The organism is Christiangramia sabulilitoris (assembly GCF_007050985.1).
GTDB lineage: Bacteria > Bacteroidota > Bacteroidia > Flavobacteriales > Flavobacteriaceae > Christiangramia > Christiangramia sabulilitoris.
This window is the reverse complement of the sequence record NZ_VHSF01000003.1, coordinates 287,060-344,730: the sequence shown is the minus strand read 5'-3', so window position 1 is coordinate 344,730 and position 57,671 is coordinate 287,060. Positions and strand designations below refer to the sequence as shown.

The 57,671-nt window shown below is 39.8% G+C and carries 46 protein-coding genes and 2 tRNA genes (1 of these 48 cut by a window edge); 22 read left to right on the top strand and 26 right to left on the bottom strand.

Annotated features, from left to right (window positions below; all coding sequences use genetic code 11):
• The first annotated feature begins 203 nt into the window (after nucleotides 1–203).
• The 5 genes from FGM01_RS11720 to FGM01_RS11700 are packed head-to-tail and all read left to right on the top strand — an operon-like array spanning nucleotide 204 to nucleotide 11,915.
• On the top strand, nucleotides 204–6,653 hold the full coding sequence (locus tag FGM01_RS11720) for an ATP-binding protein (RefSeq protein ID WP_143411361.1): 6,450 nt from the start codon (nucleotides 204–206) through the stop codon (nucleotides 6,651–6,653).
• Nucleotides 6,650–9,139: a tetratricopeptide repeat-containing sensor histidine kinase gene (locus FGM01_RS11715; RefSeq protein WP_143411360.1), complete on the top strand. Its 2,490-nt coding sequence runs from the start codon at nucleotides 6,650–6,652 to the stop codon at nucleotides 9,137–9,139. Before FGM01_RS11720 ends, FGM01_RS11715 begins: the two co-directional genes overlap by 4 nt.
• 12 nt (nucleotides 9,140–9,151) lie before the next feature.
• The gene (locus tag FGM01_RS11710) at nucleotides 9,152–10,471 is read left to right on the top strand and encodes an ATP-binding protein (protein WP_143411359.1); all 1,320 of its coding nucleotides are present in this window, start codon (nucleotides 9,152–9,154) and stop codon (nucleotides 10,469–10,471) included.
• Nucleotides 10,472–10,476: 5 nt separating this feature from the next.
• Complete coding sequence (locus tag FGM01_RS11705) at nucleotides 10,477–10,857, top strand: response regulator (RefSeq protein WP_143411358.1); 381 nt, start codon at nucleotides 10,477–10,479, stop codon at nucleotides 10,855–10,857.
• A 17-nt stretch (nucleotides 10,858–10,874) separates the two neighbouring features.
• Nucleotides 10,875–11,915, top strand: coding sequence for an adenylate/guanylate cyclase domain-containing protein (locus tag FGM01_RS11700; RefSeq protein WP_143411357.1), 1,041 nt, complete (start codon nucleotides 10,875–10,877; stop codon nucleotides 11,913–11,915).
• Nucleotides 11,916–12,135: 220 nt separating this feature from the next.
• On the opposite strand, the gene FGM01_RS11695 is transcribed toward FGM01_RS11700, so the two are convergent.
• Complete coding sequence (locus tag FGM01_RS11695) at nucleotides 12,136–13,482, bottom strand: M24 family metallopeptidase (protein WP_243735797.1); 1,347 nt, start codon at nucleotides 13,480–13,482, stop codon at nucleotides 12,136–12,138.
• 336 nt (nucleotides 13,483–13,818) lie between these two features.
• On the opposite strand from FGM01_RS11695, the gene FGM01_RS11690 reads away from it, so the two are divergent.
• The 5 genes from FGM01_RS11690 (at nucleotide 13,819) to FGM01_RS11670 (ending at nucleotide 19,516) form a co-directional block, all read left to right on the top strand.
• Entirely contained in the window at nucleotides 13,819–15,651 is a 1,833-nt protein-coding gene (locus FGM01_RS11690) for an ABC transporter ATP-binding protein (protein WP_143411356.1), read from the top strand.
• A gap of 36 nt (nucleotides 15,652–15,687) precedes the next feature.
• Nucleotides 15,688–16,113, top strand: coding sequence for a hypothetical protein (locus FGM01_RS11685; protein ID WP_143411355.1), 426 nt, complete (start codon nucleotides 15,688–15,690; stop codon nucleotides 16,111–16,113).
• 82 nt (nucleotides 16,114–16,195) lie between these two features.
• Nucleotides 16,196–18,775: a DNA mismatch repair protein MutS gene (mutS, locus tag FGM01_RS11680; protein WP_143411735.1), complete on the top strand. Its 2,580-nt coding sequence runs from the start codon at nucleotides 16,196–16,198 to the stop codon at nucleotides 18,773–18,775.
• A 565-nt stretch (nucleotides 18,776–19,340) separates the two neighbouring features.
• A tRNA-Gly gene (locus FGM01_RS11675) sits at nucleotides 19,341–19,413 on the top strand.
• Nucleotides 19,414–19,428: 15 nt separating this feature from the next.
• A tRNA-Leu gene (locus tag FGM01_RS11670) sits at nucleotides 19,429–19,516 on the top strand.
• 585 nt (nucleotides 19,517–20,101) lie between these two features.
• Here FGM01_RS11670 and FGM01_RS11665 read toward each other — a convergent pair.
• The 3 genes from FGM01_RS11665 to FGM01_RS11655 form a co-directional block, all read right to left on the bottom strand.
• Entirely contained in the window at nucleotides 20,102–22,360 is a 2,259-nt protein-coding gene (locus tag FGM01_RS11665) for a DUF2357 domain-containing protein (RefSeq protein WP_243735796.1), read from the bottom strand.
• A gap of 11 nt (nucleotides 22,361–22,371) precedes the next feature.
• Nucleotides 22,372–24,324, bottom strand: a complete 1,953-nt coding sequence (locus tag FGM01_RS11660) for an McrB family protein (protein WP_143411353.1) — start codon at nucleotides 24,322–24,324, stop codon at nucleotides 22,372–22,374.
• Nucleotides 24,325–24,510: 186 nt separating this feature from the next.
• Nucleotides 24,511–25,626, bottom strand: coding sequence for a DUF2914 domain-containing protein (locus FGM01_RS11655; protein WP_143411352.1), 1,116 nt, complete (start codon nucleotides 25,624–25,626; stop codon nucleotides 24,511–24,513).
• 204 nt (nucleotides 25,627–25,830) lie between these two features.
• Between FGM01_RS11655 and FGM01_RS11650 the strand changes: the two genes are divergently transcribed.
• Nucleotides 25,831–26,541, top strand: a complete 711-nt coding sequence (locus FGM01_RS11650; RefSeq protein ID WP_143411351.1) for a DUF3291 domain-containing protein — start codon at nucleotides 25,831–25,833, stop codon at nucleotides 26,539–26,541.
• 3 nt (nucleotides 26,542–26,544) lie between these two features.
• Here the strand turns inward: FGM01_RS11650 and FGM01_RS11645 are convergent, their stop codons facing one another.
• From FGM01_RS11645 to FGM01_RS11630, 4 genes are all read right to left on the bottom strand, one after another.
• Nucleotides 26,545–27,693, bottom strand: a complete 1,149-nt coding sequence (locus FGM01_RS11645) for a lycopene cyclase family protein (protein ID WP_143411350.1) — start codon at nucleotides 27,691–27,693, stop codon at nucleotides 26,545–26,547.
• Nucleotides 27,674–28,336 carry a carotenoid biosynthesis protein gene (locus tag FGM01_RS11640; protein ID WP_166435223.1) on the bottom strand — a complete coding sequence of 221 codons (663 nt, stop codon included), beginning with the start codon at nucleotides 28,334–28,336 and terminating at the stop codon, nucleotides 27,674–27,676. The genes FGM01_RS11645 and FGM01_RS11640 overlap by 20 nt, the downstream gene beginning before the upstream one ends.
• A complete protein-coding gene (gene crtD, locus FGM01_RS11635) occupies nucleotides 28,333–29,799 on the bottom strand; it encodes a 1-hydroxycarotenoid 3,4-desaturase CrtD (RefSeq protein ID WP_143411348.1) in 1,467 nt (488 codons plus the stop codon). The genes FGM01_RS11640 and crtD overlap by 4 nt, the downstream gene beginning before the upstream one ends.
• Before the next feature lie 201 nt (nucleotides 29,800–30,000).
• Nucleotides 30,001–30,429 carry a DUF2141 domain-containing protein gene (locus tag FGM01_RS11630; protein WP_143411347.1) on the bottom strand — a complete coding sequence of 143 codons (429 nt, stop codon included), beginning with the start codon at nucleotides 30,427–30,429 and terminating at the stop codon, nucleotides 30,001–30,003.
• 226 nt (nucleotides 30,430–30,655) lie between these two features.
• On the opposite strand from FGM01_RS11630, the gene FGM01_RS14555 reads away from it, so the two are divergent.
• The 6 genes from FGM01_RS14555 (at nucleotide 30,656) to FGM01_RS11605 (ending at nucleotide 37,422) form a co-directional block, all read left to right on the top strand.
• On the top strand, nucleotides 30,656–30,823 hold the full coding sequence (locus FGM01_RS14555; protein ID WP_166435222.1) for a hypothetical protein: 168 nt from the start codon (nucleotides 30,656–30,658) through the stop codon (nucleotides 30,821–30,823).
• 158 nt (nucleotides 30,824–30,981) lie between these two features.
• Nucleotides 30,982–33,420, top strand: coding sequence for a zinc-dependent metalloprotease (locus FGM01_RS11625; RefSeq protein WP_143411346.1), 2,439 nt, complete (start codon nucleotides 30,982–30,984; stop codon nucleotides 33,418–33,420).
• 208 nt (nucleotides 33,421–33,628) lie between these two features.
• Entirely contained in the window at nucleotides 33,629–33,970 is a 342-nt protein-coding gene (locus FGM01_RS11620; RefSeq protein WP_143411345.1) for a hypothetical protein, read from the top strand.
• Nucleotides 33,971–34,060: 90 nt separating this feature from the next.
• Nucleotides 34,061–34,477, top strand: a complete 417-nt coding sequence (locus tag FGM01_RS11615) for a Fur family transcriptional regulator (RefSeq protein ID WP_143411344.1) — start codon at nucleotides 34,061–34,063, stop codon at nucleotides 34,475–34,477.
• A 106-nt stretch (nucleotides 34,478–34,583) separates the two neighbouring features.
• Nucleotides 34,584–36,572 (top strand): heavy metal translocating P-type ATPase, encoded by a 1,989-nt coding sequence (locus tag FGM01_RS11610; RefSeq protein WP_143411343.1) that lies wholly within the window; start codon nucleotides 34,584–34,586, stop codon nucleotides 36,570–36,572.
• An 82-nt stretch (nucleotides 36,573–36,654) separates the two neighbouring features.
• Nucleotides 36,655–37,422, top strand: coding sequence for a LexA family transcriptional regulator (locus FGM01_RS11605; RefSeq protein WP_143411342.1), 768 nt, complete (start codon nucleotides 36,655–36,657; stop codon nucleotides 37,420–37,422).
• A gap of 50 nt (nucleotides 37,423–37,472) precedes the next feature.
• On the opposite strand, the gene FGM01_RS11600 is transcribed toward FGM01_RS11605, so the two are convergent.
• From FGM01_RS11600 to FGM01_RS11590, 3 genes are all read right to left on the bottom strand, one after another.
• Nucleotides 37,473–37,751, bottom strand: a complete 279-nt coding sequence (locus tag FGM01_RS11600; protein ID WP_143411341.1) for a hypothetical protein — start codon at nucleotides 37,749–37,751, stop codon at nucleotides 37,473–37,475.
• A 57-nt stretch (nucleotides 37,752–37,808) separates the two neighbouring features.
• Nucleotides 37,809–38,048, bottom strand: coding sequence for a hypothetical protein (locus FGM01_RS11595; RefSeq protein WP_143411340.1), 240 nt, complete (start codon nucleotides 38,046–38,048; stop codon nucleotides 37,809–37,811).
• A gap of 86 nt (nucleotides 38,049–38,134) precedes the next feature.
• Nucleotides 38,135–39,379 carry a 3-deoxy-D-manno-octulosonic acid transferase gene (locus tag FGM01_RS11590; protein ID WP_143411339.1) on the bottom strand — a complete coding sequence of 415 codons (1,245 nt, stop codon included), beginning with the start codon at nucleotides 39,377–39,379 and terminating at the stop codon, nucleotides 38,135–38,137.
• 98 nt (nucleotides 39,380–39,477) lie between these two features.
• Between FGM01_RS11590 and FGM01_RS11585 the strand changes: the two genes are divergently transcribed.
• Entirely contained in the window at nucleotides 39,478–40,611 is a 1,134-nt protein-coding gene (locus tag FGM01_RS11585) for a DegT/DnrJ/EryC1/StrS family aminotransferase (RefSeq protein WP_143411338.1), read from the top strand.
• A gap of 1 nt (nucleotide 40,612) precedes the next feature.
• Nucleotides 40,613–41,896, top strand: a complete 1,284-nt coding sequence (locus FGM01_RS11580; protein WP_143411337.1) for a metal-dependent hydrolase family protein — start codon at nucleotides 40,613–40,615, stop codon at nucleotides 41,894–41,896.
• A 105-nt stretch (nucleotides 41,897–42,001) separates the two neighbouring features.
• Here FGM01_RS11580 and fabD read toward each other — a convergent pair whose 3' ends face one another.
• The 5 genes from fabD to FGM01_RS11555 all read right to left on the bottom strand — a co-directional run bounded on the left by fabD (nucleotide 42,002) and on the right by FGM01_RS11555 (nucleotide 45,368).
• Complete coding sequence (fabD, locus tag FGM01_RS11575; protein WP_143411336.1) at nucleotides 42,002–42,886, bottom strand: ACP S-malonyltransferase; 885 nt, start codon at nucleotides 42,884–42,886, stop codon at nucleotides 42,002–42,004.
• A gap of 90 nt (nucleotides 42,887–42,976) precedes the next feature.
• Complete coding sequence (locus tag FGM01_RS11570; protein WP_143411335.1) at nucleotides 42,977–43,477, bottom strand: pyridoxamine 5'-phosphate oxidase family protein; 501 nt, start codon at nucleotides 43,475–43,477, stop codon at nucleotides 42,977–42,979.
• Between the two features lie 97 nt (nucleotides 43,478–43,574).
• Nucleotides 43,575–44,435, bottom strand: coding sequence for a fructosamine kinase family protein (locus FGM01_RS11565; RefSeq protein ID WP_143411334.1), 861 nt, complete (start codon nucleotides 44,433–44,435; stop codon nucleotides 43,575–43,577).
• Nucleotides 44,422–44,904, bottom strand: a complete 483-nt coding sequence (locus tag FGM01_RS11560) for a dihydrofolate reductase (RefSeq protein ID WP_143411333.1) — start codon at nucleotides 44,902–44,904, stop codon at nucleotides 44,422–44,424. The genes FGM01_RS11565 and FGM01_RS11560 overlap by 14 nt, the downstream gene beginning before the upstream one ends.
• 5 nt (nucleotides 44,905–44,909) lie before the next feature.
• Entirely contained in the window at nucleotides 44,910–45,368 is a 459-nt protein-coding gene (locus FGM01_RS11555) for a 2TM domain-containing protein (RefSeq protein ID WP_143411332.1), read from the bottom strand.
• 63 nt (nucleotides 45,369–45,431) lie between these two features.
• Between FGM01_RS11555 and FGM01_RS11550 the strand changes: the two genes are divergently transcribed.
• Together FGM01_RS11550 and FGM01_RS11545 are read left to right on the top strand one after the other, a co-directional pair.
• Nucleotides 45,432–46,508 carry an aminotransferase class V-fold PLP-dependent enzyme gene (locus FGM01_RS11550; RefSeq protein ID WP_243735795.1) on the top strand — a complete coding sequence of 359 codons (1,077 nt, stop codon included), beginning with the start codon at nucleotides 45,432–45,434 and terminating at the stop codon, nucleotides 46,506–46,508.
• A gap of 190 nt (nucleotides 46,509–46,698) precedes the next feature.
• Complete coding sequence (locus FGM01_RS11545) at nucleotides 46,699–46,989, top strand: isoamylase early set domain-containing protein (protein ID WP_143411330.1); 291 nt, start codon at nucleotides 46,699–46,701, stop codon at nucleotides 46,987–46,989.
• An 18-nt stretch (nucleotides 46,990–47,007) separates the two neighbouring features.
• Here FGM01_RS11545 and FGM01_RS11540 read toward each other — a convergent pair whose 3' ends face one another.
• From FGM01_RS11540 to FGM01_RS11495, 10 genes are all read right to left on the bottom strand, one after another.
• Nucleotides 47,008–47,289 (bottom strand): DUF427 domain-containing protein, encoded by a 282-nt coding sequence (locus FGM01_RS11540; RefSeq protein ID WP_143411329.1) that lies wholly within the window; start codon nucleotides 47,287–47,289, stop codon nucleotides 47,008–47,010.
• Between the two features lie 17 nt (nucleotides 47,290–47,306).
• Nucleotides 47,307–48,275, bottom strand: a complete 969-nt coding sequence (locus tag FGM01_RS11535) for an L-histidine N(alpha)-methyltransferase (RefSeq protein ID WP_143411328.1) — start codon at nucleotides 48,273–48,275, stop codon at nucleotides 47,307–47,309.
• Nucleotides 48,276–48,284: 9 nt separating this feature from the next.
• A complete protein-coding gene (egtB, locus tag FGM01_RS11530) occupies nucleotides 48,285–49,448 on the bottom strand; it encodes an ergothioneine biosynthesis protein EgtB (protein ID WP_143411327.1) in 1,164 nt (387 codons plus the stop codon).
• A 443-nt stretch (nucleotides 49,449–49,891) separates the two neighbouring features.
• A complete protein-coding gene (locus FGM01_RS11525) occupies nucleotides 49,892–50,302 on the bottom strand; it encodes an energy transducer TonB (protein ID WP_143411326.1) in 411 nt (136 codons plus the stop codon).
• A 72-nt stretch (nucleotides 50,303–50,374) separates the two neighbouring features.
• Nucleotides 50,375–51,199 (bottom strand): thymidylate synthase, encoded by an 825-nt coding sequence (locus FGM01_RS11520; protein WP_143411325.1) that lies wholly within the window; start codon nucleotides 51,197–51,199, stop codon nucleotides 50,375–50,377.
• Nucleotides 51,200–51,550: 351 nt separating this feature from the next.
• Nucleotides 51,551–52,510, bottom strand: coding sequence for a YihY/virulence factor BrkB family protein (locus tag FGM01_RS11515; protein WP_143411324.1), 960 nt, complete (start codon nucleotides 52,508–52,510; stop codon nucleotides 51,551–51,553).
• A 113-nt stretch (nucleotides 52,511–52,623) separates the two neighbouring features.
• A complete protein-coding gene (locus FGM01_RS11510; protein ID WP_143411323.1) occupies nucleotides 52,624–54,330 on the bottom strand; it encodes a NupC/NupG family nucleoside CNT transporter in 1,707 nt (568 codons plus the stop codon).
• A 6-nt stretch (nucleotides 54,331–54,336) separates the two neighbouring features.
• Nucleotides 54,337–54,963 carry a bifunctional nuclease family protein gene (locus FGM01_RS11505; RefSeq protein WP_143411322.1) on the bottom strand — a complete coding sequence of 209 codons (627 nt, stop codon included), beginning with the start codon at nucleotides 54,961–54,963 and terminating at the stop codon, nucleotides 54,337–54,339.
• Between the two features lie 85 nt (nucleotides 54,964–55,048).
• Nucleotides 55,049–56,017, bottom strand: a complete 969-nt coding sequence (locus FGM01_RS11500) for an electron transfer flavoprotein subunit alpha/FixB family protein (protein ID WP_143411321.1) — start codon at nucleotides 56,015–56,017, stop codon at nucleotides 55,049–55,051.
• A gap of 49 nt (nucleotides 56,018–56,066) precedes the next feature.
• Nucleotides 56,067–56,813, bottom strand: a complete 747-nt coding sequence (locus FGM01_RS11495) for an electron transfer flavoprotein subunit beta/FixA family protein (protein ID WP_143411320.1) — start codon at nucleotides 56,811–56,813, stop codon at nucleotides 56,067–56,069.
• Between the two features lie 307 nt (nucleotides 56,814–57,120).
• Here FGM01_RS11495 and FGM01_RS11490 point away from each other — a divergent pair, with 307 nt between their 5' ends.
• Nucleotides 57,121–57,671: the 5' portion of a pyruvate dehydrogenase complex E1 component subunit beta gene (locus tag FGM01_RS11490; protein WP_143411319.1), read on the top strand. Its footprint extends 427 nt past the window's final position; the window shows 551 of its 978 coding nt (coding positions 1–551); it begins with the start codon at nucleotides 57,121–57,123; its stop codon lies beyond the right edge, outside the window.

Here is a 57,671-nt window from a genome sequence, read left to right as displayed (position 1 = left end):
TAAATATTTGTTGCAACTGATATGGTTTTTCAGGCTTTTCATCTTGTTTGTTAATTTAATTTACTGAAATAGAGTATATTAACTTGGTGATTTCCGATGAATAACAGATAATTTTAATTGAAATTCTATTTCCTAATTATCGCGGTAAGGAATTAATATCTGAAACTATTGTTCATCCCTTCAATTCCAGAAACTTATTTAATATGAGCATAACTCAAATACAGAAAAATGAGATTCTGAATATTTATCAAAAGTGGCTTGATAGTTATTTGAATGGTGATATAGATACCTACGATTCATATTTTGATGATGATTACCATTTCATTGGTTCTACCAACAATGAAGAGTTTCTTAACCGAAAGGATACCACGGAATTTTTTAGGAAAACCACCGATCAATTTGCTGGGAAAACAGACCTGAGAAATAATATTACTACCATTGAAAAATTTGGGGAGGTTATTTTTTTGACCCACCTTTTTGATGCCTGGTTCATGGCTGAAAGAGATTGGACCTATTATGGCAGGTTCAGGTTTTCTAACGCCCTTCACGAAACCAGGGATGGCTGGAAATTCATTTATCAGCATTTTTCCATTCCAGATGCCAAGGCAGAAGAAGGAGAGACTATAGGTTTCGACCAGATTAGCGCTGAAAATTTACAGTTAAGAGAGGCTATTCAAAGACGAACTAAAGAGCTTGAGGAAAAATCCCGGGAACTGCAAATTGAGATGGGGTTAGAAAAGGTAAGAGCGAGGTCTCTGGAGATGCAGCACACTAATGAACTTCAGGATGTCATCAACACGGTTCACCGTGAACTACTTAATTTACAACTCTCCTTAACCGGAGGTGCTTTTATCACGATCAATTCAGATATACAGGATGAGCTATGGTGCTGGGGTGCAGGCGGTACGGCAGATTATGTACAAAAAGTTCATGTGCCCCCTGTAGATAAACCTATCTACAAAAATCTTCTTAATGGAATAAAGAAGGGCCCGGGGTTTTTCACGGAAGAATTCAGCCAGGCGGAGAAAGTTGAATTTTTTGAACACCTTTTTAAATTCCCTCCATATTTAAATGCCGATGATTCTCATAAAAAAGAAGTTTTTTCACGCCAAGGTGGATATACCCGTTCATGTGCCGTTTTTAAGAACACCTCCATATTTATAATTAATCATCATGGCAGGATATTCACCGAGCATGAGAACAATGTTTTAAAACGGTTTGGGAGTGTTTTTGAACAGGCCTACACCCGTTTCCTCGATCTTAAAAAAGCGGAGGCTCAAACCAGGGAAGCCCAGATCGAAACAGCTTTAGAACGGGTTCGAAGTCGAACCATGGCTATGCAGCATTCTAAGGAGTTACCTGAAGCTGCCAATATACTTTTTCTGGAAATTCAAAAACTGGGAATTCCGGCATGGAGTGCAGGTTATAATATTCTTTCAGAAGATAATCGTTCCAGTACCTGTATTATGAGTAGCGAAGGGGAACTGCAGGAGCCTTTCGTACTGCCTTTAACAGAACATGAAAGTCTGCTGCCCTGGCATGAGTCGATAGTTAAAAACATGGATTTTTTTGTTTACGGGCAGGAAGGTGAGGATCTGGTCGCTCATTATGATTATATGACCTCTTTGCCGGAACTTAAAAAGACCTTTGAGCAATTCCAGGAGGCAGGATTAGATCTGCCCACACGACAGTTCAATCACCTGGTGAGGTTTAATAAGGGGTTTTTACTATTTATTACCTATGAAGAAGTTCCGGAAGCTCATGACATCTTTAAACGTTTCGGAAAAGTATTTGAGCAAACCTATACCCGTTTTCTGGATCTTAAGAAGGCTGAAGCACAAGCACGAGAGGCAAAGATAGAGACCGCATTAGAAAAAGTACGTTCAAGAAGTATGGCAATGCACCAAAGCGAAGAATTATGGGAAGTGGCTGAATTGCTTTTTGAACAAATTAAAAATCTGGGCATAGGCACGTGGTCCTGTGGAGTAAGTTTATGGTATGAGGATGATAGTTATTTTATGGGCTACAATCCAGGGCCCGATGGTAAAATTGGGACGCCAATGCCTATTCCCCTTACAGAAGATATATTTTTTATTACGATTCGTGAAGCTAAAAGAAGGGGTGATGAATTTTTAATATTTGAATCTGAAGGCAAATCACTTGAAAATACCTATCGTTATATGGATAAGCTTCCTGTAGTAGGTACGGTGATGAGGAATATTGTAGAAGCTGGATTTGATTTGCCTAAATTCCAGGTAACCCATTGTGGTTTTTTTTCTCATGGTCATTTAATGTTTATTACCCTGGAACATAATCCTGAAGCAATAGATATATTTAAACGCTTTACCAAAGTCTTTAAACAAGCATATACACGATTCCTTGATATTCAAAAAGCTGAAGCCCAGGCCAGGGAAGCCCAGATCGAGGCGGCTCTGGAAAGAGTGAGGTCCAGGAGTTTGGCAATGCATCAGAGTAATGAACTGCTGGAAGTTGTATCGGTCTTATTTGAGCAATTTCAAAACTTAGGATTTAATATAACCAAGGCTGGAGCTACTGCAATTAACATTTTCATTCCTGGGTCTCGAGAAATGAACGGCTATGTTTGTGGATCTCACAATCAGGGCTTGGTAATTCAAAATTTTATTCATCCGTATTTTGACAATGCCGTTTGTCAAGACATGTACGATACACGAATTAATCAACCCGAAGTCTTTACCGAAAGTTATGATAAGAAAACCAAGGATGAATATTATAAATCATTATTTAATCTTACCGAGCTACGTGATATTCCTGAGGTAGCTCAAGCCCAGATTTTGGATTCAGAAACCTTAAACATTACGATTGTACCTAGCGATCAATTTATGATTATCGTGTTGGATTTAGACAATAAGATTCTATCACAATATGAGATTGATATTCTTAAGCGATTTTCGAGTGTCTTTAAACAATCTTATACCCGCTTCCTCGATCTCCAAAAGGCTGAAGCCCAGGCCAGGGAAGCCCAGATCGAAGCAGCTCTGGAAAGAGTGAGATCAACCAGCCTGGCCATGCATCATTCCTCTGAGTTATCTACTGTGGTAGATAAGCTTCTTAAGGAGTTTACAGATCTTGAATTCACTCTCACCTTCTGTATTATCAATCTTATCGATGAAAAGGATAGGAGCAATACCGTATGGGCAGCAAATCCCGAAACAGGAAAGGATGCTGAATCTTACTATATGAAATTTGAAGATTATCCCTTTCATCACGCCATGTGGGATGCCTGGAAGGCTCAGAAAAAGCGATTTATATATACCCTGGAAGGTGAGGAGAAAAGAAAATATGATGAATATCTCTATTCAGAAACTGAATTCAGGCGATTCCCTGAGCATGTTCAGGAAGCCAATAAGGCTCTGGAAAGATATGTAGCAGGCTTTACCTTTTTTGAATATAGCGGACTCCAGACAGTAAGTGAAGAACCTATTTCTGAAAATGACCTGGAAATACTGGAACGTTTTGGGAAAGTATTCGAGCAAGCCTACAGACGTTTTCTGGATCTTCAAAAAGCCGAAGCCCAGGCCAGAGAGGCCCAGATCGAGGCAGCTTTGGAAAGAGTTCGTAGCAGAACCATGGGGATGCAAAAAAGTTCTGAACTGGAGGAGGTGATAAAGGTCGTTTATGATCAACTGGTACATCTTAATTTTAATATCGAACACGCAGGGTTTATCATAGACTACAGGGAGAATGATGATATGCATATCTGGCTTACCGATAAGAACAAGGTCCCTGCTGAGGTGACCGTTCCCTATATTGATACTCCGCACTGGAACAGTTTCTTAAAGGCTAAAAAGAAAGGGGATAATTTTTTTAGTAACCTGTACACTTATGAAGAAAAAAATGAATTTTATCGGAAGTTGTTTGAAATTATTCCGGGGGTAGCAAAAGAAACTAAAAGCTATTATCAAAACTGTAAAGGGCTGGCCATATCTACAGTTTTAATGGACGATGTGGGGCTTTACATAGAGAATTTTGAAGGTGAGCCCTTTTCTGAAGAAGAAAATAAAACCCTTTTAAGGTTCGGTAAGGTATTTCAGCAAACTTATACCCGTTTTCGTGACCTGGAAAACGCCGAAGCTCAAACCAAACAGGCTCATATTGAAGCGGCGCTGGAGAGAGTGCGCAGCAGGTCTATGGGAATGCAAAACAGCAAGGATTTTAGCTCTGTCACTACCGAAATGTTTAATCAACTACGAAACTTTGGGGGCGATCTCTTTGCCACCGGGATTGTTTTTTGTGATAAGCATAAAGATCATGTAGAGCAATGGCATAGTATTCCGGGGGCAGGTATGATGAGTCCTTTTATTGTTCCAAAAAACCTGGACTATATTCACGAATACAGGTATAACCAGTGGAAAAAGGGAGAAGAGCTATTTTCTATAGAGATACCGGGTGATTTTATTGAACAGCATTTTCAGGATATCTTCAATCTGCCTTCTGCTCAAAAAGTACTTAGAGATATGGATGAAAATGATACTCCCATGCCCGGGGCACCTCCCTGGGAAATTGACTATGGGGCATCCTTTAAAAATGGATATATTCTGGTTTCTGCACTGCAGGTATTTGAGGAAGCCCATATTCTGCCTCGTTTTGCAAAGGTCTTTGAGCAGGCTTATACCAGGTATCTGGATCTTGAAAAAGCAGAACTTCAGGCCAGGGAAGCACAGGTTGAAGCTGCTCTGGAGAGGATTCGTAGCAGATCTATAGGTATGCAGAAGAGCGAGGATCTGGCAGATCTATCATTGGAACTTGTAAAACAGGTTCAGGAACTGGGGGTGTCCACCTGGTTTTGTGCCTTCAATATTTATGATGATGAAGAAAAGGGTTCTTTGGAATGGGGTAGCAATGGCCAGGGTGTATTCCCTAAATACAGAACACCAAGGGAAGGAATCTTTCTTAAATATTATAAGGCTGGGCAGCAAGGCCAAAGCTTGCTGGTGAACGAAATAGGTGAAGACGAGTGTCCGGCCCATTATGAATATTTATGCTCCCTGCCGGGAGTGGGTGAGCAATTATTACAAATGAAAGCACAGGGAATTTCTTTCCCTACCTCCCAGATAGACCATGTTGCTTTTTTTAAATATGGATATCTTCTTTTTATCACCTATGAGCCTGTCCCGGAATCTTACGAGATCTTTAAGAGATTTGCCAGGGTCTTTGAACAGTCCTATACCCGATTCCTCGATTTGCAAAAGGCTGAAGAGCGGGCAAGGGAAGCCAGGGTGGAAACAGCCCTGGAAAAAGTGAGAAGCCGCACGCTGGCTATGGAGGATAGCAGGGAATTTACCGAAACCTCCATGGTCGTTTTTGAACAGCTACTGGAACTGGGTATCTCCCCAAATAGATTATTTATAGGTCTTATTGATAGCGACCTGGCCGCAATAGATGCCTGGGCAACCAATGAGGACGGCAGCAGGCTTGCCAGTCACTTTAAATTAGAAGCGACAAAAAATAGAGCTATTTCCAGAATGTTAGATGGCTGGAAGCAGGGAAAGACGTCCCAGATAATAGATTTGGAAGGCAGGGAACTGCAGGATTATTTTAAGTATCTAAATGAGGAATTGAATATCTCATTTCAGGGTGGCATTGAACAAAAAAGGAGGATCCAGTATTTGGCTTATTTTTCGGGGGGTCTTATTGGTTTGGCTTCCGGCGAGGAACAGGACGAAGATGCACTTGAATTGCTGGAACGTTTTGCGGCAGTATTTAACCTTACCTATATCCGTTTTAAAGATCTGAAAGTCGCTGAAGCGAATGCCATCAAAGCAAAACAGGATCTTAAAGAAATAAAGGCGGCCAGGGAAAATGCAGAAAAAGCACTAACAGAACTTCAGCAAACCCAGAAACAACTTATTCAATCAGAGAAAATGGCAAGTCTGGGAGAACTCACTGCCGGAATAGCCCACGAGATCCAGAATCCGTTGAATTTCGTGAATAATTTTTCTGAAGTAAGTAATGAACTGCTCGATGAAATAGCCGAAGAAATAGAAAAAGGCGATCTGGGGGAGGTAAGAGAAATTTTAAAGGATATCAGGAATAACCTTAATAAAATAAACCATCATGGCAAGCGCGCAGATGCTATTGTAAAAGGGATGCTGCAGCATAGCAGGAAAGGTAATTCAGAAATAGAACCTACAGATCTTAATATCCTGTGTGATGAATATCTGCGTTTAGCATATCATGGCTTACGCGCCAGGGATAAGTCATTTAATGCTAACCTGGAGACAGATTTTGATCCGGAATTAGGGAATGTCGCTGTGATGGCCCAGGAGATTGGAAGGGTGATCCTCAACTTACTTACTAATGCTTTTTATGCCGTATTGCAGAAAAGAAATAACACCAATGATCCCTTATATGAACCAAAAGTCAGTATTTCAACTCATAAGGAAACTAACCGGGTGCTTATTCGAGTTAAAGATAATGGTTGTGGGATCCCAAAAAAGAATCTGGATAAGATCTTTCAGCCATTTTTCACCACCAAGCCAACCGGGCAGGGAACCGGGTTGGGACTTAGTTTAAGCTACGACATTGTAAAGGCCCATGGAGGTGTCCTGGAAGTAAAGACTCAAAAAAATAAAGGAACGACCTTCACTATCATAATAAAAACAAACCGATGAAAATCAAATACTTATTATGTTTCCTTTTTTTAGCGCTTTGCCTGAACAGTTTAGGCCAGACCAGCAGCGATATAGAAAATTATAAATTTAAGAAGGATAGTGTAAAGCAGCATATAGAGAAATCTACCGGGGACGAAACAAGAATGGTAAGATTAAAGAATGAATTCGCGCGTTTGTGTTTTGTAATTCCTGAATTTGAAGATGGTTTCCTTGCTCTACAGGAGGCAAAAATAATCTCTGATAAATTGGATTATAAGGAAGGGGAAGCCATGTATTATTTAACCTTATCCTCTTTCTATTATGATCAAGACAATCCCATAAGTATTTATTATAGAAAAAAGGCTCAGCAGCTCTCCAATTACTTAGAGGAAGAGGTGAATGATAATAACAATTTTACAGATTTACCGAGGTCTAATTTAAATGAAGATGTTCAACGATTTCAAGATCAATTTAATAAGGTGCTCGCGAGGGATGAACTGTCAAATAACAAAGAAATACAGGCGAATCTTTTATACGCCATCGCCGGAACTCATTATCGCCTTGGGTACCCGGAAACAGCACTAACCAAGTTAACTGAAGCTATACGTTTATTCTCAGAAATAGGGGAAATCTATCCTGCCTTTCATTTATCGACCATTAAAATGGGATCCCTGGTCTATTTGGAGAAAGAAGAAGAGGCTAAAAAAATAGAGCTGGAATTGATCAAATTAATGTCTGCGGAACAGGATAAAAGTAATCTGGCACTTATCCACAGCGCTATGGCAAATGGTTACAGAATGCAGGGCAGGTGGTCCCTGGCTATTGAATATTACCTGAAAGCCCTGGAATTATTAGATCCTGTCGAAGACCGTGAATTAAGGATAATAGATCAGTATAACCTGGCCATAGCCTATGAGAATTATGGTATGGACAGCAGGGCAGCAGATAACTATCGTATCGCTATTGCAGATTTAGAAAAGGAAAAGGATACCGTCCAGTTATATATTGCCTATGGTACCATCGTATTCCCCCTTATTGCCATAGAGAAATATGATGAGGCCAAAAAATATATGCAACTTTCTCTCAAGGATACCATAAGAAATAAAGATTATGCCCTTGCACGATATAACGATGCCCAGGGGCAGATATTAAAAAGCCAGGGGAAATACCAGGAAGCTATACCCTATTTTCTGAAAGCTGAAGAAGGTTTTAGAAAACTTGAAGGAGTTGAGTGGGCTATTGCATTTATGAATTTATACCTGGCAGAATGCAATTTTCAACTCGAAAATTATATGAGGGCTTTAGAATACGCCACTGAGGCCCTCAATTTGGATAGTAATGATCAGGTAACTGAAAAAGCTACTCTTCTTTTATCCCAGATTCACGAAAATCTTGATAATCTTGCACTGGCCTATCAATATTTAAAAGACTATCAGCTATTAAGGTCTGAGAAAGAAAAATCTGAAGAAATAAACAGGATTGCCGATGCTGAGATACGCTCTATTCTAGATGAAAGCGAAAAGACCATAAATTTTCTAGAAAGAGAAAAATTAAAAAAAGAAAAGGAAAGTCTATTTCAGCGCGGGCTGATTATAAGTGTATTAATTGTATTGATTTCAGTGGTTGTCTTTGCCATAATTTTATACCGCAATAATAAGAACAAGCAAAAAGCTAATGCTCAATTAAAAAGGCAAAAGAAGAAGATTGAGCAGACTTTAGATCAGCTCAAGGCTACCCAATCGCAACTTATACAATCTGAAAAGATGGCCAGCCTGGGAGAGCTTACCGCCGGAATTGCCCATGAGATACAGAATCCATTGAATTTTGTGAATAATTTTTCTGAAATCAATAATGAATTGCTTGATGAAATAGCTGAAGAATTTGAAAAAGGAAACCATAGTGAAGTTAGAGTGATTTTAAATGATATCAGGAATAACCTTAATAAAATAAATCATCATGGTAAGCGTGCAGATGCGATAGTAAAAGGGATGCTGCAGCATAGCAGAAAAGAAAATTCTGAAAAAGAACCTACAGATCTTAATGTTCTATGTGATGAATACCTGCGTTTAGCGTATCATGGATTGCGCGCAAAGGACAAATCCTTTAATGCTAATCTGGAAAAAGATTTTGATCCTGCTCTGGAGAAGATCAATGTCATGGCGCAGGAGATTGGAAGGGTAATTTTAAACTTACTCACTAATGCCTTTTATGCTGTACATCAGAAAAAATGCCAAACCAGCGATCCCGGATATGTGCCGAAAGTCAAAATTCTGACCAGGAAAAAACCTGATCAGGTTTGTATACAGGTAAAGGATAATGGCATTGGAATTTCCCAAAATATTCTGGATAAGGTTTTCCAGCCATTTTTTACTACTAAACCCAGCGGGCAGGGTACCGGCCTTGGACTTTACCTTAGTTATGAGATCATTCAGGTACACGGTGGGGAATTAAAAATAGATACCCAGGAGGGAGAGGGAACAATATTTACTATCTTATTACCTGCTTAACACTCTGATTTTATGAAGGATACCAGGAAAGATTTGCTTCATCAAACTCATCAACGAATTTTCGAGATAATTACCGGTGAATTACCTGTGAAGGAAGCCGTAAAACTTATCGACGACAAAATAAGTGGGTTTGGAACAACCTGGGATGAGATGATCCTTTCGAAAAAAGATTATCTCGGGATCCTGGAAAATACCCGGAATCAACAGGAGAATTACCAGCTGGAATGGAATTTAAAACCTTTCTCATACAGGATGCTGGCTAACGATACTGTAGCGGTCCTTTGTGATGAGGTAAATTTTTTCTCTCCCACAGACACTGGGGAAAAAATAGAAATGTTTCTGAGGTATACAGGCGTCTACGAGTACACCGGGGAGAAGTGGTTACTAATTCATTTTCATGGATCTAAACCTGAATTTGTGGATAGCGCAATAGATTCTTTTGGGATTGAACATCTTAAAGAGAAGAATGAAGAATTAAAGGAAGAAGTTAAGAAGCGAACTGCCCGCCTCGAAGAATCATTGAGCCGTTTAAGGGCTACCCAGGAACAACTAATCCATTCAGAAAAAATGGCCAGCCTTGGAGAATTAACTGCGGGGATCGCTCACGAGATCAAAAATCCGCTCAATTTCGTCAATAACTTTTCAGACCTGAATGTGGAACTGATCGATGAGAGCTTTGAAGAACTGGACAAAATAGGTAGCTCAGCTGCCCTGAGCGAGGCCAGGGAAATACTTGAAGATGTGAAGTCTAACTTGGAGAAGATAAAACAGCATGGATCAAGAGCAGATAGTATTGTAAAGTCCATGCTGCAACATAGTCGTGGCGGCAATGGCAAGGCAGAAAAAGTAGATTTCAATGGGCTTGTAAAGGAGTATGTTAATCTCGCCTTTCATGGAATGAGAGCCGGTAAAAAGCCAATAAATGTGAGTATAGATTATCATCTGGATGAGAAGATAGATAAGGTTCCTGTTATCCAGGAAGACTTTAGCCGGGTGATTTTAAACTTATGCAATAATGCCTTCGATGCCATGCATGAAAAGCTCAATGTGTCCAAAACTCAGGGTGAATACTCACCAAAACTTAAGGTTAAAACTTATGGTAAGGGCGATAAAATTATACTTGAAATTGAAGATAATGGCCCGGGAATATCTGATGAATATAAATCCAAGATCCTTCAGCCTTTTTTTACAACTAAAAAAGGAACCGAGGGAACCGGACTTGGTCTTTCAATTACCAATGACATTATTAAAGCTCACGGGGGAGAATTAAAAGTAGAATCAAAAACAGATAATAAGACCTATTCCAGGTTTATTATTCAATTAAAGAAGTGAAAGCAATGAAAATACTAATTGTAGATGATGAGAAAGATGTCGAAGATCTTTTCCGGCAGAAGTTCAGAAAAGAGATAAAGAATGACGACCTGGAAATAGAATTTGCATTTTCGGGTAAAGAAGCATTGGAGGTCCTTAAAAGAAAAGATCCGCCAGAAGTGGTGTATGTTTTTTCTGATATCAATATGCCTGGAATGACGGGCCTGGAGCTTCTTGAAAAAATAAAAAAACAATTTCCCAAGATCCCGGTAAGTATGATCTCGGCTTATGGCGATACCGAGAATTATAACAAGGCTATAAATTCTGGAGCCAGGGAATTTTTTACCAAGCCAATCGATTTTGAGTCTTTGAGAAATGAGTTAAGAAAACTTGGCGCTTTAAATTAATAACTAAATCTCTAAAAATGGTCAAAATACTGGTAGTCGATGACGAAGCTGATCTTGAGATTTTGATCAAGCAGAAGTTCAGGAAGAAGATCCGTGAGCATGAATATGATTTCCGATTTGCCCTCAACGGTCGTGATGCGCTCGAGAAAATTTCAGAAGAACCTGATACAGATATTGTTTTGAGCGATATCAATATGCCAGAAATGGACGGCCTCACTTTACTGACTAAGTTGAATGAGAAGAATCCCCTCATCAAGGCGGTGATCGTTTCAGCCTATGGGGACATGGAAAATATTCGTACTGCGATGAACCGTGGTGCCTTCGACTTTATAACCAAACCTATAAATTTTGAAGACCTTTCTATTACCGTTGAAAAAACGATTCAGCACGCGAGGCAATTAAAAGATACCCTTATTGCCATAAAAGAGAATGATATTCTGAAGATGTATGTAGATGAAAATGTTCTTAAATTCATGAACAGCCGGGAATATGAATCGTCCCTTATGGAAAATGAAACTATAGAAGGCAGTGTGGTTTTTATCGATATGGTAGGTTTTACCAGGATTAGCGAAACTGCTCCTCCCAATACAGTGGTGAAAATGATCAATACCTATTTTGATATCATGGCGAAGGAGATCATAGCCCAAAAGGGATTTATTGATAAATTTATAGGCGATGCTGTAATGGCGGTTTTCCGGGGTGAGTATCATCTAGACCGGGCTGTGGATACAGCAATTGCGGTCAGGAATAAGATAAGTGAACTGGATCCTCCAGATGAGAATTCAGATTTTAAACCCAAGGTTTCCATCGGGATAAAAAGTGGAGAGATGACCTCTGGAAACATAGGGTCTGAAAGTTTAAAACGACTGGATTATACGGTGATTGGTGATACGGTGAATACAGCTGCACGATTTCAGGATATCGCCAAAGAGGACCAGATAATTATTTGTGAAGCTTGCTATGAAAAAATAAAAGAATATTTCAAATGCCGGGAATTAGGAAAATTTAAATTGAAAAATAAAGAAGAACCGGTAACTGTTTTTGAAGTTTTAGAATAACCGGGAATCAGGATGAAGTTGAGGTAGCTGTTGAGGAGCCATCCCAGTGAATCTTTGTGATTAATTATCTAAATTTCTGAAATAGAATACCGGATATAAAAAAAATAGGCCTCCTGGAGGCCCGTTTTTAATCTTAAGCAAAAACTATATAGATATTATATAAGATCGTAATTATAAATCGGGTATTTATAAAGCAGTGGATGAGAAATAGGCTCTAATCCTAACCTTTTATAAGTATCAACTCTTCCTGTGGCTCTATAAGGTATTCAGCGCCGTCCTGGGTAACCACGGCCATTTCTTCTACAGATATGGTCTTCAAATTTCCATCCGGAAGTTTCCAGGCGTGGAAACCGTCAAATGCGAAGGTCATTCCGGGCTTTAATTCTTTTTCAGCTGCTGGCCTGACATGTGAAGCCTGTGATCCGCCAAGGTTAGGCCCCACATCATGGGCGACATACCCCACCGGATGCCCGGTACTCCACATGACATATTCAGATCCTGCTTCGTTCATTAACACACGTTGAGCCCTGTCTACCTCAACTCCTTTAGTACCGGGTTTCATAGCGGCCAGTGCAGCACGGTTACCGGCCTTTGCACTTTCCCAGTAATGCTTTATATTCTTTGGAGCCTCTTTTTCGCCATCTTTTAAGACATAAGCAAATCTTTGGATATCGCTTACCCACCTGTCGTATACCTTGATGCCAAAATCTATCTGGATCACATCTCCAGGCATGATCACCTTTTCCGTAGCATGTGAATGACCTCGATCTGGTCCGGAATTCACATTGGGATTCTGGTCTGCTGCCCATCCATCGGTCACGCCATTTTCAGCCATTTTCTTTTTCAGGAACCTGGCGATATCGGCATCGGTAGATTCGCCCGGAACCACTTGCTGATAAGCCTCGACCTGCCACTCGGCAGTAAGGGCAGCCGCTTTTTTTAGGATTTCCACCTCTTCCGGGAGTTTTATGGCCAGCCATTCATAGACTAGCTCGGTAGAAGGTGTTAGCCTTTTTGCATGGTCACCTAAATAGGCTTCCAGTTCCTGTCGTTGGGTGTAAGACAAGCCATCAGCCATGGAATTGGTTTTGGAAGAGTTTACAGCAATGGTCTTAAAATCTTTTTCTTTGATAAAAGTGGCAGCCTGTTTCATGGCCGATTCATTGCGTTCTACGCTTGCCACCGAATCATGAATATTAAGATCATCCAGCGCTTTTGATTCTCCCGAAGGCGAAAATACCAGGGAATGAAAACCATTTTCGTCATTATAAAAAAGAAAAGCAGCGGTACCCCCGGCATTTTCCCCGCCAATATGGTGGGCAATGGGATCATTGTTATTTTCACGGCAAATTACCAGCCAGCAATCTAATTCGGCGGCCTTTAAAGCCCCTGGGAGTAATTCGTTTATTCGCTGTTTTCTAATTTCGGGCCAGGGATTTTTACCCCAGGAAATCGTATTTGCAGTATTTTCTCTTGTTTTTGAAGACATGGTCTCCTGTGCTTTTTGATAGTTACAGGAAAAAAGTATAGTTAATAGTAAAAGTGCGGGTAGTAGAAATTTGTTCATATTTATCAGATTGGCTTTTCGAGACAATTTATAAAATTTATTTTTTCAGAATAAGGCTATCCTTTTAATACTCATCTACCGTCATCAGGTGAAATTCACGGAAGGACTAAAGGAATGCCAAGAATGCTTCAAGTACAAGGGTGGAAACCCACTTTTTATAGGGCGACGAACTAGTTACCAGGTACCATCAAATCAATAAAAAAGTCCGGGCGATATTTATGCCGCCCTTTTTTGGCGGCTATTCTATAAATCTGAATGTTTCTGAAGAATTTTGAGTATCGAATTCGGTAAAAGCCGATTGAAGCTTATTAACTTGCAACAAAGAATTACAAGCAAGTGCCCAGACCTAAAAAATCATTTGAAACCAATAATATTAATTTTAAGGAAAGCTTTGCTTCCTTGAAATTCGTTCCCAGATTTTTTAAAGAGATCAGAAGAGTTAATCCCTTGCTGTTCTATACAAATATTTCGGGCAGGATACTTAATGCAATATTGCCGGTTTTAATGCTCTGGCTGGGAAAATTGATCATCGATGAGGTAGTGATTCAAATTGCGGCAGAGACCAAAAACCTGGAAACTTTATGGTGGCTGGTGGCAGCTGAATTTGGACTCGCCATAGTTTCAGATCTTTTGAGCAGGGGCATCAGTCTTAGTGATGCTTTGTTGGGAGATCAATATTCCATCGATACTTCGGTGAAGATCATTAAGAAAACTTCAGAGTTAAACCTGGATCAGCTGGAAGATTCAGAATTCTATGATAAACTGGAGAGGGCCCGGCAGCAAACCACCGGCCGGGTTGGACTAATGTCTAATATTCTAACCCAGGGAGAAGATGTGATCGTGATCATCTCGTTACTTGCCGGGGTGGTTGCTTTTGAGCCGTGGCTTATCATTTTGCTGGTGGTTTCAATAATTCCAACCATCATCAATGAGATCAAATTCAGCGGAACCAGTTATTCGCTGGCTCGCAGCTGGACCCAGGAACGCCGGGAACTGGATTATTTAAGATATGCGGGCGCCAGTGATGTGACTGCGAAGGAGGTTAAACTATTCGGACTATCGCATTACCTGGCAGATCGCTTTAAGCGACTTTCAGATAAATATTATTTACAAAGCAAGCGCCTGGCGAAACAACGTGCCGGCTGGGGATCAATTTTTAATGTGATTGGTACAGGGGCTTACTATGGAGCCTATGTTTTTATAATCTTTAGAACGGTAGCGGGAATTTTCAGCCTGGGGGATCTTACTTTCCTGTCTGGATCTTTCAACAGGTTAAGGTCTAAGCTACAGGGATTTTTCACCAGGTTTACCGCTATTACTGAAAGTGCCTTATACCTGCAGGATTATTTTGAATTTCTGGATCTTCATTTTTCTGAAGATGAGGATCAGGAAAAACTTCCTTTGCCGAAGGTCATTGAAAAAGGATTTGAATTTATTAATGTTGGTTTTAAATATCCAAAGTCTGAAAAGTGGGTGGTTAGAAATATCAACTTTGAACTCAGGGCCGGGGAAAAACTTGCCTTTGTGGGTGAGAATGGAGCCGGTAAAACGACTTTGATAAAATTACTGCTGCGATTTTATGAACCAACTGAAGGGGAGATCCTGCTGGATGGTATACCTGTTAAAAGGTACCGTCAGGCTGCTTACCAGCAATATTTTGGAGTGATCTTCCAGGATTTCGTCAAATTTGAGCTAACTCTTCGCGAGAATATCGCCATGGGAGAAATTGAGGAGATAAAAAATCAAAACAGGATCGATACTGCGGCAGATAAAAGTCTTGCCAGTGAAGTAGTAAGAGATCTGCCCATGGGATATGATCAGCCGTTAGGGAAAAGATTTAAGCATGGTAAGGATCTTTCCGGCGGGCAGTGGCAAAAGATCGCCATCGCCAGGGCCTATATGAAAGATTCTGAGGTATTGATCCTGGATGAACCAACTTCTGCTTTGGATGCCAGGGCAGAGACCGAAGCTTTTCAAAGATTTATCCAGCTTACCAGGGGGAAAACCGCCGTGATCATCTCGCACAGGTTCAGTACGGTGCGAATTGCAGACAGGATCATGGTACTAAAAGATGGGGCTGTTCTTGAAATTGGAACTCACCAGGAATTAATGCTGAATGATAAGTTGTATGCTGAGCTCTTTAACCTGCAGGCTGCTGGTTATCAGTAAGAATCTTTTTTCTAAATTTCAGCTTGACTAATTTGTATGGATATTTTAGATATACGCTTGTTACTTGATTTTGGCCTGATGGTTTTGATCTGGATAGTACAACTGGTGATCTATCCCGGGCTTTGCTATTATAAGAATGAAGACCTGGGGAAATGGCATAAGATATATACCCAGCGCATTGGCGTGATCGTAGGTCCGTTGATGATCGCGCAGCTTTTTGTCGCCGCACTGCAATTATGGCAAACACAGAATTTATATACCTGGGGGAGTATCATTGTTGTTCTAATTACCTGGATACTTACTTTTTTGATCTTTGTTCCCCTGCACAATTCCATTAAGCCCGATGAAACCTGCGAGGAGATCACGAGCAGCCTGGTTAAAAAGAACTGGTGGCGTACCTTCTTCTGGTCTATTTTATTTTTAGGCAGTCTTATCTTTAAAATTTCGGATTATAATTTTTAAGCAAACTGCCTAATCTTTACATTAGCAATCCTAAAATCCCGGAAAATTGGCAGCGAAGAAATCTCAGAAGGTAACCCCGTTAATGCAGCAGTATAATAGCATCAAGCTTAAGTATCCAGATGCCATGTTACTGTTTAGGGTTGGGGATTTTTATGAAACCTTTGGAGAAGATGCCGTTAAGGCTGCCCGTATCCTGAATATCGTTCTTACCAATCGGAATAATGGAGGAGAGCGGGCCGAGCTTGCCGGCTTTCCGCATCATTCGCTGAACACCTATTTGCCGAAACTGGTAAAAGCAGGACAGCGAGTGGCGATCTGTGATCAGCTGGAAGATCCTAAAATGACCAAAACCATCGTAAAACGTGGGGTGACCGAACTGGTGACACCCGGGGTAGCGATGAATGACGATATTCTTAGCAGCAAATCCAATAACTTTCTTTGTGCCGTTCACTTCGGAAAGAAGAACCTGGGTGTTTCCTTTTTAGATGTTTCTACCGGGGAATTTTTATGCGCCCAGGGAAACAGGGAATATATAGATAAACTGCTTCAGAACTTCGGGCCTAGTGAGATCCTGGTTCAGAAAAAATACAAAAAAGAATTCAACGAGAGTTTCGGGAAAGACATGCATTGTTTTTACCTGGACGACTGGATCTTTAAAACAGATTATGCTGAAGAAACCCTGAACGGGCATTTTCAGACCAAGTCGCTTAAAGGATTTGGGATAGATCACCTGGAGGAAGGCATCATAGCTTCCGGAGCCGTTTTGTATTACCTGGCAGAAACCAGGCATCACCGGCTTCAGCATATAAGTTCTATAAATCGTATCGCCGAAGAGCAGTATGTATGGATGGACAGGTTTACAATCCGAAATCTGGAATTATATCATTCTACGGCGGCCAATGCGGTTACCCTTTTGGATGTTATAGATAAGACGATCTCACCTATGGGCGGCCGACTATTAAAGCGCTGGCTGGCCCTGCCTCTTAAGGATGCTAAAATGATCGAAAAGAGGCTGCAGGTAGTTGATTTTCTTATTAAGAATCCGGAAACGCTGGGAGATGTCCAGGATCAGATTCGTGAGATAAGCGACCTGGAGCGTTTGATCTCCAAAGTGGCAACCCAAAGAATTAGTCCGCGGGAAGTGAATCAGCTTAAGAATTCCCTGAATGCCATCATTCCGGTAAAGGAGCTGGCCTTGAAATGCAATAACGAAGCGCTGAAGATCATTGGGGATAATTTACATTCCTGCGACCTGCTTCGGGAAAAGATCACGGAGAGCATAAGCGAAAAGGCGCCGGTCAATGTTCAGAAAGGAAATGTGATCGCCAGGGGTTTTTCTAGGGAGCTGGATGAGCTTAGGGATATCGCTTTTTCCGGAAAGGATTACCTCGATAATATGATCCAGAGAGAGACCGAAGCCACGGGTATTTCTTCTCTGAAGATAGGGAGCAATAATGTTTACGGTTATTATATAGAAGTTAGAAATACTCATAAAGATAAGGTTCCGGAAAGCTGGATACGCAAGCAAACCCTGGTGAATGCTGAAAGGTATATCACCGAGGAGCTTAAAGAATATGAATCGAAGATTCTTGGTGCCGAAGAAAAGATCCTGCAGTTGGAGCAGCAATTATTCGGGAAACTTGTTTCCTGGATGGCTGAATATATAGATCCGGTGCAGCAGAATGCGAGATTGATCGCCAGGCTGGACTGTTTATGTTCTTTTGCCCAACAGGCGCAGGCCGAGAATTATTCCAAACCCGAGATCACAGATTCTTACGGATTGGATATCGAAGAAGGCCGCCACCCTGTGATCGAAAAGCAATTGCCCCCGGGAGAAGTTTATGTGACCAATAACCTGCACCTGGACAGGGAAGAGCAACAGATCATTATGATCACGGGGCCTAACATGAGTGGTAAGTCGGCTATTTTAAGACAGACCGCGCTTATTGTGCTCATGGCACAAATGGGAAGTTTTGTTCCGGCGAGATCTGCCGAGATCGGCCTGGTAGATAAGATCTTTACCAGGGTAGGAGCCAGCGATAATATTTCCATGGGCGAATCTACTTTTATGGTAGAGATGAATGAAACCGCCAGCATTTTGAATAATATTTCAGACCGCAGCCTGGTGCTGCTGGATGAAATTGGTCGAGGAACCAGTACCTATGATGGGATCTCTATCGCCTGGGCGATTAGCGAATACCTGCACGAACATCCTTCAAAACCCAAAACCCTGTTCGCCACGCATTATCATGAACTTAATGAGATGTGCGAAACCTTTGACCGTATCAAGAATTTCAATGTTTCGGTAAAGGAGTTGAAGGATAATGTCTTGTTCCTGCGTAAGCTTGTACCTGGCGGGAGTGAGCATAGTTTTGGGATACATGTAGCCAAGATGGCCGGAATGCCTCAAATGGTGCTGCATAGGGCTAACAAGATACTTGCTAAACTGGAGGCATCACACTCCATGGAAGATTCTGGAGCAGTATTAAAACAATCTGCCGAGGACGAGATGCAGCTTAGCTTCTTTAACCTGGATGATCCTTTACTGGAAGACCTTAAACAGGAATTACTGGGCATAGATATAGACACGCTTACTCCGGTAGAAGCTTTGATGAAACTGAACGAGATCAAACGCATGTTGGGTAATAATAAGCAGTCATAGATCATTGTTCCTTGTTTATTGTTTGTAGTTTGGATCTGTTGTCATTTCGACCCCGAAACTTCGGGGGAAAAATCTCAACTCAGTTCGTAACTCGTAATTCGTATTTCCCAGTTCAATCCTCTCATTCTGAACGCAGTGAAGAATCTCATTAAAGTTCAGGGTTCGTAGCTCGTAATTCGTATTTCTCAGCTCGACTTTGTCATTCTGAACGCAGTGAAGAATCTCATTAAGGTTCAGAGTTCTTAGCTCGTATTTCGTATTTCCCAGTTCAATCCTGTCATTCTGAACGCAGTGAAGAATCTCATTTTAGTTCGTAGCCCGTAATTCCTATTTCTCAGTTCGCCTTTGTCATCCTGTCCCGAAGCATCAGGAGATTCAGGATCTCTTGATTTTTCATACTTATTTAATTGTTTTTAGCTCATAATGAAGGTGTAAGCAAACAGAGGAATAATTAATCGAATTCAGGCAGACTTTTTTCTTAAAAAATTCTTTGCCATTATAAGATTTGTCTTAAATTTGCCTCCGCAATAAAGGCTTCGTCGGTATTGCATTGTTCTTAAAAATCGCGAAAATAGCTCAGTTGGTAGAGCGCCACCTTGCCAAGGTGGAGGTCGCGGGTTCGAATCCCGTTTTTCGCTCATATAAATTACCACGCTCGGGTGGTGGAATTGGTAGACACGTTGGACTTAAAATCCAATGACCATTATGGTCGTACGGGTTCAAGTCCCGTCCCGAGTACCAAAGACCCTCTTAATCTGTTGATTTTGAGGGTTTTTTGTTTCGATGTTTTTAGAGGAGGGTCAGGTAATATCTTTTAATCCCAATCTCAATTGAGAAAAAACTTGATTGAAAAATATAATGCGGGTTCACCCCGATAGCTATCGGGGCCCGTCCCGAGTACTTAAAGCCTCTGCAATTGCAGGGGCTTTTTTGTTTTTATTACTTTAGAGGAGGGTCAGGTAATATCTTTTAATCCCAATCTCAATTGAGAAAAAACTTGATTGAAAAATATAATGCGGGTTCACCCCGATAGCTATCGGGGCCCGTCCCGAGTACCAAAGACCCTCTTAATCTGTTGATTTTGAGGGTTTTTTTGTTTTGATGATTTTAGAGGATGTTCAGGTAATATCCTTTAATCCCAATCTCAATTGAGAAAAAGACTTGATTGAAAAATATAATGCGGGTTCACCCCGATAGCTATCGGGGCCCGTCCCGAATACTTAAAGCCTCTGCAATCGCAGGGGCTTTTTTGTTTTAAAGACTTTTTAAGCAGAGTTTATCTGTTTCATTCTTTTTAGAGAATAATAAGCTGTGCCCTGCTTAACTTCAATTAATAGCTTTCATCAATTCGGTTAAAGTCACTGAAAAAGGTAATGCTGACCCTCTACCGTGTCTGTAGTTTTTCAGCTTTGTAATATCCCAAGACTGATTTAGAAACTCTAGTTCTTTAACCTGCTCAACTTTATAAACAAGGTAATATTCTTGTGATGGAGTGGAAGGATACCCCTTATCAATTAAAGTTTGTTTTGAAAATACTCGGGGGCCCGTTTCAGTTACTTTTAATAATTTGCTAGTCACTACTTCATTTTCTGAATGCAAAAGAAGATATTTCGCACCTGCTTCTCCAGGACCTAGTCGAAGAGAACCACGGTTGTCGTTAGCTCTGGCATTATATAACCCATTTTTAATGATCCAGTCCCAGTGCTGTTTTTTGTAATATGCAACTAAAATAAAGGTATCGTCCGGAATTAAAGCTCGGTTTTCTCCCAGAAGTTCTGGTAGGGCTTCTTTTAATTCGTTCGGGTTGTTGTCCTTATGAATTTTATAAACCTTATAAGCCATTTTCTCTCTCTGTGAAGCACGGTTAATAAAATGCTCAATAACTTCAAGAATAAATGCTTTTAAATCTCCAATTCCGTTATCTAATTTGGAAGGACGTACTGGGAAAGCGCCTAAACCAGGGATGATTTCATGAAAGCCTTTTTGAATAACTGAGGATTCTCCAGGATAAAGAACATATGCTCCACCTGTTCTTCGAATAGCATCTTTGTAGGCATGCATTTTTAGCAAATCAGCATTTTTATAGATTCCTTTTCTGTTCCGGGTTTTTTCTTCATTAAGTTCCTCTTCTTGATTGCTTTCCTTCAATAGTTCTGCAAGATTTGCAACTTTATATTTGGCATCAAAATGAATATGTACAATAAGTTCTTGTTTTTCGGCCTCGCCTTCCGTTACGCCGTAAGGCCAGAATGACAGGGTGTAATCCGGTCTCATAGTAGTTGTATAGCTACCCGAGCTGGGGTATGCCTTTTTTCCATTGAAAGAGCGATTGTAATTGAATCGTATATTCAGGCTTCTTGAGCCGGTTTTATAAATGCCGTTCAAAGCAGTATGCTTTCCTTGCTTAATTTGAAGGTTTAAACCATCCTCTGTTTTCTTTATTAATTCCGAAATATCTTTTGGCTCAATATCGAAGATTGCCTGAAAGAGATCTAGGAGGCTGAAAAATAGCCAATATTCATAAAGTATAGCAATGTCTTTTTTTCCACCTTTGTATATGTCTTCTCCGCCTTTCCATATCAGTTTTGCAGCCAGATCGAACATCAACCAAACTCTCAGAATTTCTCGATAACCTCCTTTTCTTTGAAGTACAGGACTATTTATTCTAAGAGACTCTGGCCTGGAAATTTCATGAAAAATATTGTGGTGTAAATGGGTTTCTAATTCCTTGATTAAATTATCTGATTCTTTAAAAAGAATAGTTCCGGGTTCTGAGACCTTGTTTATATCGGTACAGAATTTTAGAAAGACTTGGAGAGCATGCTTTATGAACCTGTTTTCCGGTGTATCTACCGAATCAGACTTCCGTAGGATAGATATCTTACCTGGTAAGGAATTGAGACCATAAGACCTAAGATGATGGTTTTTCGGAATAGCTGTACGGTTACTCCCCTTTACAAGTTCTCTAAGGTTTCCATTCGAAAAGCGTCTTTCTTGCCGTACATCTCTTTTTTCATTTATTTCTTTCCAGGTTGTTACCGGTGCCGAAACAATACGATGAACAGATTCCGCAAATTCATCAGTTCTTATTATGGAACTGATAAAAGCAAATTTCTGATATAAAGATTTACTGTCTTTTGTATAATCGGATTCGAAGTGATGAGATACAGGAGTGTTTGCCTGCATTAGTAAATCAGTGCATTTCTCGGTTATCAGCTCAAGCATATCTCGATAATCATCACGATATCCTGCTTTTATGGATTGAATCTCAAGTTCTACCGTCCCTACTTCTTTGCTGTCGTGATAAATAGGTAAAGAAAGAGTACCTACATAAATGTTCGGTGAAAGGGTGCCGGTATGTTTATTTCTCGAATGAGGTTGAACTATCTGCTGTCTGTCCTTTAAAAAGCAGAAATCCTTCTCGTTGAAAGTGTAGTCGTAAAAACAACCCTCCACCAGTTGGAATCTCGCTTCATTATTTTCGACGGCATCTTCCAGTTCAAAAAGGCTTCCAGGCTTACGTTCATCAATAAACAGACATAAGCCTTCCTTTATGTCACTTAGTTCTATTGATATAGTTCCCATCTCTGCCATTCCTATGCCTCAGCAAAACTGGCAAAACCGTTGTCAATAGCGCCTTTATGCATGCGTGCAATTTTCTCAAGGGATAAAGGAAATTTGACTGTTGCCGGGTCTTCAAAATTATACCCATCTTGTTGATAGATTTCTTTTTCAATATTTTTTATCTGATCCGTCACACAAAATTTCCCTAAAGTCAATAGTACAGGAACCAATTTTCGGCGAGACCCGTGTAATTTAGGAAGTAGTTTCTGCATGATGGCAATGTCTAACTTGTCATTATCACTGAGCGTCTGGTCCAGAACCGTTAGCTGATTTATTAACCGCAGAATTTCTGTTGCACTCCTGTAGCCAAATTCTGCACCAGTCTTTTTTAGTTGTTCAAAAAAGTCAATTAATGTTTTATTTATTTCTGAAAGATTTTGGTCTTTGAATCGATTATTTGCCGATCTAGCGAGAAAATTTACCGCCATGGAAGCTCCTCTTGAAGTTAGAGCAGCCATGTCAATATCTTTATTACTATTCAGGAAATTCGTAATTTCTTCTTTGGTTACCCTAAATTCAATAGTATTAGCCCGGTCAAGAACCTTAGGGCTGAACATGTTTGTTGTCTCATCAATGTTTACCGTTCCAATAATGAAGAGATTAGAGGGCAGCCTGAGATTTGCCGGTACACCATTATTAACAGTGCCTTCTGCAAATAATGGAATTTCACCTTTTGATTCCATTACACTTAGGAAGTCTGCAAAGTAACGTTCCACATGACTAAGGTTCATCTCATCTAATATTATAAAAAATGGAAGCTCCGGTTCTTTATTCGCCTTTATTATGAGGTCTAGGACGCCGTTATCAGGTTTGACATATTCATCAGGTTTCAACGCATTTGGATAACCTAAAAGAGGCTCTCTGTTTGTCCAATCAGCTCCCACTGGAACTATACAGTACTGCTTTGAGGTTTGGCAGATCCACTGTGTAAAAGCCTGCGCAAGCTTAGTTTTTCCAGATCCTGATAATCCAGTAAGAATAACAAATGGTTTAGTTAGTAATGAGGAAACAAAACGTGTTACCAGCTTGTCAGAATATATTAATCCAGCTTCGTAAAGTGCTTTTCTAAAGGAATCGAGTCTCATTGGTTCCTGCTTAATATTTTTTGAGAGAATTTTTTTCGCATGAGATGATTCAAAGGCCAGTTCTTCCTGTTTCTCCGCATTTTCAGCAGGAACATTTGTTGTTGAAATAGTAGTTTTATATTGCCTAATTATTTCAGCAAGGTCACTATCCAATTTTTCAGGGGTTGGTAGATTCTTCACGTCATATACCTGATAAACAAAAGAATTCCCATACCTTTTTAGTTTTTCTATGTTCTTCTCTTCGAAGTATTCATTAATTGTTTGAGGATGCTGCAGATTCCATTTCGCTAAGGGTGACTTAGTCTCACTTATTCCATATGAAAGAAAAAGAATTTCTATGTTTTTATAGTAGAGATATGCAGGATAAATTCCTTTACTGGTAGTATGCGGTTTTTTTAAAAATGAAATCCAAGGAATTTGTGCCTGATTTCCTTGACCAAAACTGACTTTTACTTTTAGCCCTTGATAAGAGTCTGTAAAATGCTTTGTTTTAAGATTATCCGTTTTTGCCTGCTCAAGAAATTTTTTCAATTCAGGATAAAAAGAATCTCGTACAGTTTGTTCCAGATTATATTTCTCTTTTTCTACTATTTCAAAGCCCTCTTTTTCCAAAAGTTTAAATGCGGGTGTATTTAATCCACCCGTAAATTTATTTCTGTCTAATTCAGTTCCATTTGCAAATAGGTTGGAATATGAAACAATCATTTTCGGAGGGTACCTTTTGTTGTTATGAGCTACATCATAATACTGAGAGTCGCCCATAGGAGGTAATCCTTCGGAGTCAATTTTATCAATGGCTTTTAATAGATGCTCTCTGGTGATATTGGAAGGTATGGACATATATTGGAATGGTTATGAACAATTTTGGACCTAATTTAACATAATTTTTTAAAGTGTAGGCAGATTCCTATAGATGTACATAAGGTTTAATACAGTTGTTTTGACCTGGAACAAGTATACCGCTGTAGACCTAGTTCCGGTACTAACGGTGGGTAATAAAAATAGTATTGAGAAGACAATTTAGTTTTAAAATGATTTCTTAACCAAACCTGCTTTATGAGTTTCAGAAGTGTTTTTAATCTCAAAATCCACAATCCCAAGGATTAGTTCCTCTTCTGTAATTACTTCAACTTTCCATTGACCTTCCTTAAGGTTACTTTTATAGGTATATCCACGGAAACCACGATCACGCCCACCGGCAACTTCAAAATCAATATCATCGGTAACTTCCCATTTCCTGCTTTCAGGATTGTACCATTTCCACCTATGAAAAATGGACTTTTTTAGATCTGTAGGTGCAAAAACAGAAGTGAACACATAAACTCTTCGGCCTTCCTGGCGATGAAAAGTGACGTTATGTTTACGCCAGAATATATACCATGGATTCGTCTCGTAAGTAACGATGTATTCGTTATTTACTTTTCGCACCTCATGAGCCACCAAACCGGTATCCATTGCCAGCGGCACTGGCGGAATAAGATTGAAATAGTAAAAAACATTGATCATTATATAGATAGAAAGGATGAGACCGATCAGTTTTTTTAGACTTAGCTCAGCTCTTGTGCCAGGGCTTGAGCTGTAAATAAACGTGATGAGAGCCAGCGTACACCCAAGGCTTACAAGGCCCGAAATGATAAAAATAAAGGTGTTCATTTCCTTTATCAGCGTGGGAATAATAAAGGCGAAGAAGGTAAAACTGATAAAAAAATAAACACTGAACTGAAGGTATTTGTTGGAGATCTTCTTTTTAAGAAACTCGTTTGCAAATAATAACAGAACCAGAAGTATGAAAAAGAACATGGTTTTTGACATGGACACACTTCTGAAAAAATAGATGACAAAAGCACTTGAAAGTGCGCCAAAGAAGAACTGTATGGCTAGCGGTAAATATTCGGAATAACGTTCGATAAAAGTACCTTCCCACTTATCTTCATCCACGGTATTAAACAAATAAAGCGTTATGGATAATAAGGTCATATGCGAGCAAAGTACCACCGTATCATAAACACGATCTATTCGCCCTAGGGTCAGGGTATCAAATATAAAACCGCCCATAAAAAAAAGAATGGGAGCGTACTTTTGATGCCGATAAACAAACCTACCAAAAGTTGTATTTCTATATCTTACTAAAGTTCTTTTCATACGGTATCTAGTAGCGCCAAATTTAGGATAAAAACTTCATCCGCATATTGGCTTATACTTTCTAACTCCACTTTTTACCCGGCCTTAATTCATTCTACAAAATATAATAATATCGCAATTTTATTGGTGGTGCGAAGAATGCACTGTATTTTCAAACCAGATTGAGAATTCAGTAATTAAAGATTAAAATTAGGTACTCCTGGCATGAGTGAAATCACCACTTTGAGTTTTTTCCGGTTTTCCGGCTTCAGAAATAAATTCTGGGCGCTTAAGATGATGCAGTTTGCCCACCAGGATCTAAAAGAAACCAGCGGACAGAAATTTTATAAACTCATGGGCAGCGGAAAAGGAGCCGGTTTTAATCCTTATCCAGACTGGGAGACATATGCTTTGCTGCAGGTCTGGGAGTCTGAAGAGGCTGCTGATTCATTTTTCAATAATTCGTCAATTATTAAAAATTACCATGATCATACTACAGAGGTATGGACCTTATTTTTAAAAAGCATAAGGGCAAAAGGTACCTGGTCGGGGAAAAAACCATTTTCTCCAGGTGAGGATCTGGATCCTGAAAATCCATTACTGGCGGTGATAACCCGGGCTACGCTAAGAACCAGCCGGCTGATAGACTTCTGGAAATATGTGCCTGCTTCGCAGTCCCGTTTACAATCCAACCCTGGACTTATTTTTACAAAAGGAATAGGGGAGATCCCGGTGATCCAGATGGCTACATTTAGCCTGTGGAAAGACCAGGAAGCAATGTATGCCTATGCCTATTCTGCAAAAGGACACCAGGGAGCGATCAAAAAAACAAGAGAGCTGGACTGGTATAAGGAAGAGTTGTTTTCCCGTTTTCAGCCGTATCGTTCTGTTGGGACCTGGCAGGGGGAAAATCCTTTACCTGAATTATCAAAATAGACCTTATTTCAGGAATTTATGCAGTATGGCCTTAGTGAATAGCCATGGATCGAAAGAAGCCATGATATTTATATCTTCTCTCAAATTTGTTTCTTCATCCAGAAAACGAAATATCTGGGTAGCAGAATTCTTTCCGTACATACTACTAAAAAGAGAAGGACCATAGTGATTTTTGTTCTTCAGGATATTCAAAAATAGTGCATCGTAAAATCTATGCTTTGGGGAATAAATTCCGGAAGAGGGATTTTTTCCTTCTATTATATTTTTCACCAGTCGCCTGGAATACCGTTCAGCATTTTTAAATGAATAGCCAGAAGATGGCTTTACCCAGGATCCTGCAGTTCCAATTTGTGTAACCTGGGAATTATTGTTTTTATCGTAGGGGTAATCAGACATTGGAATTATACCGGCTTCAGTTTTGGTGATCTTATAATCCCCGGGTTTCAAATATTTTTCGATGTAATCCTTTAGCATTTGGTCATAAACACTTTCGTCTACCAGTTGCGGACTGAAAAAAGTAAATTCAACCAGGGCAGAATTTTCGGAAAAAGGCAGCAAATATGTAAAGCTGGAAGTGTCTTTCCAGGTTAGCCTGAAATCCATCATCAGAAAACTCCCGGGGTCAAAAACAGCTTTTTCGGTTTCAATAAACCAGCCTTTGAAATGTTGCAGAACAGTATTCGATCTCATCACTTCAGCATCTTCTGCAAGGATCCTGCTGTCAAAAACCTGCCGGGCAAGGAAGGTGTTCTCAGACGTTTTGATCATTACTTCAGAATCAGCGGCTTCTACTTTTTGAACTTCCGCCTTTTCCCATAGAAAAGCAGGATCGTTTTTTAGTTGACCAAGGGCATACTTATAAAAATCCAGGGAATGGACCATTTTGTAGCTGTATTCTCCCATATCCAGGTTAATTTCCTCGTTCCCCGTATTTACAGTCCCTTTGTTCCATTGATGCGAAACCAAATTATCCCATTGCCCTGTTCCAGTCTCCCAGTAACACCAGGTCCTGTCATCTACATTCTTTTCATCTTTTTCGAGGATAAGTATTTTCCTGTCCTTAAAAAATGCATCTTTTTGCATCGCCAGTGCCAGGTGTAACCCAGCGGCTCCAGCTCCTATAATGGCGAAATCAAATACTGTAGTAGACATAGAAATAACCAAAAAAGATTAATAATACAAGATACAGAGCTAGAGAGAAATTAAAGTTTCCCTTCGGGCTAATTTTCTGATATACCAGGTGTAGCAATGCCGCTACAATGAACCAGGTGATATAATTTTCCAGGGGAGCTATACCTCCCTGGAAAGTCCAGAAATCGAAAACAGGGGCAGAAACCTCCATGGCATAATCGAGAAAAACCATTAGTGAAGCCCCTAATATCACCTGTAATAAAAGCTTTCCGGTAATTTTTTTTGCAATATCTGCAGTAATAAAAGTAAGCACAGCCCAGTAAACACCTATAAGATATGGAACGCCGTCAAATTTAATCCCCAGGTTTTCACCGTATTCATAAGTTCCAAAAATTAATCCTGTATTAACTCCAATCCATTCAGCCAGCATCCCCGTAAAGAAAAAGATTCCTGCGAGCAACCATTTTTTATTGGTGTTCAAAGGAAAATTTAAGGCTAAAAGCAGAAATGCCAGTAATAGGGTAAAAGGAGTTTTTTCAACAAACCAGTCTTTATAACTCAAACTAACCCCGATCATAGCCGAAACATGAAAAAGTATGAGTAAAAAGATCGAGAACGATAATTTTAAATTACCGGTTTGTAAAAGAGTTTTTACCATGTTCATGCTTTGGGGATAAGATCTGTTGCGATTTTGGCCGATAGCAGGCATAGTGGAATTCCACCCCCTGGATGAACTGATCCGCCACAAAAATACAGGTTTTTCAATTGATTGCTAAAATTAGGATGTCGCAGGAAGGCCGCAAACTTAGAATTACTGGCAGCACCATACAAAGCACCCCGATAAGAGCTGGTGTCATTTTCAATTTTAACCGGATCCATAATACTCTCACTCAGGATAAGTTCTTCCATATTAACTTTCAGCACGCGGTTTATCTTGTCTATTATATTCATCCTGGCTCTAGATACCAATTCATTCCAGTCCTGTCCGTAATTTCCCGGGGCATTTACCATAACAAACCAGTTTTCGCATCCCGGAGGAGCATCTCCCGGTTCCTCCTTTGAAGTTATATTAATGTAAACCGTTGGATCATTTCCAAGTGACTTTTTTTGAAATATCATTCTGAATTCTTCCCGGTAATCATTGCTGAAAAGGATATTGTGCAAATCCAGTTCGGGGAAACTACCCTTTACGCCCCAGTAAAAGATCAAAGCAGAGCTGGATCTTTCCTGTTTCAGGGTCCTTTCCGGCTTTTTAATGTCTTTCAAAAGTTTATGGTAAGTAGGAAATATATCCATATTAGAAAAAACAATATCGGCATTGTATTGCCCTGCGGCAGTTCTAATGCCTGTAGCATTTTTCCCGTCATGTTCGATCTGTTCCACTGGTTCATCAAAACGGAATTCTATTCCCTGATCCCTGGCAAGAAGGAAAAGACATTTGGTAATACTGTGCATGCCCCCTTTGGGAAAAAAGGTTCCAAAATGCATTTCCAGATGTGGGATCATAGACATGATTCCCGGTGTCTGGTAGGGGGACGAACCATTATAGGTGGCATAACGGTTAAATAACTGGACTAATTTTGGATCACGAAAGCTCTTTTCATTTAACTGGTTCAGGTTTTTATTGATATCCAGCTTATATGTTTGTAACAATGCTTTTAAGGTCTCTCCAGATAAATAGGTAGAAGGTTTATGCAATGATTTTTCAAGAAAAATTCCCGCAGTTAGTTCATATTTTTCCCTCGCGCCGGCAATATAATTTTCAATTTCTTCTCTACTGGTGCTAAATGTTTTTACGGCATCTTCTACAAATTGACCGGTATCCTTCTTTACCGAAAAGGTGGTGCCGTCCTCCCAGAAGTAATTACAAATATTCTCTTTGGTTTTATAATTAAAATAATCACGGGGATCGAGATCGTACAATCTGTACAGATCATCTACAAAATGGGGCATAGTGAACAAAGAAGGACCCACATCGAACCTGAAATTGTCCTTTTCAAAAGCATGCAGTTTTCCTCCGGGATAAGAATTACTCTCGAAGACCTGAACCTCGTAGCCTTTTTTTCTTAATCTTAATGCTGTGGCCATACCGGCAATACCAGAACCAACCACAATAGCTTTAGCCATTTTATATAATCAGGGTTAATTTTTTTCTGAAACTATTTTTTATACGCATAAAACTAAATATATCAGATGACAAAAACGGTCAATTGAATAAAAATTAGGCTTTGTTGAATTTCTTGAAAAGGTGTACGTTGAGATAAAGAGAACCTTAGAAAGTATATCTAATATTTTTTTCAGAATATGCCGGCCCGGTAAGTAAACCTTTTAGAGAATTGTATATAATTTTAAAACCGGAATTTTGTAATTGGATCTAAATTCTATTGCCGCCGATTTAAAATCGGGTTTTCCGAAAGGTTTGTAATTATTGCCAAAAGCAATTGGCTCCTTGGGAATACCCAGGAAGTTTGTATCCAGTTCATCATTCCCGTTAGTGTCCTGGTAAATTGATACAGCATAAATGCCATATGGGATATCGAAAGATATAACTTTAGATTTTTCAGTCGAATCAAAAGTCAGGGTGCGATACGGGTTTTCCAGCCAGTCTTTTTCGCTGTTGAAAATTGCAACTTTAACCTCTCCTTTATTGATTCTTATATCGCTGATTTCAATCTCAAAGACCTGGGTTTTTGCTGATAATGAAAACAGACAAATGAAAGCAGTAATTATTGGGGTGAGCATCTTATTATTTTTCATAGCAGCTATTTGAATAGTTGCGGTAATTTACAAAATATCCAAAGCAATGTCATCTGCCAAGCTGGTTTCCGATTAGTTTTTATTTCATTTTTCTAGTGGTTACCAGGGTCAAATCATTGATAATCTGTTGTAAATGGCTGTGTTTTAGGGTTTTTTAACTTCGTCGTAACTACCTTTAATCTTGATTTTCACTAATTTGACATCATAATCATTAAAAACTTAATTTATGAAAAGGTTATTTTTAGTATTTGCTTTGCTGTTTTCTGTAAGTACAACTTTCATTTCCTGCCGGGAAACCCCGGAAGAAGAAAGAGCTGAAGAAGCTGCAGAAGCAGTCGAAGAAAGAACAGATGAAATAGAGGAAGCTGCAGATGAAATTGAAGATGATTATTAGTGTTTGGTTTTCCTTAGAAATAAGATTTCTAATTCAATACAAAGGTTGACCTGAAATGGCAACCTTTTTTAATTCACCTCAATTGCTATCCCTTTGGGATATATTATCACCTTTTTGATTTAGATACTTTCCTTATCTTGGGGAGCAAAAAATTTTCCATGATTAAAAAAATGCTATTCCTGGGTGCACTTGCCATTTTTAGTGTAGGATGTAAGAGCCCCAAACCAATTACCCAACAGGCCCCAAAACCAGAAAAAAATAAATCAGATCTTAAAGAGTATTCTCAGGTTATTACCTCTGAAGCTAAAAGCGATGAGGGTCTTTTTACGACACATTTTGTAGGAGATAAACTCTATTTTGAAATTCCTGTAAACCTGTTCGATAAGGATATGCTGCTGGTAAGCCGCATTGCCGGGATTCCTTCAGGATTTGGAGGTGGCTATGTAAATGCCGGTTCCAAGGTTAATGAACAGGTCGTGCGCTGGGTGAAGCGCAACGGAAACATTGATATGAAGGTGATTAGTTTTGAGAACCAAAGCGACGAAGAATCTCCTATTTACAAGTCTGTACAGGCCAATAATTTCTTTCCTATACTTTTTAGTACTGAAATTAAAACCTGGAGCAAGGATTCCTGCAGCGTTGTTATTGATGCCAGCGGTTTGTTCGAAAACGAGGTAGATGCCATTAATGGAATTTCTGCAAATCTCAGAAAGAGATATAAGGTAAAGAAACTGGATAAAAGCAGGTCCTATATTGAGTCTGCCAATTCATACCCGGAAAATATTGAAATAAAACATGTTATGACCTATGAGGCAGATTCACCTCCGGAAAGAGATCAGGCCGGTACTATTTCCATGTTATTGAACCAATCCATGATCCTGTTACCGGAAAATAAGATGCAGCCCAGGCTTGCCGATCCCCGGGTTGGATGGTTTACTATTAATAAGTATGATTATAATTCAGAAGAGCTTAAAGCAGATGATTATGAAATCATTCGTCGCTGGCAATTGGTTCCAAAAGATATTGAAGCATATAAAAGAGGAGAACTAGTAGAGCCCGTAGATCCTATAGTTTATTATCTGGATCCCGCTACCCCGGAAAAATGGAGACCTTATTTTAAGCAGGGAATAGAAGACTGGAATGTAGCATTCGAAGCGGCAGGTTTTAAAAATGCCATTATTGCAAAAGATCCTCCTTCTAAAGAAGAAGACCCGGAATTCAGCCCGGAGGATGTTCGTTATTCTGTAGTGCGTTACGTAGCCAGTACTACTAGAAATGCGGTTGGTCCCTCGGTAACCGATCCCAGAACAGGAGAGATAATTGAAAGTGATATCATCTGGTACCATAATCATTTGAGATCTTACCGTAATCGCTTTATGATCGAAGCCGGGGCTCAGAATCCAAATGCCAGAACCTTAAATACTCCCGAGGCTGAAATAGGGGAGATGATGCGAATGGTTATTGCGCACGAGGTGGGGCACGCCTTAGGTTTACCGCATAATATGAAAGCCAGTTCTGCATATCCTACAGATTCTTTACGATCTGCAGAATTTACCCAGAAATATGGGTTAACGCCTTCAATAATGGATTATGCCCGTGTAAACTATGTAGCTCAACCAGGTGATGATGGAGTGCGATATATACGAATGATGGGGCCTTATGACCTTTACGCGATCAACTGGGGTTATCGATATCTGCCGGAAGCCAATTCGGCTAGGGAAGAAAAAGAAACCCTGGATAAGTGGATCCTGGAAAAAGCAGGGGATCCGGTATATGAATTTGGGAATGGTTACTCTGGAGCAGATCCACAATCGCAGAGGGAAAGTTTAGGAGATGACCAGGTTAAGGCGAGTGCCTATGGGATAGCCAATTTGAAAAAGGTAGTTCCAAACCTGGTGGAATGGACCTCAAAAGATGGATACGGTTATGATGACCTGGCCGAGGTATACCGTGAGCTTGGCTATATGTGGAGAGGTTATATCTCCCACGTAATTACTAACGTTGGTGGTGTGTACGAAACACGTAAAACTGCAGATCAATCTGGCCTTGTTTATGAACCTGTGCCCGAAAAGATCCAGAAACAGGCGGTAGAGTTTCTGAATAAAGAAGCCTTCACAACACCAGATTGGATGCTGAATCAGAAATTGCTTGGAAGGATAGATGCTTCTGAAGCCATCGACAGGATTCAGGGCTTCCAGTCAAAGGCCCTGGAAAATTTACTGGAAAAAGATCGTTTAAAAAGAATGGTCCTGAACAATGAGATGAATGCTAATGATACTTATACGGTCACAGAAATGATGAAGGATATAAGAGAAGGTGTTTTTAGTGAATTGTATAATTCACAGGAAACCGATGCCTATAGAAGGAATCTTCAGAGATCATTTGTAGATGTTGCAGCTTCCTATTTAAATGAACTGGAAGAGCGTAAGAATGACGAAGTTCTAAAATCTGATATTATGGCCCTGATGAGAGGGGAACTTAATAAACTGAGATCAGATCTCTCTAAACGTAAAAATAGCGTTAACCATGAACTAACCAGATATCACTGGAAAGATCTTATCGCAAGAATAGATTTGGCGACAGGTACAGACGCCTAAAAGCATCCATTTTAAATGATTTCAAAGCGCTTCGGGAGAAGCGCTTTTTGATTTTAATAATATTGCACCCAATTTTGATATCCTAAAGATCAATTTGATTTATCCAACAGAAGTTTATAAAATGTTCATAATACATTTAAATTTTAACTTTTTTAAACCGGGCATATTTTGTTAATTAGTGTTATTCAAAAGTTAATGAAATGTTAATATGGAGATAGCAGAAAGAAAAGACATGGCGTTTAATGACGGGATGAAGGTATCTGATCTTAGAGAGATGACTTCCATTAAATTTATTAATACCCTGCGAGAAAACAATCTTATTAGAATTACGAGAACAGGTAAAATTCAACTCACGGAAAGAGGAAAGGTAGCTTCTAAATTAGGTATACATAATTTTCTCAGGTTGGAAAAAGCTGAGAGCAAATATCTGGAAGTGGAACTGGATAAAATGAAAATTGAGCATCGAGGTTTGACCATGATCTTTGGAGGAATGGTTATATCCCTGCTTCTTATCATTGGCTTCTGGATTATAGAACTCAAAGTATTGTAATTTTCAAAGGCCAGGGTGTACTCATCTTAGACCAATCCTTTAGGTTTTCTAATCGATTTCGTGCTAAATTTGATTAATTTCATTAATGAAATGGGCGAAATAGAAGAAGTTCTGAAGAAACACCATATCAGGCCAACCGCTATCAGGCTGTTGATGTATAAATATTTACGGGACAGAAATGTTGCGGCCACCCTTAATGATATTGAGTCAGGTTTTGATAAATCTGATAGAACAACCCTTTACCGCACTATCAAAACGTTTGAAAAAAAGGGTTTGGTACACCAAATAAATGATGGAACCGGTATCGCAAAATATGCTTTGGACGATAAAACCACCGGTACCACTGCACTCCAGGACCTTCATCTTCATTTTCATTGTATCAAATGCAATGAGACCGTCTGCCTTACAGATCACAAAATTCCGCATATAAGCTTACCAAAGGGGTACCTTAGTAAGGACATGAACCTGCTGGTTAAGGGAGTATGTGACAAATGCAACCTTAAATAGATTTGCACTTAAGTTGCATGTTTTTCATCTTATCTTGCCAGATATCCTGCCGATCTTAAAAACCTAAGTTGGTAAGGAATACTGAACACAATTAAATATTTATTAAATGGCCGTACATAATCATGGGTGTTGTAAACCTCATAATGATGGTATTTTCGGGGAGAGAACCGAAATTATTTTTGCTGTCTTAAGCGGAATCTTCTTATTGACAGGATTTTTGCTGGATACCTTTAGCGACGCTCCCTTTATTTATGTAGTCATCCCTTACCTTGTAGCTTACGGCTTTGGCGGTTATTTTACTTTAACCGAAGCTTTTGATGAGATTTCCAAAGGTAAATTCCAGATCGATTTCCTAATGCTGGTAGCAGCTATAGGTGCTGCACTTTTGGATAAATGGGCCGAAGGAGCATTATTATTATTTCTTTTTAGTCTTGGGCATGCTTTAGAGCACCTCGCTATGGAAAAGGCTACTAAATCTATTGAGGCCTTAACGAATTTATCCCCGAAGACTGCACTAAAAAAGCAGGGCGGGGAGTACGTGGAAGTTGATATTACATCCCTGCGGGTAGGCGATGTCATCAGGGTAAGGCCAAATTCCACTGTTAGTGCCGATGCTATATTGATCAAGGGAAAAACCAGCATTAATCAGGCTCCTATTACGGGAGAAAGTATCCCGGTAGATAAGCAGCCAGTAAATGATCCCGGGATAGAATTTAAATCTATCGAGGAAATCCCGGCCAAGAACAGGGTATATGCGGGTACCATCAATGGTGATAACAGTATTGAAGTAAAAGTGATTAAGGAATCACAGCATTCCACTTTAAACCGGTTGATCACTATGGTGCAGGAAGCACAGGAAAAAAAGTCGCCTACCCAATTACTTACAGATAAATTTGAAAGATATTATGTCCCGGCAGTACTAATTCTAATCATCCTATTAAATTTTGCCTTTTTGGTTGTGGATGAGACCTGGCAGGAAAGTTTTTACAGGTCCATGGCGGCCCTGGTAGCTGCGAGTCCTTGTGCTCTGGCTATTTCCACGCCTTCTGCAGTATTAAGCGGAATAGCCCGCGCGGCGAAGGGAGGAGTTCTAATCAAAGGAGGAAAACCGCTGGAAGATCTTGGTACCCTCCGGGCGCTGGCGTTTGATAAGACCGGTACACTTACTGAGGGGAAGCCAAAACTTACCGATCTGGTTTTATTAAACGGCCTGTCCAAAGACGAATTTCTAAGCAGGGTGATTGCCCTGGAAAGTTCCAGTAATCATCCCCTGGCAAAAGCAGTGGTTCGCGATGGCCGTGCACGAATGGATCATTTGAACGGTCTGCCTGAAGTTTCAGATTCTGAAGCTATCCAGGGAAAAGGGATCAGGGGTATAGTGAATAGTGAAGAAATCAGAATAGGAAACCTGGAATTATATGATGATATAGGCGGAGTTCCCGAGATGGTTAAGGAAAAGGTTACGCAGTTGGAAAAGGAGGGAAAGACGGTAATGCTGGTTAAAAATGACCAGGAATTCAGTGGGATCCTGGGACTTATGGACACTCCCAGAAAAGCAGCCAGGTCAACTCTTTCCAGGTTAAAAAGTATCGGCATCAGGAAAATGATCATGCTTACAGGTGATAATCAGGAAGTAGCGGATGCTGTAGCTTCAGAGATTGGTATAACAGATGCTTATGGCAGTCTGCTGCCCGAGGAGAAAGTGGAAAAAATAATTCAGCTCAAGAAAGAAGAAAATAAGATCGCCATGATAGGGGATGGTGTAAATGATGCTCCTGCGATGGCCAATAGTACCGTGGGTATAGCCATGGGTGCCGCCGGGAGTGATGTGGCCCTGGAAACTGCCGATATCGCCCTGATGGCAGATAAACTGGAAATATTACCCTTTGCCATAGGTCTCAGCAGAAAATCTCAACAAGTGGTAAAACAAAACCTATGGATTAGCCTGGGAGTAGTAGCTCTATTACTACCGGCAACCATCTTTGGTTGGGCTAATATAGGGATCGCCGTAGTTTTCCATGAAGGTTCCACCATTGTGGTCGTGCTAAATGCCCTAAGGTTATTAGGTTTCAAGGATAAGTACAGTAATTTGTGAAATTTCAATAGGTTTTTTAGTTAAATAGGATTAAATCCAATATTTTTGAGTAAATTTTGGAAATATTCCTAATCTGTTAATTATGGGTACACCCGGATCTATTGAAATAAAGCACTTTAAGGAAGTGCGTGAAGAAAATAACTACACTCAAACCGAGTTTGCCGCATTATTGGGCATTAAAAACTCTACGGCAGATATAGAACGTGGTAGAACAAAACTTTCCGGTAAGGTGGTTTCCGAGCTCTTAAGTCAGTTCGGGATCAATCCATTGTGGTTGTTTGGTGAAAGTGGTCAGAAATACCTGAAGATCTCCCAGGGAGATGTGAGTCCCAAGGTCGTAACCGTGGATAATGCTGATAATGAAAATATCGTCCTGGTAAACCAGAAAGCTGCGGCCGGTTATCCGCACAATGTACAGGATGTAGAATGGTATAATCAATTGCCGGCTTTTGATATTCCCCTCCCGGAATTCAGAAATGCTACTTATCGTGGTTTTCAAATAGAAGGAGATAGTATGCTGCCAGATTACAGGCCCGGTGAGTGGGTGATGGGTAAAGCGGTTTCCAGTATAGAAGAAGCAAGCAATAACCGGGTATATGTGATCGTAATGTATGATTCTGTTCTGGTAAAGAAACTGCAAAAAATGCCAGATCCATCCAAGGTCCTGCTTATTTCCCTGAATGAAGAATATTTGCCTTTAGAGATCAATGTACATCAGATCCAGGAGATCTGGCAGGTAAATTCCAAGCTTACCTTTAATCTTGATAATCCTTCAAATAGTGGGCTGTTCCAGGAGCTTCAACAGTCTATGGAAGAACTAAAGAGGGAATTGAAATCTTTTAAAAATTAAAAAACCCTTTCCGTTAAGGAAAGGGTTCATAAAGAATTTAATAATAAGGATTAATTGTCGTCATTGTTGGTGACTTCATCCTTAACATCCTTGGCGGCATTTTTAACTGCATCCCCTGCATCGTCTGCTGCCTGTTCGATATCATTTCCAACGCTGTTCATATCGTCGTTAACATCGTCCATGGCGTCTTCTGCGTCATCTTCTACGTCATCCATATCGTCAGACATTTCCATGTCGTCGGTTTCATTTTCTTTAGCTGTATCTCTGCAGGAGGTAAAAAATACTCCCATACAAAGCATTAAAGCGAACATTACAATCGGTTTTTTCATCTTTTATAGTTTTTGGTTTATGGTTCTGTTTAAGAAACGATCAGTTCCTTGACCGGTTTAGTTATCGTCGCCAATTTTATCGATTTCCTCGTCGATTTCCTCATTGACCTTCTTATCTACTTTTTTTGCGGTTCTTTCCAGAATGCCTTCTTTTTCTTCAACTTCTCTGGGAGCTTCCACTTCCTTTTCTACCTCAACCGTTCTGACGATAGTTTCCTTTTCCTGAGTATCTCTACAGGAAGTAAGAGATGCAGAGCCTATTATAAGTAAACTTGCCAGGATCGATAGTCGTTTCATTTTAAATAGTTTATTGGTTATTTCAATCGAAATTACAACTAAAACCGATTCGCAGGTTTTATTTAAATTATATTTAGGAAAGTATGTTAATATTTACGTAAGCTTTCAGCGAGGTACTCTTCGAGTATCCTTACTGCACCGGTATTACTATTGATGAAATGGCCGGCGATCATACCGCACTTTTCACGAAATACTGCATCTGCCGATAGTTTTGTCATTATTGCTGAAAATTCCTGATCATCCTTAACAGAAAACAACCCGGACAGCTGTCGTAATTTTTTGGCTTCCGGAAACTTGCTGTAATGAGCACCAATTACGATAGGGATTCCAAAGGTCGCCGGTTCAAGGATATTATGGAGCCCGGTGGTCCCTGCCGCACCGCCTACATAGGCAATATCGGCGTAACTATATGCCCTTCCAAGCAAACCTATTGTATCCAGAATAAGAACTGAGTAAGATGCCAGGTCCTTTCCCTGCATTTCAGAATACTTAATGGTGGGAATTTTTAGTGCTCTGTACAGTTTTTCAATTTTTGCCGGTTTAATTTCATGTGGAGCGATGATGAATTTGATGCTTCTTGAATTATTGATAAAGTTCGCCATCAATTCCTCATCTTCAGGCCAGGTACTTCCACAAACCACGAGCAGATTGTCTTGCTTGAAATCTTCTATAAAGTCAATTTGATTATCTGCCTCTATCTGGGCCGCAACCCTGTCAAACCTGGTATCTCCCGCAACGGTAACATTATCAAAATCTATTGAATTCAGTAAGGTTTCAGATTCTTTATTCTGAACAAAGAAATGCTCAAAAGCTTCTAAAGACTCTGCCATCCACTTTCCATATCGCTTGAAAAAGGCCTGGTCTCTTCTGAACACTCCAGATACCAGGAAGGTCCTTATCTGTTTGCTTTTCAGTTCATGCAGAAAATTGGGCCAGAAGTCATATTTAATAAAAAAAGCCATTTTTGGATTTAGCATTTCGATGAATTTCCGGGCATTTTCTTTGGTGTCCAAAGGCAAATAAGTGAAATGATCCACCAGCGCATGGTTTTTCTTATTATTGTATCCTGAAGGAGAAAAGAAGCTCACTACTGTTTTGGTCTCCGGGAATTTTTGCTTCAGCAGTTTGAGAAGGGGCACGGCCATTTCAAATTCTCCCAGGGAGGCCGCATGTATCCAGAAATATTCTGAATTCCGGTCCAGGTTTTTCTCCAGTTTGGAAAAGAGATCCTTCCTGCCTGCAGTAAATTCTTTCAGTTTAGGACTAAATATGCCCGCCAATTCCAGAACGGCGCTACTTAGTTTTACCAGTACGTTATAAATTCTGTGCACACTTAAAACTTGAATTTGCTAAAATAGGTCTTTCCCAATAATTGGATTGCCAGTAGGACCTATATTTCGTATTTTCGTAATCCTGAAAAAAATTGTAGATGAAAAAGATTCAAATGGTTGATCTTAAAGGTCAGTATCAAGGTATAAAAGAGGAGGTAAACAGAGGAATGCAGGAAATCCTGGAAGAGACTTCCTTTATTAATGGTCCCCATGTTCACGCCTTTCAAAAAGAACTTGAAGAATATTTAAATATAAAGCATGTCATCCCTTGTGCTAATGGAACCGATGCCCTCCAGATCGCCATGATGGGTCTTGGATTAAAACCAGGGGATGAGGTAATCACCGCAGATTTTACTTTTGCCGCTACGGTAGAAGTAATTGCCTTACTTCAATTGACCCCGGTGCTAGTAGATGTAGATCCGGATACTTTCAATATAGATCCTGAAGAGATCAGAAAAGCAATTACCCCTAATACAAAAGCAATAGTACCTGTTCATTTATTCGGGCAAACTGCAGATATGGATGCGATCATGCGAATTGCAAAAGAACATGATCTCTATGTGATAGAAGACAATGCCCAGGCCATTGGTGCAAATTATCATTCCGTGGAAAATGGTATAAGTAAAGCCGGTACCATAGGGGATGTATCTGCTACTTCTTTTTTTCCTTCCAAGAATCTGGGCTGTTACGGGGATGGCGGTGCGATATTTACCAATAACGATGAGCTGGCGCATACCATTCGCGGCATTGTAAATCACGGTATGTATGAGCGCTATCATCATGATGTGGTGGGGGTAAATTCCAGACTGGATAGTTTTCAGGCAGCTGTTTTAAGAGCTAAACTTAAAAATCTTGACCTTTACAACGAGGCAAGAAAAGAAGCCGCAATAAATTATACCGAAGCCTTTAGTAGTTATACAGATATTGTGACCCCGGTTAGAAGTGGCGATTGCGATTCTCATGTTTTTCACCAGTATACCCTGAAAATAGGTAATGGAAAACGCGATGGATTAGCCAAACACCTGCAGGAAAAAGGAATTCCTTTCGGGATCTACTACCCAATCCCTTTGCATAGACAAAAAGCCTACCTGGATGACCGGTATAATGAAAAAGATTTTACAGTTACCAATCAGTTGGTTAAGGAAGTAATCTCCTTACCTATGCACACTGAGTTGGACGAAGAGCAAATACAATATATTACCCAAACTATCATTAACTACCTAAATCAATAATATGCCTAAACTTATTACTTTATTGCTGGCCATATTTGTTACTTCAAATATAATGGCCCAGGATATTTATATTCACGCGGGAAAATTAGTAGACACCAAAAATGCTAAAGTATTAAATGCGCAAACCATAATTGTATCTGGCAATAGAATTAAAAGCGTTGAGCAGGGGTTTGTAGATCCGGCTTCAGCAGATGATAAATTGATCGATCTAAAGGAAAAAACGGTCCTTCCAGGTTTAACAGATATGCATGTACACCTGGAAAATGAAACTAATCCCTCAAAATATCTGCAAAGGTTTACCAATGATCCTGCAGATGACGCCTTCAACTCGATAGGTTTTGCTGAAAAGACACTTGGAGCTGGTTTCACCACGGTAAGAGATCTTGGAGGTACCGGGGTCAATATAGCGTTGAGAGACGCAATAGCTAAAGGAAAGGTAAATGGTCCCAGGATTTTTACTGCGGGGAAATCCCTTGCTACCACAGGTGGTCACGCAGATCCAACCAACGGAATGAACAGGGCCCTTACCGGAGATCCCGGGCCAAAAGAAGGAGTGGTAAATTCTGTTGAAGATGCAAGAAAAGCAGTAAGGCAGCGCTATAAGAACGGAGCAGATCTTATCAAGATCACTGCCACCGGTGGAGTGCTTAGTGTAGCTAAAAGTAGTTCCAACCCGCAATTCTTTGATGAAGAGATCGAGGAAATCGTTAAGACGGCCAATGATTATGGTTTTCACGTTGCGGCACATGCCCATGGGGATGAAGGAATGCAGAGGGCTGTAAAAGCTGGCGTGAAAACTATAGAACATGGCACGCTTATGAGCGAAAAGACCATGGATCTTATGAAAGAATATAATGCTTACCTGGTTCCAACGATCACCGCCGGAAAGGAAGTGACCGAAAAAGCTGAGATCGAAAATTATTATCCGGAACTGGTGGTGCCTAAAGCGAAGGAGATAGGGCCTAAAATTCAGAACACGTTTTCAAAAGCCTACAAAAGGGGAGTCCCAATAGCATTTGGAACAGACGCCGGAGTTTTTGAGCACGGAAAGAATGCCAAGGAGTTTGGATATATGGTTGAAGCTGGAATGCCAGAAATGGAAGCCATTCAGGTGGCGACCATTATCCCTGCAAAGATCCTGAAAATGGAAAATGAAAGCGGACAAATTGCAAAAGGTTTTCTTGCCGATATTATCGCCGTAGATGAAGATCCAACCGTAAATATCAAAACCCTGGAGGACGTGAAGTTCGTGATGAAAGAGGGAATTGTTTTTAAGAATCAATAATAACTACAAATTATTGAAACCTATGATTCAATAATTGTAATTTTCATCAGAAATAGAAAAGCCAGATTTTTACAATCTGGCTTTTCTTATGAAATTATTTTTATTTTATTCAACTCCTGCAGATGAAGTTTGCATGCTTCTTTCGATCTTTTTTACCAATCCCTGCAAAACCTTTCCAGGACCTACTTCCACGAATTCTGAGGCTCCATCCTTGATCATATTCTGAACAGATTGGGTCCATTTTACCGGGGCGGTTAATTGAAAAACGAGATTTTTCTTGATCTCTTCAGGATCAGTAACCGCAAAGGTGCTTACATTCTGATAAACAGGACATATTGGATTACTGAATTTGGTATTCTCAATGGCTGCCGCCAGGTCTTTTCTGGCCGGTTCCATCAAAGGTGAATGAAATGCGCCACCTACCGGAAGGATCATCGCTCTTCTGGCTCCTCTTTCCTTTAGATTTTCACAGGCTTTTTTTACCGCCTGGTATGCTCCTGAAATCACCAGCTGGCCGGGACAGTTATAATTGGCTGCTACTACGATACCTTCAGTTTCGGAGCAAACAGCTTCAACCAATTCATCTTCCAGGCCTAATACCGCGGCCATTGTTGAAGGTTCAAGTTCACATGCCTTTTGCATAGCCTGGGCTCTTTGCGATACCAATCTTAGTCCGTCTTCAAAACTCAGGGTTTTATTTGCGACAAGTGCTGAAAATTCACCAAGGGAATGACCTGCCACCATATCTGGTTTAAAGTCAGCTCCCAGAACCTTGCTTAAGATCACAGAATGTAAAAATACAGCCGGTTGGGTTACTTTAGTTTGTTTTAGATCCTCTGCTGATCCTTCAAACATTATATCTGTAATAGAAAAATCGAGTATATCATTTGCCTGGCGAAACAAATCCTGCGCTTCGATAGACTTTTCGAAAAGATCCAATCCCATTCCCGAAAACTGGGCTCCCTGTCCTGGAAAAATATATGCTTTCATAAATATTGGTTTAGGTCAACAAAAATAGGTATAAATAAAAAGACCTCATAACAAAGATTTGCTATGAGGTCTTAGTAAAAATTATAGTCCTTATAGTTCTAATTTTCCTTTTTCACCAATATCCTGGTTTTTTCCTGTTGCAGCAGCCATTCCCAGTTTGAATAAGGTCACCATTTTACTGTCTTTGTTATCCCAGTAATAAGCTTCTTTCGGATTTATTTTTATGGCAGTGATTTCAGGATCATCCTTACCATCAAACCAGGCATTGTCTGCCGGTGAATATAATTCGTGAATCACCTCGCGATTGGTTTCAATAAAAGCTTCTCCATAAATACTCAAAAATTCCATATCTGAAGTTCCGCTATACAGTAACTGCACATCGCTGTCCTTTTGAATATTCTTATTATGCTCACTACTGCTTTTACTTAGAAACCATACCGCACCATGATCATCTACCTGCTTGGTCGACATAGGCACAGCACTAAGGGGTTTTTCATCCATGTTAGTGACCAGCATGCAATAGTCTATATCTTCTGCCAGTTCCTTGATTTTTTCTCTCGCCTTGTCGTCATATAAATTCTTTGTACTCATAATCAATTTTAATTTTGATTGAAGATACTTTAGATGAGACGGCTTATGCGCTAAGGAACTGCTAAAAATAAATGTATTGATGTTAAGAAATGTAAAATCAACTATACTTATCCAGAATAGCGGTGCACCGGGAGAGGTAAGGACTTCCGAAAAGGTTAAGATGAACCAGTAAATAGTACAGCTGCCAGAGATCTAATCTATCCTTCCAGCCGCTTTCCAGGGGGTATATTTCATGATAGCTCCTGAAAAGTTTATCGTTGAATCCTCTAAACAAGTGCATCATTGCGATGTCCATTTCCCTTGGAGCATATGCTACGGCGGGATCTATCAGGCAGGGCAGGCCTTCAGAATTTATCAGGTAATTGCCGTTCCAAAGATCTCCATGCAAGAGGGCAGGTGGTTCATCAGGAATTTGTTGACTGCAATTAGTGAAAAAACTTTCGGGAATTCTGAAATTGAAACCTTTATCCCGGGCTAGTTTTATTTGAGGTTCAAGCCTCATTTCAAGATAAAAATCTGCTGCAGATCCCCGCTTGCTATTGTATTGTGGCAGGCTTCCAATATAATTGCTGTGGTCAAGACCAAAAGAAGCAGCCGTTTGCTGATGCAGGCCGGCTAACTGCTCCCCGAAAATTTCCCAGAATTTTGAACTTTGCTTGCCGGATGGTTTATATTCCAGAAGCAAAAATGATAAACCGTCTATATCCCCAATCGCTATAGGATTAGGAATATCGATAACTTTTGGAGCTCGTAAAATTTCCAGACCGGCTTTTTCTGCTTCGAACATACCCGGATAACTGGAGGCATCATTTAGCTTGATGACAAAATTTTCAGAGGTTGTTTCCAGCAAAAAGACATCATTGATGTCACCTCCACTCAGTGGTGTATACCCGGTAAGGTTGAGATGTTGCTTTTCAGCAATTTTATATAATATAGACTTATGATTATTTTCGTTCATAAGTTAGATAAGTGAAAGCATAATCGTGCTTATCATCTTTCTCATGGAATTGTTCTTTAATGAGATCCCATTTGCTTTCATCTATCTCCGGAAAATAGGTGTCCGCATCAAATTCCCCATGTACACGGGTAAGTTCTAAACGGTCGGCCTTATCCATTCCCATCTTATAGATCTCTCCGCCACCTATGATAAATGGCTGCTCATCTAATTTTGAAACGCGAAGGGCTTCCTCAAGAGAATGAACCACAATAGTCCCTTCAGGGTGGTAGTCCTCTTTTCTGGTAATTATAACATGGGTGCGGTCTGGAAGTAATTTTGGAAAAGATTCAAAGGTTTTTCTACCCATGATTATATGATGCCCGGAGGTTAATCTTTTGAATCTTTTAAAATCGTCTGGTAAATGCCATACCAGGCCATTTTCCTTGCCCAGGGCATTATTTTCTGCGGCTGCCGCAATTATGGTGATCATAATATTTAGCTGTTTATAGGTTTATCCGGATTTTCAGGACTTATTTTTTTATCTGTTGAAATGGGTCTGATGTCCTTATTTTCTCGGGGAAGCGGGAAGTCTCTTTCTACCTTTTCTTGTAATTGTGCGATCTTTTCTTTTTGTTTTTTTACCAGCTTATCTACTTGTTTTGCTTCCCAGTCTTTTCCCATCAAACTGTTTACGATTAGTACATTAAAGAAATGAACCAGGAAAATCAGGGTCCATAATAGTACTGCCCACACAAACCAGTTATATCCCAGCGGCTTAAAATCTTCCTGGTATCCAATGATGACATTCAGTACAATGAGAAAAACTGCACCTATTAAAAAGATCACAAAATGTTGAAAGAGCCGTTTTTTCTGTTTGGCTCTTTTCCTGGCATTTTCATAAAGTTCTCTTTGTTCGTAATCTATTTTAGAAGGGCTTTTCTTTTTAGAAAACATAATTACAATTACATTAGTGTATTATCAAATTTACATTTTTATCAAAAGAACTTCCAAAGGCTTATGGATTATTTAAGAAAAGGCTTTCCAGTCTTAGAGCAATACACCTATTTAAATACTGCGGCATCTGGTTTATTGCCCGAAAAAGTCTGGGAGTACCGGCAGGATCACGATATGGATTTCTTCTTAAAAGCGAGCTTGCTGAAAGATAAAATGGGAGAAGTGCTTACTACCGTACGCGAAAGCGTAGGTAATTTTTTTAATTGTGCACCAAACCGGGTCGCTCTGATTCCTAATTTTTCATATGGGTTTAATAGTATTCTGGAAAGCATAGATAAGCCCTGTAAAGTATTACTGCTTGAAAATGATTATCCGTCGATAAACTGGGCAGTGAAATCCAGGAATTTTGAAGTGGTATTTGCCAAATTAGACGAAAACCTGGAGACAAATATCCTGGCCAGAATTGAAGAAGAGAAGCCTGCTTTTTTTGCTTTCAGTATTGTGCAGTATATCAATGGAGTTAAAATTTCAATCGGGTTTCTAAATAAATTAAAGGAAAAATTTCCGGAATTGATCCTGATCGCTGACGGGACCCAATATTTTGGTACTGAAGATTTTGATTTTGATGGTTCGGGTATAGACATAGCCATAAGTAGCTGTTATAAGTGGATGAATGCAGGCTATGGCTGTGGAGTAATGCTATTCAGCGAAAATGTCCAGGGAAAACTACATCCTAAACACCTTGGTTTTGGATCTCTTCAGGGGAAATATAAAGCTCATGAAGGCAATTTTATAGGCAAATTTGAACCGGGGCATTACGATACTTTAAATTTTGGAAGTTTGAAAGTGGCCATAGATCTTCTGCAGAAAGTGGGGATGGATACCATTGGCGGGAAGATAAACAGCCTGAAAGAGATGGCGAGACACAGGTTTGTTAAGGCAGGACTGCTCGAAGACTGGATCGCAGAGCGAGAGGATTATTCTTCGCTATTCAATATTAAAGGGGATGAGGATCTTTTTAATCATCTTAAAAGTGAAGGTATTATTACTTCGCTAAGGGGTGAAGGCATCCGGGTAAGTATGCACTATTATAATACCGAAAAAGACCTGAATCAACTTTTTAAAGCTCTGAAGATCTAAATTTTAATTCTCTGCTTTAGTTCCTAAAATTGCATTTAATTTTTAGAATAACGTTTTCGTATTCACGAGTATTCTAAATATTTCAGGATTCTTTCAGATATTCGGAAAAATGAAGATAACTTATTGATTGTTATTGTTTTATATTTCTTTATTACTTTAATTTGAAGCGTGAATTATTAAAAAAATAGTCATGCCAATTACAAAACAATATTTAAAGTCTAAGCCTGAATGTAAAGTAACTTTTACTGTACCTGCTGTTGAAGCAGATAAGGTTGAGGTAGCCGGAGATTTTAATAGCTGGAATTTATCTGAGTTAAAAAAATACAAGAACGGTAATTTTAAAGCACAGTTCAATGTTCCTGTAGATCAAACCTATCAATTTAGATATGTTATTGACGGGAAATGGATGAACGAGGAGGAAGCCGACGGATATCAATGGAGTGACTTCGCAGCTGCAGATAACAGTTTGCTGAAGGTTTAAAAGGTCCTTTTCTAATTATTACTCAGTGACTTTTACGCCATTCCAAAAGGCTACGTGATCTTCGATAGGTTTCGCTGCATGGCTGGCCTCGGGATAATACCAGGCCGCGTCTTTATTTAGCTCGCCATCTACTTCTATGTGATAGTACGAAGCCTTGCCTTTCCAGGGACAACGGGTGTGATAGTCACTGGGTTTAAAATATTGCTCCTTTATATCTTCTTTTGGAAAATAATAATTGTTTTCCACGATCTTCGTTCGGGAGCTTTCAGCTATGACCTTATTATTCCAGATAGCTTTCATAGTGGTCTTTTTTGAAATTATTTTCTTCTAAAGATATAGTTTTTGTAACAGTTTTCCTTGTCGCCAAAAGACTTATCGACACTTAGACCGGACTCATCTGCCAGCCATTCTACTACGGCATCATCATATTTCTGGGATATTTCTGTATGAATGGTTTCCCAGGCTGCAAATTCTAAATTAAGATCCAGGTTTTTTATTTCTACTTGCTGTTTCTTGTTACTCACCAGAAAGCTTTTCGCGGTTCCGGTCTCCGGATTATAGGTTTCCCAATGCATGAAATTCTCTGTATTGAAATTCCCTCCTAATTCTTCGTTTATACGTACCAGTAGATTTTTATTGAATTCTTCAGTAATACCGGCAGGATCATTATAGGCATCCAGAATTTTTTGCGGATGCTTTTTCTGATCAAATCCCATGAATAACATATCTTCTTCCCGCATGGCATGCGCAATGTTGCGGAGAAAATCTACTGCTTCCTCATGATTCAAATTGCCAATATTGCTCCCGAGTACCAGGATAACTTTTTTGCGGGTATTATATTCGGCGAGCCTTTCCAGGGTTTTAAAATATGTTCCCTGTTGAACTTCGACATTTACCTCTGGAATTTCGGTCGCCAGGGAATCCTTCAGTTCGTCCAGAACGTTTTGGCTTATGTCTATAGGTAGGTATTTAAAATCTGCTTTTGTTTCCACCAGTTGCCTGAGCAGGATCTTGGTTTTCTTCCCGTCACCAGCACCTAATTCTATAAGGTCAATTCCCCTGGCATCATAAAAAGAGGTGATAATATTTTCAGCATTCTGTTGAAGGATATCAAATTCACAGGATGTTAAATAGTATTCTGGCATATCCATGATCTTCTGAAATAGTTTGTCACCTTTCTTATCATAAATATATTTTGAAAGTAAATATTTTGGGAAGCTGCTCAACCCTTTGAACGTGTCTTCTGCAAAGGCCGATTCAAACATAATTTCCGGTGTGTTTTTCATTTAACTACTTTATTTGACCAGTCTGAAGCCTGTAAATTGCCATCTGAGCTGAGGGTGAAAAAAATTTCTATAGGTGGACCTGCTGTGGTGACGTGAAGTAGCTACGGAAGCTCCTCTTAAAACTTTCTGATTCACCATGAATTTACCATTGTATTCGCCTAATGCACCTTCAGGTTTCTTATAATTGGGATAGGGAGAATAAGCACTTTCTGTCCATTCCCATCGGCTGCCCCATTCGAATTTCTCCTGTGCTATTTCCCATTCTTCCTCAGTGGGCAGGCGCATGCCTTTCCACTGGGCAAAAGCAAAGGCTTCGTAGTATGAGATATGGGTAACCGGTGCATCCGGGTTTAGATCCTGAAGTCCGTTTAAGGTATATTGTTTCCAGCTATTATTTACTTTATGCCAGTAAGCCGGTTTATTTATCTCATTTTGTTGAATCCAGTCCCAGGCTTCAGCATGCCATAAAAGCACATCTTTGTAGCCACCGGCTTCAATAAACTCCAGAAATTCTCCGTTTGTAACCAGCTTGTTCGAAATACTGAAACCACATAAATACTTTTTGTGCAATCCCAGTTCATTGTCATAACAAAAATCATCTGATTTATGGCCAATTTCGTATACTCCCTCCTCTACGGTGATCCATTCTCTTTCAAAATCCTGGATCCTGTTTTCTTTGAATTCGTCGTTATATTTTGGGGAAAGCGGGTTGTTACCCAGGATATATTTAATGTCTGTATAGAGTAATTCCTGGTGTTGTTTTTCGTGATGGCAGCCTATCTCAACAACTTTTAATGGTTCCTGGTCCAGCTTATTCCGGGTAAGCAGGTCTATCATCTTCGTGGTTACATATTTTCTGAATTCATAGATCCATGCTACCGTGGGCCTGGACAGGTTACCACGGTTGGTCCGTATAACCTTTTCACCTACACTTTCATAATAGCTATTGAAAACATAAGCGGTGTTTTTATCATATAATTCGTGACCGGGGGAATACTTTTTCAACACGAATTCCTCAAAAAACCAGGTGGTATGACCAAGATGCCATTTTGGTGGAGATACATTTTCTACCGGCTGCACTACATAATCCTCGGTTTCCAGGAAAGAGCATATCCTTTCTGAATCTGCTCTTGTTTCTTTAAAAAGTTGAAGTAAATCCTGTTGTGAAAGCATAAAAAAAAGTGATACGTTTAGGTATCACTCAAATTTACAATTTTTTAAAAGCGGCCTGAATTTTCAGTCGTTAACTTGGAGTTAAACTTCTTTTTCTACATTATCCTAGGTTTCACGGGAAAACTTAAGCTAACTTTTACCTTTTCATGATTTAAGGTAGCGCCGGTTTCAAATTTAGGTAAGCCCTTCCTGGTATTTTCGAACATGTTAATCATTTATGCTGCTATGGAGCGTTTAATTTCAAGGTTCCAAAATCAAATTCACGATTAAGAATTTTATTTATCTCATAGCGAAGACAGGAAAATGATCAGGAATCTTACAATCAATGGTATAAGGAGGTTTATCTGCCTCGTGATATTGGAGTATTTTGCCGGAATTATTTTCCTGGAAAAAAATACATCTGTTCATAAAACTAAAAAAAGACCGGGGAGTAGTCTATGCATTTAAAAATTAATCGGGATCGTGTATTTAATAGCTTTTGGTTTTCCTCCCAGCTTTCCCGGTGTCATGGTTGGAATAGACTCCATTAATCTTATCGCCTCTTTTTTCAATTCAGGGTACTTACTTTCCACCGAATTTACGACCACTTTACCTTCTTCATTTACCTTCATCTTTACCACAGCTTTACCTCTAATATATTCGCCTTTGGCATTCTTCGAGTATTTAATGTTTTCACGGATATGCTGCATAAGCATTTTGTTAAAACAGGCTTTTTGATCTGCATTATCTTCACAACCTTTCCATACCGGAGCGGTCTCCCGCATAGTTACTTTATTTCCATCCACATCTACATCTTCCTGCGCAAATCCTGAAATGGCGCTGAAGAGAAAAGCGATTATCAATAGTTTTTTCATAATTGAATTTTTAATTTATTCTAATAGTTATTTTAATAACCGCTGCAATTTCCAGATTTTAATAATTTGAAATTAAACGGCCACGCTGGCCTTTATGCCAGGATAAGGATCATAATTTTCTAAAGTAAAATCTTCAAATGTAAAATCAAAAATATCTTTAATTTCAGGGTTGAGTTTCATGGTTGGTAAAGGTCTCGGTTCACGGCTCAATTGCAGCTCCACCTGTTCCATATGGTTACTGTAAATGTGAGCATCCCCGAAGGTATGTATAAAATCCCCTGCTTCATATCCGCAAACCTGCGCCATCATCATGGTGAGCAGGGCATAGGAAGCGATGTTAAAAGGTACTCCCAGAAAGATATCAGCGCTTCTTTGATAAAGCTGGCAGGATAATTTCCCGTCTGCAACATAGAATTGAAAAAAGGCATGGCAGGGAGGAAGCGCAGCTTTTCCATTTGCTACATTCTCTGCGAATGAAACGGAAGTATCTGGTAATACCGAAGGGTTCCAGGCAGAAACCAGCATTCTGCGACTATTTGGGTTCTTTTTTAAGGTTTCCACAATTTCCTTTATCTGGTCTATTTCCTCAGAGTTCCAGTTTCTCCATTGATGACCGTAAACCGGGCCCAGGTCACCATTTTCATCTGCCCATTCATTCCAGATCCTTACCCCGTTTTCCTTTAAATATTCAATATTGGTATCTCCTTTTAGAAACCATAATAGTTCATGAATTATGGATTTTAAATGCAATTTTTTAGTAGTGACCATGGGAAATCCATCACTCAGGTCAAAGCGCATCTGGTATCCAAATACACTTTTGGTGCCGGTGCCGGTACGGTCACCTTTTTGTGCTCCATGCTCTAGTACATGTTTTAAAAGGTCGTGGTATTGTTTCATATCAATTGGTTTCCAATTGCCTAAAATAATAAATACCTCCGGTTTATTCCTTTAGATTTCATTAGGATTTTAAAGGACTTATTAACGCTAAATCTATAAATATGAACATTATAACTCCGGCTTTTTCAAAAAAATTGGTAATTAACTAAGCCTGAAGATGCTAACCTAAAAAGCGGCGGAACTCAAGAATGGCACAAATTCTTTTAAAATGGTGATTAGTGAAAAGCTTCATTAAATTTCGGGACCCGAAGATAGGCATGATCCATAATACTATCTTCTTATCAAAAATTTTTTTAGAGTGAGATGGGTTTTTAAATTCATCTTAGGTTATTTAATGCCATGAAAAACCTTTTACTTCAGGTTATCAGGTAGATTATCTGCATGATAAGCATCTCTCTGGCCCATAGGTTCATCTTCTCCTACGGTAGTATCTTTCCTGGTTTGGTGTTCCATTTCGCTATTGATCTCTGCTCCAAGCAGAATTATAAAAGCAGTAATGAAAAGCCAGAGCATCAGAATGATCACCGCGGCAAAACTTCCGTAAACTTTGTCATAGTTTCCAAAGCTTTCCACATACCAGGAGAATAGAAGGGAACCGCCAATCCATAGAATAGTGCTTAAAACAGCTCCCCAGGAAACCCATTTAAATTCAGGATCATCGCGGTCTGGAGCATTTTTATATAATAAGCCCAATGCGGCAATAAAAAGAAAAGCGATGAGGAACCATCTACCCCAATCTATAAAGGATTCCAGGCCTGCGGGAAGACCAATCTTATCTATAAAGGCCGGGTAAAAAATTAAAAGCATCAGGCTTAACAAGCCCATAAAGATCGCACCTATGGTAAACAGAAAAGTAATACCAGTTTTTTTCAGGAAACCTCGCTCGTCCTTTTCATCATAGGCGATATTAATACCTTCGAAGAGAGCCGAGGTACCTTTATTGGCACTCCATAAACTAACCATTATACTAATTAGCAGGCTCCAGCCTAAAGTCGAGGCTGGTTTGTTTAAAATTGGTTCCAGGATACCGGTGATGATCTCGTAGGCCTGAGCGGGTAGAATATTATCTAAGGCTGAAAATTGCTCCCTGATCTGGGATGGGTCTATTACCAGGCTATAGATATTGATCATCGCTATGATCGCAGGAAAAAGAGCCAGGAAAAAATAAAAGGCAATTCCCGCAGCCACGATCTGAACGTGATCTGCAGAAAGTTGATTAAAAACTCTTTTTCCTATTTGTTTCCAGCCTGTCGCAGGGATTTCCCTGGGCTTTTCGGCATAAACTCCCTTATTCTGTTTTGTGGTACTCATGAGATTATTTTAAACACTTATATATTATTTAAGAATATAAGAAGTTTAAAAGTAAATCATGCCCACCTTCCTGTTTCCGGAGGTATTTTTGAGAAAAGTTTAAGAAAAGTTACCTATCCTATGATCATTCCTGCAATAGTTGCAGAGAGAAGAGAGGCAAGTGTACCACCTATCAGAGCCTTCATGCCAAATTCTGAAAGTGTTCTTCGCTGGCCCGGAGCCAGGGAACCAATTCCACCTATTTGAATACCGATGGATGCGAAATTTGCGAATCCACAAAGCATGTAAGTAGCCATGATAACAGATTTTTCGTAATTCAGACTAAGAGCGTTAGCAGGATTTTTAAGATCTGCCAATTGCACATAACCTACAAATTCACTAGCAGCCAGTTTTATACCTAACAATTGTCCCATTAGCATCATGTCTTCCTTGGCTACCCCAATCACCCACATAAGAGGCGCAAAAATGATCCCGAGTATGGATTCAAGTGAAAATTTAGTGTAAGGTGTATATTCTGCCATCAGGCTGTTAAGGGTCGTTAGTCCCCCAATATATCCAAGTATATAATTGATCATTGCAATAAAGGCAATAAAAACCAGTAACATTGCGGCTACATTTGCGGCAAGTTTTAAACCTTCAGTCGTACCATTGGCAATGGCGTCAAGTATATTGGAGCCAATCTTTTCCGAAGAAACTTCAACATCTGTATTTACAGCCTGTTGCTGCGGGTATAGTATCTTGGAAACCACGATCGCTCCCGGAGCCGCCATAACAGATGCTGCTAATAAGTGTTTCGCAAACTGAAGTCTTAGTGCGGGATCATCACCTCCAAGAAAGCCAATATAAGCGGCAAGAACTCCACCGGCCACCGTAGCCATTCCACCAACCATCACTAAAAGGATCTCAGACCGGGTCATTCTTTCCAGGTATGCCTTTATCATAAGAGGGGCTTCGGTTTGTCCCAGGAAGATATTACCGGCGACACTTAAACTTTCAGGTCCCGAAATGCCCAGTAATTTGGTTAATACCCAGGCCATTCCTTTAACTACGATCTGTATGACTCCTAAATAAAACAGTACCGAGGTTAATGCCGAAAAGAAAATAATCGTTGGTAAAACCTGAAATAAAAAGATAAATCCAAAACTATCCACATCCATCATACCACCTAGCAAAAACTCACTTCCCGCTGCGGTAAAATCAAGGATCAAGACAAAAATATTTCCAACAAATTCAAAGATATTCTGTACTACGGTGATCTTTAGGACCCCGATTGCCAGGACTAACTGTGCCGTAATGCCCAATCCTACGGTTTTCCAGTTAATGGCTTTTCTGTTACTGCTGAATAAAAAGGCTATGAGGATTAGTACCATCATACCTATGATGCCTCGTATTAAGCTTGAGGTGCTAATTCCCTGGCTGGGTATCATCTTTTTTGCTATAGTTGCCGGGATAACTTCTTCTACGGTAGGTGATATTGCTTTCAGGCTGAGCATATTTCCCTTTGAAGAAATAGTCATGGTAGAATCTGTGAGCTCAGAAACCCTCAGATTTTGAATAGAATCTTTTGGGTTATTGTAAAATAATACCAGAAGCTTGTTTTGATATAAATAATCTCCGGAAGCTACTATGTTGCTTCTTTCTTTATCAATAAATTCGAACCTGCCTTCTTTGAAATTGAGTTCTGTAGAATTTCCAAAAAGCTGTTCCTGCCCGGGATTATCCCCGGTAGAATCTAGTTGCCAGTTTTTAGAAATAGTTTGAGCTGAGGCTGATGTAATAAAAAATACGATCAGTGTTAGGCAACACCAGATTTTGTTCATTTCGGGTTATTTTCTTTTGGAAATTTCGTCCCTGATGCGGGCCGCTTTTTCATAATCTTCCTGACTAACAGCTTGGGAAAGTAGTTCCTTTAATTCTTCGAGAGACATTTTTTTATAGTCGGAAGTTTCTTCAGATTTGAGGTCGATCTCTTCTTTTAAAAGTTCCTCTTCTATGATTTCTTCTTCCTCTTTCTTCTCTTGTTCCCGCTGTTTTTCTTCGGCCTTGAGGTAAATACCGGCTTTGTCCAGGATATTTTTATAGGTGAATATAGGAGCATCGAACCTAAGGGCCAATGCGATGGCGTCACTGGTGCGTGCGTCAATAATCTCTTCTATACCTTCCCGTTCGCAAATGAGGCTGGAATAAAAAACGCCATCAACCAATTTATGGATAATGACCTGTTTTACAACGATCTCAAACCTATCTGAAAAATTTTTAAAAAGGTCATGGGTAAGGGGTCGGGGAGGTTTTATCTCCTTTTCCAGAGCTATTGCAATAGATTGTGCCTCGAATGCACCGATCACAATAGGTAATTTACGCTCACCCCCAACTTCGTTGAGAATCAATGCGTAAGCTCCGTTTTGTGTTTGACTATAAGATATTCCCTTGATGTTCAGTCGCACTAAACTCATACTTCAGTAAAATTAAAAAGGCTGTCTAAAATAAGGACATTTACCATATTTAGACAGCCCCTTTATGGGTCGCAATTTATGAAAATTATGCGTTTTTCTCTTTAAATTCCTTCAATTTTTCATTTAGCTTCGGTACCACTTCAAAAGCGTCTCCTACAATCCCGTAATCTGCAGCCTTAAAGAATGGAGCTTCTGGATCATTATTGATTACTACTTTAGTTTTAGCGGCGTTGATCCCGGCTAAATGCTGAATGGCTCCAGATACACCAATTGCAATATAAAGGTTGGAGGCTACAGGTTTTCCTGTTTGTCCCACGTGCTCACTATGTGGTCTCCATCCCATATCACTTACCGGCTTGGAACAAGCTGTTGCCGCACCTAAAATATCGGCCATTTCTTCGATCATACCCCAGTTCTCAGGTCCTTTTAGACCACGTCCCCCAGAAACTACAACTTCAGCGTCGGCAATGGTTACCTTATTGGTAGCCTTGTCTACAGACTCAACATTTACTGTAAAATCTTCGTCAGACAGATTAGGGTTAAAATCTTCTGTCGCCGCATCTCCCTGGGCTTCTTTTAATCCGAACGCATTTTTAGACAATCCTAGAACTTTTACATCTGTGGATATCTTCGTGAAACTAAATGCTTTATTGGTGAAAGCAGTTCTCTTTACAGTAAAAGGATCTGTGCTCTCAGGTAGTGCCACCACGTTGGAAGCATAACCTGCTTCAAGTTGAACGGCTAATAATGGAGCAAGATATTTACTGTTAGCGCTCTGGCTAAGTACAACTACTTTAGAGTCCTCTTTTTCTGCAGCCTGCTTAAGAGCATCTGCATAAGCTTCGGCATTAAAATTCTTAAGCTTGTCGTTGCTTATTTTTAAAACTTTGTTTACACCGTAGTTACCAAGTTCTGAAACATCATCTGCGTTAAAGGTCACTGCTGTAACCGATGAGCCCATCATTTCTGCAACTTCATGGGCATAAGACGCAACTTCGTAGGATGCTTTCTTGAATTTTCCTTCTTCTGATTCTATATATACTAAAACTGACATTTTTCTTTGATTTTAATTTTTGAAATTCCTTTTGATCGGCACCCTCTAATTAAATAGCCTTTGCCTCATTGTGAAGCAGGTCTATTAATTCGTCAAGGTTATCTGGATCAATAAGTTTCACCTCACCTTTTGGAGCAGGTTTTTCAAATTTTACCGCCTCGGTCTTGGTATTAGTATCTGCTGGTTCCACCACGTTTAATGGCTTTTTACGAGCTTGCATGATACCTCTCATGTTAGGGATACGAAGGTCGCTTTCCTCAACAAGTCCTTTTTGTCCGCCAATAACCAATGGTAGAGAAGCAGTAAGTGTTTCTTTTCCACCATCTATCTCACGAATAGCAGTAGCTTTTTCTCCATCTACTTCCAGGCTTATACAGTTATTTACAAAATTTGCATCAATAAGACCGGCAAGCATTCCCGGTACCATTCCACCATTGTAATCTATAGATTCTCTTCCGGCAATAACCAGGTCGTATCCACCATCTTTTACAACTTTCGCAAGTTCTTTAGCTACCTGGTAACCATCAGTAGCAGGAGTGTTCACACGAATTGCTGTATCTGCACCAATAGCTAGAGCTTTTCTAAGAGTAGGCTCAGTCTCTGCTCCACCAACATTTACAACATCTACGCTCGCGCCCTGTTTTTCTTTGAACCACATCGCTCTGGTAAGACCAAATTCATCATTCGGGTTGATCACGAACTGTACACCATTAGTGTCAAATTTAGTGTCACCATCGGTGAAATTGATTTTGGATGTAGTGTCTGGCACGTGACTAATACATACTAAGATTTTCATATATAAAGTTCTTTTTTTAATAAATCGTTTTCGCTGACGAAGATAAGTATTTTAAATCGAAAAATGCTATGCATGCATAATAAATTTGACTAAAAAATTACCCTGAATTTTAGGTTATATTTAATCTTTTGCGTCTAAAATCCATTATAGTTCATAATAATCTGCCAATTTTTGAGATATCTCTTAAATCTGATTTGACGTTTTTTACGATCTCTGGGGTTGACAAAATTTTAATCCGCAAATATGGTATATACCTTAATGAATTACTATTTTTGCTGTGCAGTTATAAAAATTAAGAAATCACATAATGAGGACAATTCAATTTAGAGAGGCCGTTGCCGAGGCGATGAGCGAGGAAATGCGTCTGGATGACAGCATCTATTTAATGGGAGAGGAAGTTGCTGAATATAATGGAGCTTATAAAGCTTCCAAAGGAATGCTAGACGAATTTGGTCCTGAAAGAGTTATTGATACTCCTATTGCTGAGCTAGGTTTTGCCGGTATAGGTGTTGGTTCTGCCATGAACGGGAACAGACCTATAATAGAATTCATGACCTTCAACTTTTCTCTTGTTGGAATTGACCAGATCATAAATAATGCTGCCAAAATGAGGCAGATGAGTGGTGGGCAGTTTAACATCCCTATCGTATTCCGTGGGCCTACAGGTTCTGCAGGGCAATTAGGAGCAACCCACTCCCAGGCTTTCGAAAGCTGGTATGCAAATACACCTGGCCTGAAAGTGATCGTTCCTTCAAATCCTTATGATGCAAAAGGTCTTTTAAAAGCGGCTATACGCGATGACGATCCGGTGATCTTTATGGAAAGCGAGCAGATGTATGGAGATAAAGGCGAAGTACC

Bases quoted from the DNA above. Each gene is read 5' to 3' on its own strand.
- FGM01_RS11720 (WP_143411361.1), top strand. From the start codon at position 204: ATGAGCATAACTCAAATACAGAAAAATGAGATTCTGAATATTTATCAA.
- FGM01_RS11715 (WP_143411360.1), top strand. From the start codon at position 6,650: ATGAAAATCAAATACTTATTATGTTTCCTTTTTTTAGCGCTTTGCCTG.
- FGM01_RS11710 (WP_143411359.1), top strand. From the start codon at position 9,152: ATGAAGGATACCAGGAAAGATTTGCTTCATCAAACTCATCAACGAATT.
- FGM01_RS11705 (WP_143411358.1), top strand. From the start codon at position 10,477: ATGAAAATACTAATTGTAGATGATGAGAAAGATGTCGAAGATCTTTTC.
- FGM01_RS11700 (WP_143411357.1), top strand. From the start codon at position 10,875: ATGGTCAAAATACTGGTAGTCGATGACGAAGCTGATCTTGAGATTTTG.
- FGM01_RS11695 (WP_243735797.1), bottom strand. From the start codon at position 13,482: ATGAACAAATTTCTACTACCCGCACTTTTACTATTAACTATACTTTTT.
- FGM01_RS11685 (WP_143411355.1), top strand. From the start codon at position 15,688: ATGGATATTTTAGATATACGCTTGTTACTTGATTTTGGCCTGATGGTT.
- mutS (WP_143411735.1), top strand. From the start codon at position 16,196: ATGCAGCAGTATAATAGCATCAAGCTTAAGTATCCAGATGCCATGTTA.
- FGM01_RS11665 (WP_243735796.1), bottom strand. From the start codon at position 22,360: ATGGGAACTATATCAATAGAACTAAGTGACATAAAGGAAGGCTTATGT.
- FGM01_RS11660 (WP_143411353.1), bottom strand. From the start codon at position 24,324: ATGTCCATACCTTCCAATATCACCAGAGAGCATCTATTAAAAGCCATT.
- FGM01_RS11655 (WP_143411352.1), bottom strand. From the start codon at position 25,626: ATGAAAAGAACTTTAGTAAGATATAGAAATACAACTTTTGGTAGGTTT.
- FGM01_RS11650 (WP_143411351.1), top strand. From the start codon at position 25,831: ATGAGTGAAATCACCACTTTGAGTTTTTTCCGGTTTTCCGGCTTCAGA.
- FGM01_RS11645 (WP_143411350.1), bottom strand. From the start codon at position 27,693: ATGTCTACTACAGTATTTGATTTCGCCATTATAGGAGCTGGAGCCGCT.
- FGM01_RS11640 (WP_166435223.1), bottom strand. From the start codon at position 28,336: ATGAACATGGTAAAAACTCTTTTACAAACCGGTAATTTAAAATTATCG.
- crtD (WP_143411348.1), bottom strand. From the start codon at position 29,799: ATGGCTAAAGCTATTGTGGTTGGTTCTGGTATTGCCGGTATGGCCACA.
- FGM01_RS11630 (WP_143411347.1), bottom strand. From the start codon at position 30,429: ATGAAAAATAATAAGATGCTCACCCCAATAATTACTGCTTTCATTTGT.
- FGM01_RS14555 (WP_166435222.1), top strand. From the start codon at position 30,656: ATGAAAAGGTTATTTTTAGTATTTGCTTTGCTGTTTTCTGTAAGTACA.
- FGM01_RS11625 (WP_143411346.1), top strand. From the start codon at position 30,982: ATGATTAAAAAAATGCTATTCCTGGGTGCACTTGCCATTTTTAGTGTA.
- FGM01_RS11620 (WP_143411345.1), top strand. From the start codon at position 33,629: ATGGAGATAGCAGAAAGAAAAGACATGGCGTTTAATGACGGGATGAAG.
- FGM01_RS11615 (WP_143411344.1), top strand. From the start codon at position 34,061: ATGGGCGAAATAGAAGAAGTTCTGAAGAAACACCATATCAGGCCAACC.
- FGM01_RS11610 (WP_143411343.1), top strand. From the start codon at position 34,584: ATGGCCGTACATAATCATGGGTGTTGTAAACCTCATAATGATGGTATT.
- FGM01_RS11605 (WP_143411342.1), top strand. From the start codon at position 36,655: ATGGGTACACCCGGATCTATTGAAATAAAGCACTTTAAGGAAGTGCGT.
- FGM01_RS11600 (WP_143411341.1), bottom strand. From the start codon at position 37,751: ATGAAAAAACCGATTGTAATGTTCGCTTTAATGCTTTGTATGGGAGTA.
- FGM01_RS11595 (WP_143411340.1), bottom strand. From the start codon at position 38,048: ATGAAACGACTATCGATCCTGGCAAGTTTACTTATAATAGGCTCTGCA.
- FGM01_RS11585 (WP_143411338.1), top strand. From the start codon at position 39,478: ATGAAAAAGATTCAAATGGTTGATCTTAAAGGTCAGTATCAAGGTATA.
- FGM01_RS11580 (WP_143411337.1), top strand. From the start codon at position 40,613: ATGCCTAAACTTATTACTTTATTGCTGGCCATATTTGTTACTTCAAAT.
- fabD (WP_143411336.1), bottom strand. From the start codon at position 42,886: ATGAAAGCATATATTTTTCCAGGACAGGGAGCCCAGTTTTCGGGAATG.
- FGM01_RS11570 (WP_143411335.1), bottom strand. From the start codon at position 43,477: ATGAGTACAAAGAATTTATATGACGACAAGGCGAGAGAAAAAATCAAG.
- FGM01_RS11565 (WP_143411334.1), bottom strand. From the start codon at position 44,435: ATGAACGAAAATAATCATAAGTCTATATTATATAAAATTGCTGAAAAG.
- FGM01_RS11560 (WP_143411333.1), bottom strand. From the start codon at position 44,904: ATGATCACCATAATTGCGGCAGCCGCAGAAAATAATGCCCTGGGCAAG.
- FGM01_RS11555 (WP_143411332.1), bottom strand. From the start codon at position 45,368: ATGTTTTCTAAAAAGAAAAGCCCTTCTAAAATAGATTACGAACAAAGA.
- FGM01_RS11550 (WP_243735795.1), top strand. From the start codon at position 45,432: ATGGATTATTTAAGAAAAGGCTTTCCAGTCTTAGAGCAATACACCTAT.
- FGM01_RS11545 (WP_143411330.1), top strand. From the start codon at position 46,699: ATGCCAATTACAAAACAATATTTAAAGTCTAAGCCTGAATGTAAAGTA.
- FGM01_RS11540 (WP_143411329.1), bottom strand. From the start codon at position 47,289: ATGAAAGCTATCTGGAATAATAAGGTCATAGCTGAAAGCTCCCGAACG.
- FGM01_RS11535 (WP_143411328.1), bottom strand. From the start codon at position 48,275: ATGAAAAACACACCGGAAATTATGTTTGAATCGGCCTTTGCAGAAGAC.
- egtB (WP_143411327.1), bottom strand. From the start codon at position 49,448: ATGCTTTCACAACAGGATTTACTTCAACTTTTTAAAGAAACAAGAGCA.
- FGM01_RS11525 (WP_143411326.1), bottom strand. From the start codon at position 50,302: ATGAAAAAACTATTGATAATCGCTTTTCTCTTCAGCGCCATTTCAGGA.
- FGM01_RS11520 (WP_143411325.1), bottom strand. From the start codon at position 51,199: ATGAAACAATACCACGACCTTTTAAAACATGTACTAGAGCATGGAGCA.
- FGM01_RS11515 (WP_143411324.1), bottom strand. From the start codon at position 52,510: ATGAGTACCACAAAACAGAATAAGGGAGTTTATGCCGAAAAGCCCAGG.
- FGM01_RS11510 (WP_143411323.1), bottom strand. From the start codon at position 54,330: ATGAACAAAATCTGGTGTTGCCTAACACTGATCGTATTTTTTATTACA.
- FGM01_RS11505 (WP_143411322.1), bottom strand. From the start codon at position 54,963: ATGAGTTTAGTGCGACTGAACATCAAGGGAATATCTTATAGTCAAACA.
- FGM01_RS11500 (WP_143411321.1), bottom strand. From the start codon at position 56,017: ATGTCAGTTTTAGTATATATAGAATCAGAAGAAGGAAAATTCAAGAAA.
- FGM01_RS11495 (WP_143411320.1), bottom strand. From the start codon at position 56,813: ATGAAAATCTTAGTATGTATTAGTCACGTGCCAGACACTACATCCAAA.